The sequence below is a fragment of the Vibrio mediterranei genome (assembly GCF_013364395.1).
Lineage (GTDB): Bacteria > Pseudomonadota > Gammaproteobacteria > Enterobacterales > Vibrionaceae > Vibrio > Vibrio mediterranei.
This window is the reverse complement of sequence record NZ_JABXGK010000008.1, coordinates 1,730,145-1,787,815: the sequence shown is the minus strand read 5'-3', so window position 1 is coordinate 1,787,815 and position 57,671 is coordinate 1,730,145. Positions and strand designations below refer to the sequence as shown.

At 45.3% G+C, this 57,671-nt stretch carries 41 protein-coding genes (1 of these 41 only partly in view); 33 read left to right on the top strand and 8 right to left on the bottom strand.

All coding sequences use genetic code 11. The features are described 5' to 3' along the window. From HOP38_RS25045 to HOP38_RS25010, 8 genes are all read left to right on the top strand, one after another. On the top strand, positions 1 to 553 hold the 3' portion of the coding sequence (locus HOP38_RS25045) for a cache domain-containing protein (protein WP_062456322.1). It extends 350 nt beyond the left edge of the window; only the last 553 of its 903 coding nucleotides appear in the window; the start codon falls outside the window, past its left edge; its stop codon occupies positions 551 to 553. Between the two features lie 249 nt (positions 554 to 802). Further along, on the top strand, positions 803 to 1,267 hold the full coding sequence (locus tag HOP38_RS25040) for a toxin-activating lysine-acyltransferase (protein WP_164491483.1): 465 nt from the start codon (positions 803 to 805) through the stop codon (positions 1,265 to 1,267). A 69-nt stretch (positions 1,268 to 1,336) separates the two neighbouring features. After that, positions 1,337 to 7,336 carry a hypothetical protein gene (locus HOP38_RS25035; protein ID WP_198559264.1) on the top strand — a complete coding sequence of 2,000 codons (6,000 nt, stop codon included), beginning with the start codon at positions 1,337 to 1,339 and terminating at the stop codon, positions 7,334 to 7,336. A 61-nt stretch (positions 7,337 to 7,397) separates the two neighbouring features. Then, positions 7,398 to 7,685 carry a hypothetical protein gene (locus tag HOP38_RS25030; protein WP_031493268.1) on the top strand — a complete coding sequence of 96 codons (288 nt, stop codon included), beginning with the start codon at positions 7,398 to 7,400 and terminating at the stop codon, positions 7,683 to 7,685. Positions 7,686 to 7,707: 22 nt separating this feature from the next. Further along, complete coding sequence (locus HOP38_RS25025) at positions 7,708 to 9,891, top strand: peptidase domain-containing ABC transporter (RefSeq protein ID WP_198559263.1); 2,184 nt, start codon at positions 7,708 to 7,710, stop codon at positions 9,889 to 9,891. Further along, positions 9,888 to 11,234, top strand: coding sequence for an HlyD family type I secretion periplasmic adaptor subunit (locus tag HOP38_RS25020; RefSeq protein ID WP_198559262.1), 1,347 nt, complete (start codon positions 9,888 to 9,890; stop codon positions 11,232 to 11,234). Before HOP38_RS25025 ends, HOP38_RS25020 begins: the two co-directional genes overlap by 4 nt. After that, on the top strand, positions 11,235 to 12,704 hold the full coding sequence (locus HOP38_RS25015; protein WP_198559261.1) for a TolC family protein: 1,470 nt from the start codon (positions 11,235 to 11,237) through the stop codon (positions 12,702 to 12,704). A 221-nt stretch (positions 12,705 to 12,925) separates the two neighbouring features. Next, positions 12,926 to 14,620, top strand: coding sequence for a hypothetical protein (locus HOP38_RS25010; RefSeq protein WP_198559260.1), 1,695 nt, complete (start codon positions 12,926 to 12,928; stop codon positions 14,618 to 14,620). A 72-nt stretch (positions 14,621 to 14,692) separates the two neighbouring features. On the opposite strand, the gene HOP38_RS25005 is transcribed toward HOP38_RS25010, so the two are convergent. Both HOP38_RS25005 and malT read right to left on the bottom strand, forming a co-directional pair. Further along, entirely contained in the window at positions 14,693 to 14,899 is a 207-nt protein-coding gene (locus tag HOP38_RS25005; RefSeq protein ID WP_038227536.1) for a hypothetical protein, read from the bottom strand. Positions 14,900 to 15,150: 251 nt separating this feature from the next. Next, positions 15,151 to 17,859, bottom strand: a complete 2,709-nt coding sequence (gene malT, locus HOP38_RS25000; RefSeq protein WP_038227535.1) for an HTH-type transcriptional regulator MalT — start codon at positions 17,857 to 17,859, stop codon at positions 15,151 to 15,153. 545 nt (positions 17,860 to 18,404) lie between these two features. Between malT and HOP38_RS24995 the strand changes: the two genes are divergently transcribed. From HOP38_RS24995 to HOP38_RS24935, 13 genes are all read left to right on the top strand, one after another. Next, entirely contained in the window at positions 18,405 to 20,858 is a 2,454-nt protein-coding gene (locus HOP38_RS24995; protein ID WP_006069832.1) for a glycogen/starch/alpha-glucan phosphorylase, read from the top strand. A 250-nt stretch (positions 20,859 to 21,108) separates the two neighbouring features. Further along, complete coding sequence (malQ, locus tag HOP38_RS24990; protein ID WP_006069833.1) at positions 21,109 to 23,286, top strand: 4-alpha-glucanotransferase; 2,178 nt, start codon at positions 21,109 to 21,111, stop codon at positions 23,284 to 23,286. A gap of 310 nt (positions 23,287 to 23,596) precedes the next feature. Further along, on the top strand, positions 23,597 to 25,780 hold the full coding sequence (gene glgB, locus HOP38_RS24985) for a 1,4-alpha-glucan branching protein GlgB (protein WP_198559259.1): 2,184 nt from the start codon (positions 23,597 to 23,599) through the stop codon (positions 25,778 to 25,780). 91 nt (positions 25,781 to 25,871) lie between these two features. Further along, a complete protein-coding gene (locus HOP38_RS24980; RefSeq protein ID WP_198559258.1) occupies positions 25,872 to 26,504 on the top strand; it encodes a TetR/AcrR family transcriptional regulator in 633 nt (210 codons plus the stop codon). 394 nt (positions 26,505 to 26,898) lie between these two features. Beyond that, positions 26,899 to 27,801 (top strand): hypothetical protein, encoded by a 903-nt coding sequence (locus tag HOP38_RS24975; RefSeq protein ID WP_006069840.1) that lies wholly within the window; start codon positions 26,899 to 26,901, stop codon positions 27,799 to 27,801. Positions 27,802 to 27,924: 123 nt separating this feature from the next. Beyond that, positions 27,925 to 29,091 carry a DUF5692 family protein gene (locus tag HOP38_RS24970; protein ID WP_006069841.1) on the top strand — a complete coding sequence of 389 codons (1,167 nt, stop codon included), beginning with the start codon at positions 27,925 to 27,927 and terminating at the stop codon, positions 29,089 to 29,091. A 57-nt stretch (positions 29,092 to 29,148) separates the two neighbouring features. Continuing rightward, positions 29,149 to 30,009: a hypothetical protein gene (locus HOP38_RS24965; protein ID WP_006069842.1), complete on the top strand. Its 861-nt coding sequence runs from the start codon at positions 29,149 to 29,151 to the stop codon at positions 30,007 to 30,009. A 59-nt stretch (positions 30,010 to 30,068) separates the two neighbouring features. Next, the gene (locus HOP38_RS24960; protein WP_198559257.1) at positions 30,069 to 30,632 is read left to right on the top strand and encodes a chalcone isomerase family protein; all 564 of its coding nucleotides are present in this window, start codon (positions 30,069 to 30,071) and stop codon (positions 30,630 to 30,632) included. 63 nt (positions 30,633 to 30,695) lie between these two features. After that, entirely contained in the window at positions 30,696 to 31,526 is an 831-nt protein-coding gene (locus tag HOP38_RS24955) for an alpha/beta fold hydrolase (RefSeq protein ID WP_198559256.1), read from the top strand. Between the two features lie 183 nt (positions 31,527 to 31,709). Further along, positions 31,710 to 32,096 carry an MAPEG family protein gene (locus HOP38_RS24950; RefSeq protein ID WP_031493941.1) on the top strand — a complete coding sequence of 129 codons (387 nt, stop codon included), beginning with the start codon at positions 31,710 to 31,712 and terminating at the stop codon, positions 32,094 to 32,096. Positions 32,097 to 32,462: 366 nt separating this feature from the next. Then, a complete protein-coding gene (locus HOP38_RS24945) occupies positions 32,463 to 32,990 on the top strand; it encodes a hypothetical protein (protein ID WP_006069846.1) in 528 nt (175 codons plus the stop codon). 40 nt (positions 32,991 to 33,030) lie between these two features. Further along, positions 33,031 to 33,912, top strand: coding sequence for a LysR family transcriptional regulator (locus HOP38_RS24940; protein ID WP_198559255.1), 882 nt, complete (start codon positions 33,031 to 33,033; stop codon positions 33,910 to 33,912). Between the two features lie 132 nt (positions 33,913 to 34,044). Next, positions 34,045 to 35,133, top strand: coding sequence for an alkene reductase (locus HOP38_RS24935; RefSeq protein WP_198559254.1), 1,089 nt, complete (start codon positions 34,045 to 34,047; stop codon positions 35,131 to 35,133). A gap of 82 nt (positions 35,134 to 35,215) precedes the next feature. Here the strand turns inward: HOP38_RS24935 and HOP38_RS24930 are convergent, their stop codons facing one another. Beyond that, entirely contained in the window at positions 35,216 to 36,280 is a 1,065-nt protein-coding gene (locus tag HOP38_RS24930; protein ID WP_198559253.1) for a LacI family DNA-binding transcriptional regulator, read from the bottom strand. A gap of 282 nt (positions 36,281 to 36,562) precedes the next feature. Between HOP38_RS24930 and HOP38_RS24925 the strand changes: the two genes are divergently transcribed. The 3 genes from HOP38_RS24925 (at position 36,563) to HOP38_RS24915 (ending at position 40,777) form a co-directional block, all read left to right on the top strand. Continuing rightward, a complete protein-coding gene (locus HOP38_RS24925; RefSeq protein WP_198559252.1) occupies positions 36,563 to 37,732 on the top strand; it encodes a glycoside hydrolase family 88 protein in 1,170 nt (389 codons plus the stop codon). Between the two features lie 36 nt (positions 37,733 to 37,768). After that, positions 37,769 to 38,758 carry a TRAP transporter substrate-binding protein DctP gene (dctP, locus tag HOP38_RS24920; RefSeq protein ID WP_198559251.1) on the top strand — a complete coding sequence of 330 codons (990 nt, stop codon included), beginning with the start codon at positions 37,769 to 37,771 and terminating at the stop codon, positions 38,756 to 38,758. A gap of 72 nt (positions 38,759 to 38,830) precedes the next feature. Then, a complete protein-coding gene (locus HOP38_RS24915; RefSeq protein WP_198559250.1) occupies positions 38,831 to 40,777 on the top strand; it encodes a TRAP transporter large permease in 1,947 nt (648 codons plus the stop codon). A gap of 205 nt (positions 40,778 to 40,982) precedes the next feature. On the opposite strand, the gene kdgR is transcribed toward HOP38_RS24915, so the two are convergent. Next, positions 40,983 to 41,765, bottom strand: coding sequence for a DNA-binding transcriptional regulator KdgR (gene kdgR / locus HOP38_RS24910; RefSeq protein WP_006069853.1), 783 nt, complete (start codon positions 41,763 to 41,765; stop codon positions 40,983 to 40,985). A gap of 259 nt (positions 41,766 to 42,024) precedes the next feature. On the opposite strand from kdgR, the gene kduD reads away from it, so the two are divergent. From kduD to HOP38_RS24880, 6 genes are all read left to right on the top strand, one after another. Then, a complete protein-coding gene (gene kduD / locus HOP38_RS24905) occupies positions 42,025 to 42,786 on the top strand; it encodes a 2-dehydro-3-deoxy-D-gluconate 5-dehydrogenase KduD (RefSeq protein WP_006069854.1) in 762 nt (253 codons plus the stop codon). Between the two features lie 17 nt (positions 42,787 to 42,803). Continuing rightward, positions 42,804 to 43,316, top strand: a complete 513-nt coding sequence (locus HOP38_RS24900; RefSeq protein ID WP_198559249.1) for a YgjV family protein — start codon at positions 42,804 to 42,806, stop codon at positions 43,314 to 43,316. An 87-nt stretch (positions 43,317 to 43,403) separates the two neighbouring features. Then, positions 43,404 to 44,039 (top strand): RpiB/LacA/LacB family sugar-phosphate isomerase, encoded by a 636-nt coding sequence (locus HOP38_RS24895; protein ID WP_198559248.1) that lies wholly within the window; start codon positions 43,404 to 43,406, stop codon positions 44,037 to 44,039. Between the two features lie 149 nt (positions 44,040 to 44,188). Beyond that, entirely contained in the window at positions 44,189 to 45,043 is an 855-nt protein-coding gene (locus tag HOP38_RS24890) for an alpha/beta hydrolase (protein WP_198559247.1), read from the top strand. 213 nt (positions 45,044 to 45,256) lie between these two features. Further along, complete coding sequence (locus HOP38_RS24885; RefSeq protein ID WP_006069858.1) at positions 45,257 to 45,628, top strand: hypothetical protein; 372 nt, start codon at positions 45,257 to 45,259, stop codon at positions 45,626 to 45,628. Between the two features lie 196 nt (positions 45,629 to 45,824). Beyond that, positions 45,825 to 46,772: a DMT family transporter gene (locus tag HOP38_RS24880; protein WP_198559246.1), complete on the top strand. Its 948-nt coding sequence runs from the start codon at positions 45,825 to 45,827 to the stop codon at positions 46,770 to 46,772. 71 nt (positions 46,773 to 46,843) lie between these two features. Here the strand turns inward: HOP38_RS24880 and HOP38_RS24875 are convergent, their stop codons facing one another. The 4 genes from HOP38_RS24875 to HOP38_RS24860 all read right to left on the bottom strand — a co-directional run bounded on the left by HOP38_RS24875 (position 46,844) and on the right by HOP38_RS24860 (position 50,859). Then, positions 46,844 to 48,598: a sodium:solute symporter family transporter gene (locus HOP38_RS24875; protein WP_006069860.1), complete on the bottom strand. Its 1,755-nt coding sequence runs from the start codon at positions 48,596 to 48,598 to the stop codon at positions 46,844 to 46,846. Positions 48,599 to 48,931: 333 nt separating this feature from the next. Continuing rightward, on the bottom strand, positions 48,932 to 49,555 hold the full coding sequence (locus HOP38_RS24870) for a bifunctional 4-hydroxy-2-oxoglutarate aldolase/2-dehydro-3-deoxy-phosphogluconate aldolase (protein ID WP_006069861.1): 624 nt from the start codon (positions 49,553 to 49,555) through the stop codon (positions 48,932 to 48,934). A 13-nt stretch (positions 49,556 to 49,568) separates the two neighbouring features. Next, positions 49,569 to 50,498, bottom strand: a complete 930-nt coding sequence (gene kdgK, locus HOP38_RS24865; protein ID WP_006069862.1) for a 2-dehydro-3-deoxygluconokinase — start codon at positions 50,496 to 50,498, stop codon at positions 49,569 to 49,571. A 25-nt stretch (positions 50,499 to 50,523) separates the two neighbouring features. Beyond that, positions 50,524 to 50,859, bottom strand: coding sequence for a cupin domain-containing protein (locus HOP38_RS24860; RefSeq protein ID WP_031496039.1), 336 nt, complete (start codon positions 50,857 to 50,859; stop codon positions 50,524 to 50,526). A 306-nt stretch (positions 50,860 to 51,165) separates the two neighbouring features. Here HOP38_RS24860 and HOP38_RS24855 point away from each other — a divergent pair, with 306 nt between their 5' ends. From HOP38_RS24855 to HOP38_RS24845, 3 genes are all read left to right on the top strand, one after another. Continuing rightward, on the top strand, positions 51,166 to 53,304 hold the full coding sequence (locus tag HOP38_RS24855) for a heparinase II/III domain-containing protein (RefSeq protein WP_198559245.1): 2,139 nt from the start codon (positions 51,166 to 51,168) through the stop codon (positions 53,302 to 53,304). Continuing rightward, entirely contained in the window at positions 53,305 to 55,455 is a 2,151-nt protein-coding gene (locus HOP38_RS24850) for a heparinase II/III domain-containing protein (RefSeq protein ID WP_198559244.1), read from the top strand. Positions 55,456 to 55,528: 73 nt separating this feature from the next. Then, positions 55,529 to 57,286, top strand: coding sequence for a sodium:solute symporter family transporter (locus tag HOP38_RS24845; RefSeq protein ID WP_198559243.1), 1,758 nt, complete (start codon positions 55,529 to 55,531; stop codon positions 57,284 to 57,286). Positions 57,287 to 57,671 lie beyond the last annotated feature (385 nt).

Here is a 57,671-nt window from a genome sequence, read left to right as displayed (position 1 = left end):
GTTTTTCCGAGAGATGATCACGAAAGCGGTACATGATGGTTACGGTGAAGTGAAGTACAACTGGGCTAATCCTACCGACCGTATGGGGGAACCTAAAACTACGTTCTTTGAACGTGTAGGTGATGTAATAGTTGCTGTGGGCTATTACCCCGAGCGTTCCAGTGCAGCTGAGGCGAAACGATTACTGGCTAGGGCAATGAAAGCCATGGTGGAATCTGAGCAGAAAAGTATCGATGAGTTTAACGACACCGACGGTAGTTTCGTGGAGGGGGATTTATACGTATTTGTGATGGATATGAATTCGGGTAAGTTTCTTGCTCATGGTGCGTCTCCTGAATTAGTGGGCCGCTCACATGATGAGATCCTAAGCCCAGATAACAAACCTATTCTCACCGAATTACTGACTCTAGCTAAGGAAAATGGACGCGGCGTTTATACCTATAAATGGTTGAACCCTCAGTCGAACAAAGTTGAAACCAAACATACATACTACCGTGTGATCGACAATAAACTTGTCGCTGTGGGCTATTACGTTAAAACTGCTTCATCTTAATCACATCACCCCCTCTTCATCGCTATCAGCCGTGTTGTATTGGTTGGTAGCGAACCCTTTAAATTCCTCTTTTATATTCACATAAAGCACAATAGTGGAACAATTTGTTTCATATACATTGATTATATAGATCTGTGTCATGGTATTTAAAACAAATTATAACAATTACTGCATTTTATATTGATTGAATTCCATGAAGTTACTAACAATATAGATATGCTCAAAATATAACCAGTTAGAGGTCGCTTCATGTCACAGGAACGAACTGTTTCGAATGAAAAGGAAATGCAACTCATAGGAGAAGTGACGTGGTTGTTACTACAATCTCCCTTACACAGAGAATACCCCCTTCACGTCCTGGAGAGTCGCTTCCTTAACGCGATTCGACTGGGGCAATGCCGCATTTACTACGATAGCAAGGGTCCAATTGGGCTAGTGACTTGGGCTCAAGTGACTGAAGCCTGGCATCAAAAACTGATGGAACAGGATGAATGGCTACCTGAAGAAGAATGGAACCGAGGTAACTATTTATGGTTCATGGACTTCATTGCTCCATTTGGTAACTGCACATCTATTCGCCGTTCGCTCAGTGCTCAATTTCGACATAAAACAAAAGCATGGTGTCGCCGAATAGGTGATGAAAAGCGAGCGGATCGCGTGTTCTTGCACCGCAAAGGTCATTTAACGGATGAACAAGAAGGATATTTGAATTGATTGTACTCGATGAGATTTTTCATCGAGTGGTGACATCAATGTAAAGCAACCTAAAAGTAAGGGAGAAATATGGGTACTCGAAATTACCGAGGTGGCAATGGCGCGGATAGGCTCCATGCGGGTCACGCCACACACAAAAGCATCATCTCTGGCGGAGGTGGTAACGACGATTTGAATGCTGGACACACAACGTGGGAGTCGTGGATTTACGGGGGAGATGGCAACGATGTCATTGGTAACTACAACAAGGCCCTTAATCAAATCTACATCTGGGATGGCGCGGGAGATGACTACGTTAATGTCGGTGCTGTCAACGTAAACATCTATGCTAGTTCGGGCAATGATACCTATAAAGTGACGTCTGGTAGCAATGTGTATATTGAGCTAGGTACAGGTGAGAAGGATGTTACGGTTAACTACGTTGGTTCGAAGGCTACCTTAGTTGAAAAGGGTTATTGGTATGACCGCGATATTAATGTGAAGTCTGCCAACACCAGTGTCACGACTGGCTATGGTAACGATACGGTGTACGCCTTTGGTCTGTTCTCATGCAAAGTGGAAAGTTGGGGTGGCAACAATAACATCATCGCTGAAGGTGCCGGGGTTAACGTTAAGACAGGCAGTGGTCACGATACCATCACAAGCAGCGCTGTCTCTTCCTATATCCACAGTGGTGATGGCGATGATTGGATTGTATCAAAAGGCGCATCGGTCAAGGCTCATACTGGCTGGAATGGCAACAACTATGTTTATGCTGGAGGGGCTCACGCTGACATTTGGACTGGTAATGGGCACGATGAAATTGATGCGAGAGGCATTTACGCCAAGATCCGCACTGAAGGCGGTGATGACATAATCAACATCAATGCTGTGGGTGCCACGGTCAATGCCGGAAGTGGCAATAACGATTTATATATTCGCGCAGCAGGAGCCAATATCACCGCCGGAAATGGTAATGATTATGCCTATGTCGGGGCAGGTGTTGGGTTAGTGGACCTAGGACACGGTAACAATACGGTTGATTATCGAGCTGTGGGAGGCACGGTACGTGTTGGTAATGGCAATGACCGTATTAATGTTCGAGCCGTCGGTGTCAGTATGAATGTTGGAGAGGGTAATAACCACCTTGACGTTAGAGCCGCAGGCGCAAATATTACCGCAGGTAACGGCAACGATTATGCCTATGTTGGCGCGGCAGTAGGCCTGCTCAACTTAGGACATGGCAATAATACCGTTGATTTTCATGCGGTAGGTGGTGAAGTGCGTGTCGGTGATGGTAACGATCGTATTAACGTTCGAGCCGTTGGCGTCAATATTGATGTGAAAGGGGGCAATAACCATATTGATGTGAGAGCGGCAGGTGCTCGTATTACCGCAGGAAACGGCAACGATTACGCGTACGTTGGTGCGGGTGTAGGTTTGCTCAATCTTGGTCACGGTAACAACCATGTTGTCTTACATGCAGCTGGTGGCAACGTGTTTGTCGGTGATGGTGACGACCGCATTGAAGTGAAAGCGGTCGGCGTAAAAATAGACGCAAAGAATGGTGACAACTCGATTTTTGTCAGCGCAGCTGGAGCGGAGATCAGTAGTGGTAGTGGCAATGATGTCATTGAATCGCTGTCTATAGGTGGTCAGTCGATAGATTCAGGTAACGGTAATGACGCTATCAAAGCTTATGGTGGGGTTAACGTGGTCTCTGCGGGTTGGGGCAACAATACTATTGATGTTCGTGGTGGCCTTAATGTGGTTCAAGTGGCGCACGGAGACAACTCAATTTATACCGCTGGAGGTATGAATGTTGTGTTGTCAGGTCATGGCCAAAATAACATTGATGCCTTTGGTGGCGGAAATTTTGTCTTTACGGGTAATGGCAGAAACACCATTCACGCAGCGGGTGGTCTAAATATCGTCTTTGCTGGTGACGGTAAGAATATTATCCGTGCAGAGGGCGGCTTTAATATTATTGGTACCGGTAATGGCGGTGGTTCGGGGGCTTCTTCAGTCGGGCAAGTTGCGCATGGTGAAGTCGCAGGTAATGAAATCCGAGCTTATAGCTTCGGTAACTTTATTTTGTCCGGTGATGGCGACGACAAAATTCGAGCAGGTGGATTACTATCGATCGTGACCGAAGATGGTGATGACTTTGGCAAAGACACTGGTGTCGACCATCTAAAAAATCTCGCCAACGTTACCAGTGCTGGCAACATTGTGTTGGCTGGAGAAGGGAATAATGTTGTCAAAGCATATGGTGGCGGCAACTTAGTGCAAACGGGCTCAGGTAACGACCTTATTGTCGCCTTTGGTTACGCTAACCTGATTATTGCTGGTGATGGCACCAACGATATTACGACCTTGGGAATGTATAACATCATCTGGGGTGGTTCTGGCGACGATACCCTTTGCTCTATGGGTGATGCCAACATATTTATTGCAGGTGATGGCAATAACACTATGACGGCCATAGGCACCAATAATGTGTTCCTTGGTGCTGGTGGTAACGATGATGTAATGGTTGGCGGCGCCAATAACATCATGGTGATGGGGGGCGGCGACAATATTGCTATCGCAGTGGGCGCGAATAACTTCTTCCAAGGCGCGAGTGGTAACGATACCTTCGCCGGGTTAGGTAATCTCAATGCTATGCTCGCTGGCAATGGTGACAACTTCTTGCTGGGCGTGGGAGCTAAAAACTTATTCTGGTCTGGCGATGGTGACGATACGCTCATTGCGTTAGGTCAACTAAACGTGATGCTAGCCGGTGACGGTGAAAACAGCGTGATAGTGGCCGGAATGGACAATATCGTTTTGACTGGTAGTGATGATGATTCTGTTGCGGCGCTCGGTTCCAAGAACATTATTTCTACAGCATCAGGTAACGACACCATCTACGCGTTTGGTTACACCAACTTTGTTCACTCAGGTGGTGGTGACGATGTAGCTATTATGGGGGGCCGCTACAATGTGGCACTCACAGGGTGGGGTAATGACATTGTTGCTGCTGCAGGGCAACATAACATCATGCTTACCGAAGGTGGAGACGATGTCGTATTGACTATTGGTCAAAATAACGTCGTTATGTCTGGCAGTGGTAACGATGTTATTGCCGCATTCGGCAAAGAGAATTGGATCGCCGCAGGTGGTGGGGCCGATATTATTCTCGCTGTCGGTAAGCGCAATATGATAGCCGCGGACAATGAGATTACTTTTTCTACGGAAGAGATTACCGAGCTCAAAAAGGGCACTGGTAATATGTTCCAAGATAAGGATGAGAAAGGTGAGCGCAGTGGTGATCCCGTTGAAGGCAGCTTAGGTTCTGCAAGTTTTGAAGCAGAACTGCAAGCGACCGCTAACTTCAATGTCCTGTTCCCTGAACTAGACTTCTCTGATCCGAGTGTGCCTGATTGGAAAACCCCATCCTTCACTATTCCTCAATATGACTTTGAGATTCCACCTATTCCCGAGGTGAAGTCTGCGCCATCATACAAATACGGTTCTCTTGGCAACTATGGATTACCGGAAATTCATCTGCCTACTTTAAGTACTCCTGAAATTGAGATTCCAAGCATCACGCTTCCATCGCTATGCATGCCTTCATTGAGTGGCTTTGGTGTTGAAGTGGATAGGTTTGATCTCGAGCTCACTTATGAGTTGGATGTGAATTCAGGGATATTCAGCGGTATGGATTCGTTGATTGGTGATATTGCTGGCTATGAGTCGGGAGGCGGTCAGAGTCGCAACATTCTCAACTCTCAAGCGGAGTTTAAACCGAGAATCAACGACAACGGTGTTTTCCTCAATACCTACACACACCAGTCGGCAGATTTGGGCAATATCGACACCGCAACTAAAGCGGCTTCAGATAATTACTTTTTGTACGGAGATGAAGACACCCCAGCAGAAGCGGGAACCAATAATCATCTGATTAATGACACCTCTGTGGGAACTTGGAACACGCCGGACGACTTTGAGCTTCGTCATAAGGATGATATTACCCTCGGTGAATCCTCGGACTCTACAGCGGACAGTTCTGGCGATTCCGCACCTACTCCAGAATTTACTACGGTTCAACTGCCTACCTTATTGCTGCCTGAAATTAAAGTGCCAGAGTTCAATTTGAATGGTTTTGATTTATCGGGCTTTAGCTTGTTTGGAACGGCATTGAGTGGTCGTGAATTTTACGGTTTCCAAATCCCAGATTTTGAGATACCAGAGTTTGGCGTGCCAGATTTTAGCCTGGGCGATTATGTGGAAATGGACTCGTTGACGATACCATCTCAGACGGTGAATATCCCTGCGTTCTCCATTCCCAATGTGATTGGTATTGATTGGTCACAGAGGTTGCCATCGTTTAACCATGACTACTATCTCTTGCAACAAAATCAAGAAGGTGACTGGGGTGACTTGATGTTGGCGTTAGGAGATACCAACCGCATGATGGGCGGTCGTGGTGACGATGTAGCCATTGGTGTCGGACGCGAGAACGTAGTCTACACCGGACGTGGTAACGATATTGCGCTGATGGTTGGCGCGAAGAATATCTGGCGTGACGACTACGGCTCCAATGTGGCGCTCGCGATTGGTGCTGAAAATACCTTAGCTGGTGGCTTCGATAATGACGTGATGCTGGCGATTGGTAATGAGAACAACCTAGCTGGTGGCACTGGTGAGAACTTGATGGCAGCGATAGGTAACAAAAACACCATTAAAGGCGATACTGCACCCGGCCTTCCGGGGGTGACCTCGAAGAACGTCATTTTTGCTCTAGGCAATGAAAATACCGTGAAAGGTGGTTTCGCCGTAACAACCGCCGTTGTTGTGGGTCGTAAAAATAATGTCAGTACGACGTTTGAAAATGACTATGTGGTGTCCATAGGCGTGGAAAATACGGTCTCCTTACATAAAGGTAGTGACGTTGCTTTCGTGATGGGTATTGATAACAAAGTATATGGTGACTATGTCGATGAGTTTGGATCTGCAAGTGATGTGTTGTTTGCCGCAGGCGTGCGTAATCTAGTCGATGGTGGTGGAGGTAATGACGGTATATTTGTTGGTGGCCTGTTCAACCATGTTGTAGGTGGTAATGGTGATGACCTCATAGTTGCCATGGGCAGTAAGTCGGTTGTCAGCGGCGGTAGTGGTAATGATGTGATTGCTACTATTGGTGGTGCTAACACGGTGACCGCAGGTTTAGGTGATGACTTTGCGATTAACATGGGACTGGCCAATGTGGTGTCCATGGGAGATGGCAATGACACCGTATTTAATATCGGTTTAGCTGGTGTTAGCTCTGGTGGTGAAGGTAATGATGTCTTCCTCAACCTAGGTTGGGAGACCTTCGACTTACTAACCTCAAGCGGCGCAACAATCATCAATAATGTGTTAGGTGGTATTACCGACTTTATGGGTAACGTTGTTAGTACTTTTGGTGGTGATAAGCACGATAGTATCGCTTCTCTGTTCAGCTTTGATGATCAGTCTGTATCTTTAGGGAACTCAGGAAATGACGTGTTCGTGTCTGGATTCGGTAGTGCTCAAGTAACTGGTGGCGAAGGCAATGACAGCTATCGGTTTACATTGGGAAGCGGCCGTTTTGATATTTATGAGTCGGATATTGTGTCTGAAGTTGACTCGTTATTTATCAATAGCAACAACACTCAGAATGACCTGAATTTTACCTTGGATAACCTAGTTCTTTCTGAAGATCACTCTCAGCTCGATATTGTTTTTGGCAATGAGTCGCTTGGCGAAATTGGCTTAAACAACTGGGGCGATAACGACGTATTTGAAGTCGAAGGATTGTCCAGCCTAACCTTCGCACAGCTAAAACAGCACTGGGATAGTATGGATGCGTCGGCATCTGAACAGCTGCGTGGCTTTGCTGCTTTTGATTCAGTTGCAGCGTTAGAGGCAGGAGCTGAAGCAACGGTAGCTTGGTTACAAGACGGAGAGGCAAATAAGGTTGACTTTGGAGATGTAAACAACGAGCTGTCGAGCGTTGTGGAAACAATACTTGGCGACATGCACGATTCTAAATCGAAAATTGATAGCGCAGTAAGTCTTGCGTAATCGGGAGCCTGACTCAGTGATTGAGTCAGGCCTTTTTTTTCTAAATAAGGAAAGCAAAATCATGGCAGATCAACATTACATTGATGGTATTGAAAACGTCGCAATCATCGCGGGCAATATTCGCATGGATTTTTACACCTTTGCGGTGGATCCAGAGACTAGCGGTAAAGAGCCTCCAAAGGAGCATAACTTGCGATTGGTGATGTCTCCCGATGCGTTTTTACGAAGCTGGCAAACCCACACTCAGCTACTCGAAGAATTGAAAAGTAGAGGTTTGATTACTGAGAAGCCGGCCGAAGGTACAAGCAGCGACCAAGAGAAAACCACATTAGCGCCAAGTTTTAGCTAATTGAAAAATAGTAGGAATAGATATGAACACAGCATTGGAGGCGTACGTTCTTATCGCTAGGTATTATCAGGTTTATCACTCTGTCGATACTTTAAAGCGGGATCATGAAATCAAGGAAGATGACATGAGTTCGCTCGATTTAACGCTGCTGATTAATCAAACGGGGCTTAATGCCAAATGCGAAAAACTGCGTTGGCGACAACTATCGAAGTTGGGTGCTGCGTTCCCTGTGATTCTTAAATTGAAGCACGGTGACTTTGTTATCGCTGCTGGCGTGCAGTCTACGTCTGAAGGCAAACTAGAAGTTCTGATTCAAGATCCTAAGGCGGAATCAACAGAATTGTTGTCGGTTGATGAAGCTACCTTTCGTCGCTGTTGGAAAGGAGATGTGATTTTTGTTAGACCTCTCGGTGTGGATGTTGGCATCGAACAACCCTTCGGTTTTGGCTGGCTGTTCCACGAAGCACTTAAGCAGCCAAGCTTACTTTACACTATAGGAGCAGTGTCTCTTTTTCTGCATATCATCGCCTTTGTCGTGCCGTTATTTTCCATGATTGTTTTCGACAAGGTTATTGGCTATTCCGGCTACGCCACTTTACACGTGCTTTTCATCGCTGCTATTGCCGCTCTTGCAATCAGTGGTGTATTGGCGTTCATCCGCAATCTGATCGTTTTACACTCAGTGGCACGATTGGATATCGAAATAGCACACTTGACTTGCCGTAGGTTGTTTCGGCTACCGCTGGCTTTTTTCCACAAGGTGGCATCCGGCAAGCTCGCCAAGCAAGTTCAAGAAGCCAGTGGCATTCGTGAGTTTATCACTGGCAACCTATTGTTTACCCTGATTGAACTCACGTCAGTGGTGGTGTTGCTTCCTGTGATGTGGTTTTTCAGCCCTACGCTCACTTGGATTGTGGCTGGGTTTTGCTGCGTCATTATGATGGCATTATTCGCAATTCTTCGGCCTTATCGACGCCAGCTAGAGGCGCTTTATCTCTCGGAAGCAGAGCGACAATCCATAGTGGTTGAAAATGTGAAAGGCATGGAAACCATAAAAAGTATGGCGATAGAAAAACGTCAGCAACAAGAGTGGCTGGATGTAACGGCTGATGTAGTGTCTCGTCAGCACACCGTTGGCCGGTGGAGTGGTTACATCAATGAGATCAGTGGCTTTTTGCAAAAAGTTATGTCATTGGTGATCATTTGGCTTGGTGCTCAGTTGGTATTAGCTGGGGAGCTGACGATAGGTACTTTAATTGCCTTTAACATCATGGCGAGCCGTATTGCAGGGCCTTTGGTGCAACTCATTGGACTAACTAGCAAGTTTCAACAGATATCCATTAGTGTTGATATGCTAGGTCGAGTGCTTAATAGTCCTCCAGAGCGGGTGAGAGAAGGAGGAGTGACGTCGCCAATCAAGGGGGAAATCGCCATCAGTCAGTTGGGATTTCAGTATGCACCTGATTTACCTGCCGCGATTAATCAGCTCAGCGTACATATTCATCAAGGCCAGAAAATAGGCATTGTAGGCCCTAGTGGTTCAGGAAAGAGCACATTAACTCGCTTGCTACTCGGATTTTATCGACCGAATCAAGGCTCGATTCGTATTGATAATAATGAACTACGCGAATATGAACCGGGGTATCTTCGCTCCCAAATCGGCATTGTATTGCAAGACAGCTTCCTGTTTCGAGGGACGATAAAAGACAATATCGCTAAAGCCAACCCGAGCAAATCGTTGGAAGAGATCATCGATGTTGCCAGACTCACTGGCGCCGATAGTTTTATCGATAAACTCCCTATGGGTTACGACACGGTGTTGGAAGAAAATGGCAGCAATTTGTCGGGAGGTCAGCGGCAGCGACTCAACTTTGCGCGTGCGTTACTAAATAGCCCTCCAATATTGTTAATGGATGAAGCTACGAGTGCACTTGATGCCGACAGTGAGCAGCACATACTTAACAACCTTCATGCGCTTGCTCGTGGGCGAACGCTAATTAACATTTCTCATCGTTTATCTTCCATGGTTTACATGGACAAAATCCTTGTTCTCAAAGATGGTGAGCTAGTAGATTTTGCACCTCATCAGGAGCTGTTAGCACGATGCGATTTGTATCAGCAGTTGTGGCATAAACAGCATGCGTCCATTGAGCATAAGTCTGCACAACCTAGCTTCGAACAACCTGAGGAGATCGTGGCCTCATGAATATTAAGCACAAGGATGAGCTGTTAAACCATGCTCCCTTATGGCAACAAATTCGTCATTCTTACCCTAATCGGCTGGTTTCGCTTTCTGTTTGGGTGATTCTAGGTGCTTTATTTCTACTGATTATTTGGGCCAGTGTATCTAAGGTAAACACCTTTGTTGTTGCTAGTGGCCACGTTAAACCTATGGCACAAAATATAGTCATTCAAAGTCAAGCCGAGGGCGTTTTAGAGCAGTTTGTCATTCAAGTTGGCGACCAAGTAGCAAAAGGTGATCTTATTGCTGTTATCGATGGTCGAGCGATCGATTCGGATATTCACGTTACTCGATATCAAATGACGCGCCTTAAAGAACGCATTCGTCGCTTGGAGGCAGAGCTTGCCGAGACGCCTTACTTAATAGAAAACCCGCCTCGCTCAGCGCAGAAATTAGAAATGACTCTGTTTGACGCGAGAAAAGGGGCATACGGTGCCACTATTGCGGCCAAAAAAGAGACCTTGCTGTCGCTGGATGAACGAATCCAAAGCTTGCACCAAGAGCAATCGGTGGTCATCGAACAAATCAGTTTGCAAACGTCGCTGGTTAAAGAGAGGCGACGTTTATATGAGCAGGAAAAGGACAAGTACAGACGCACGGGACCAAAGCGAGAGGCATTTCTAGATTCTCAAAAACAACTCCTTGAACTGCAAAGAAAAAAGACGTCACTTCTCAGTGGCATTACCTCTCTGACTACTGAAGCAAAAACGACGCTTAGTGATCTCAAGCGCTACATCAGTCAGCACAAAGTGGACGTTTCCGATCAACTGGTTAGTGCTACGCGAGAGTACATTGCGTTGAAGCAGCAATTAGTGTCGGCGCAAAGTCAGCAGAGACTTTCAAAAATCCATGCCCCCATTGACGGTATTATCCTTAAAGTCGCAGATAAGACTTCGGGAACCTATGTGGCAACAAACGAATTCCTATATGAGATTGTGCCTATTAACACGCGAATGGAAATCGTGGTTGATTTGAATCCAGCCGATATTAACCAAGTTACATTGGGGGATGAGGTGACCATTAAGTTGGATTCGTTACCTTTTACCAAATACGGCACCATGCAAGGCAAGCTGCGCCAAGTAAGTGAGGATGTGTTAACTGACGATGTCTATGGGAAAGAAGGGTTAGCGTATCGAGGTTGGATTGATATCACTAGTGTTGATGGTATTCGAAATAAACCGGAGGAATTTCGATTACAGCCTGGTTTGTCGCTTGAGGCTAATATCCAAACCGACAAAAGAGCATTGATCTCGTACATTTTGTTCCCGATTGCGAGAGCGCTCGATGAGAGCTTTAGGGAGCCATAAATGAATAGATTATTGGTGGTAATGGTGGTGTTGCTTGCCGGGTGCTCAGTAACACCAGACAAAGTATCTGATGAACAAATAGAGTTGCGAGTACTGCAGCAACTTAACTGGATTCAAAACACGCAGATAGAAATTAACAAGCCTCTCACACTGTCGGATGCGGTGATTTTAGCGCTGAAAAATAATCTGGAGATTGAGCAAGCGAGATACAAGAATTTAATCGGTCAATCAGCGTTAAATAACGCCATGTTTGGCTTTTTACCCAAGCTAGATTCGAACTCCAATCGCTATGTGCGCAACAACGATGGTGGCGCAGTAGACGTACTTCCTCCTGCCCGAGACAAAAATTCGTCATCCACTACTATTTCTTGGTCCTCGTTAGATCTTGGTCAAGCATATTTACGCGCGCAGCAAGCTGGCAATGACCTGTTAATGGAACAGCAGCAACAAAGAAGGGTGATGAGCCGCATTGTTAGAGAAGTACTAAGTGCCTACCTAGTAGTTTCTGCCATGGAACAAGAAGTGTCGATCTCTCGCCAAACGCTGCAGACATTAGGTGAGATGTTAGACCAAGCAAAAGCGCTGGAGCAGACAGAGCTGGTTGACCCCTTAGTCCTATTGCAATATCAAGAGCAAATATTAAGCCTCGGGGTACAACTGCAAGATGTAGAGCAGGAATTTCTGAGCGCCAAGCAAGACCTCATGGTACTGATAAGTGCGCCAAGCCTAGATATTCCTCTTGAGCACAAAGGTGTCAACACGTTGGGGCTGAACATTGAGGATATTGCCCTTCCGGAGCTTGAACGATTCGCGCTCTATCATCGTTCTGACTTAATGGAGTCGATGTATCAAGTTCGCAACGCCGGTCTTGAGATCAAAAGAGCTTGGCTTGAGGCACTGCCAAATTTCTCAGTGGGTTATTCCAGTTACTACGACTCTGATCCTAACTTGCGTAATAATGAGTGGTTTCAGGTAGATTTAAATTTAGCGATTAAGGTGATCGAGTTGCTGACATTGCCTGCAAAACTGGACGAGTTGGAGCAGAAACAAGCATTAGAGAAGTTAACCTCGCTAGCCAATGCGGTAGCGATCATCGGGCAAGTTCGTGCGGCGAATATTGATTACCAATCAGATAGGCTGCGATTGCAGATTCAATCTCAACGCGAAAAAACGTTAGAGGAAATAGTGCAGCTTCGTTCAGATCGTTTGAGTTACGAGTTAATGGATGAACTAGAAGTGTACAAAGCCAAGGTACAGCTGATCATCGCAAGAGTGAAAAAGGCACAAGCACATAGTCAATATCAAAGCTCGACTCTCAAAATGTTGGAGCAAGTTGGTGTCGACCTATTTCCCACCACATCCAATGTAGCAAGCAATGAACAGTTCAAACAAACCGTCGAGGCATGGCTCGATGACCTGCCAGTTCGAGTTTCTGTAATGCTCACACAACACACTCCACCTCTTACTTAAACACCAAACAATAGGATGTAACTTCAAAGGCGAAATGTTCTTTTGAATTTGTGGCTAATTGAGTCACGGCCCTTTTTATTATTGAATAGAGCCAAGATAATTTTAAATCATTCGAATCTGAGATAAATATTTATCAGTAAGTTAAATAATCACATTCCATATATTATCTTTATTTTCAATGTATGCCGAATGACAATCGCGTTCCTATATGAGGGGTGTGTATGAAAAATAAACTATTAATAACAATGTTAGGCAGTGCGGTTAGTTTGGTTGGTTGTAATTATAGCGATGATGGGTACTTTGATGCCCATAACAATCAAGGTAGTCAACACTCTAATTCTCATACGGGGCGAGCGATAAATGAAAAGAGTTTCAGCACTCAATATGAAGTTAGCCCTACTCAACTTCCGCGAGTGGATATAACTCCACGAGATATCACACCAATTGCTACACCTGATACGTTCGCATTCTCCGAGATGAAAATAGAGCAAAAAGGCGTAGATGCTCTATTGACGAATAGCACTCCGCAGCCGGTAAATCGTTTTATAGCGCGGATAGGCGACGACCAGCGTCTTGTCACAATTGTTTTGGACCAAAAAATTCCAGCGTATAGCCAAGCGAGACTGACCTCCGGAACGACGACATTAGAACATATCAAGGTTGTGAACCAAATGCGACTGTTTACACCTGAAGTAACCATGAGCGGTGAAGATTGTTCTTTAAAGAGTCCTGGCCAGGCATGTTATGCCACGCCAACGAAAGAGCAAAGACAAGTTTATGAAACCATGCTAACGAATATGCATAATTCATTTAATCGTAAGAGCTTTTTAGACAACTTGAACAAATATTTCGCCACTCCAGAGGAATGTCAGAAATATGATTGTAAGTCATGGACAGACAAAAAACTTAGCTATTCAGAAATGGCATTTTTAAAGTATGGCTCTAAAGGCCATCGCCTATCAATGCGTGTGATGACCGCTCACTATGCTGCCCACGGTATGGGCGGAGGGACATCACCTGATATAACCAAAGCCTTGTCAAATAGGGGGGGATGGGCATCAGCTTGGTGGGAGGTAGTGGACCCAACGGTTGATTCTAATCGGCCTTATACGAATGAAGCTTACAATGTCATATGGCATGAAGTAGCTCATGCTTATGGTTTCAGTCATGAGTCTGGAATGACCTATGGTGCCCAAGCTTCATGGGCATGGAGTGCCATTACGGGAGATAAGTATGGGAAAGGCGAGTCTTATATGGAAACTCATGTTACAGAGCATGATAGAAAGAACGTAACCGAAATGAAGTTACCTTCCGTTCTTATAGAGAAAAAGACACTAGCAAAGAACGAAGTGATGCTAACCTTTTCTCGACCAGTAGGTGAAGATGAGGATGACACAATTGATGTGGACTTTTTATCTGCGTCTGAAGTAAGTTTTCAATCTTCGTATTCCAAAGGGACTAACTCAGTAGTGCTCAAGTTCTCCAAACTACCGGAGGCTCCTTTGTATGTTAGAGCGAAAGGTAAGGAAGATGATTATATGGGGACTATTCTTATACAGAAAGATGATCTTATACCTTCTAAGACATACCGAATTGGAGATACAAACTATAAGGTTCTGGCCGATGAACTTTTGAATTATAAAGCCAATGCCTGGGACATTCGAAATACATGTAAGAGTTATGGTGGAATTCTCGCAGAGAAGGCTGAGTATCAAAAGCTATGGGACTTCCTAGGGGCTCATCAGCTAATTGCAGAACTTCCCAAAAAAGTATTCTTATCTCGAGACGAGCCTCATGGGTATCGAGTTTGGCAATTGACTTTCGGTGATAACGCCATGGACGCAGTAGAGGTTCCTATGGGAGATCAATTAGGAGAGAGTCGAGGTATTGTTTGTTTGTCCAAACGATTCAATTAGGCTCAGGCACACACTCCAGCTTTTCTTAAACATCAACCACTACTTGGTAATCACTTCCACAATTTACCAGACTCAGGGTACGTAAGGTTCGTACCCTGAAAACCCATTCTGTCCCCAATACTTGTTATTCGATTTTGCGTTAAGGACTAAAGCCTGAATGGTTTCCACGCGACAGCCTAGCTGTTGTGCTAATTCAAAGACACTGCCCCGAATCACCTCAGAAGTAGAAGTGTTAATTAAGCAATGTTCTTGCTGGTAATGGTTTGATTGTAAATCCATACATGCTCTCCTCTACGTTTGTGGTTCTGGGCGTGAGATCTGACGTTACAAGCATTGGATCTCGCATGAGAAACTGTACAATTAACATACTATTAAATCATAAAAAATGAAACAAAATATTCCATTAAATTAAATATTGGCTTAGTTTGAGTGTGTTGATACGGTGTAGATTAAACTGTATCAGTAAGGACTTCATGAAAAAGCCCGAGTGTATGAACTATACGCTCGGGCTTTGTTTGTTGGCTGGCTTACTAATATCCCATCAACTGCAAGAGATTCTCAGCGGTGCTGATTGCTTCCTTGCGATTTGCGATATTGAGCTTCTGATACAAATTACGGATATGTGTTTTAATTGTTGTACCTGCGACGTCCAGCTCTTGAGCAATCTGCTCGTTACTGAACCCGGAATATATCAAACCAAGAACCTGCCATTCTCTTTGTGTTAGAGGGCTAGTGCGTACTAACTCAGGGATATTCGGGTGGTTGATTAACTTTTCCACAAACTCTTCGTTAAAGTGGACGGAACGGCTACGCTGCGTGGTATTGATGTCTTTCATCAATAGTTGTGCGCGATGACGCTCCAAATCCCCTAATTCAGACTTAGAGACCAGTTTCTCAAGCAGATGGCCGATGGTTGCACCGTCGACTAAGAAATTACCAATCATGCCAGTTTGGTTCGTTAAGACTAACGCTTCTTTTAGCAGAGCTTTGGCGGTCTCTTCATCCTGGTTTTGCACATTGAGTACCGCTTCCACAATCAGGTTGCGGTTGCGATCGGTCACTAACTGGTGGGCTTCTGCCTTGTCATTGAGATAGTTTAGAGTTTGCTGAGCTTGCTCGAACTGGCCTAGGTTGATTTGGGCACGAGCGATGTTTCGCCACTGAAGTTGCTCGAAGTGGTTACAAGCGTTGTCTGGTCGAATCGCAGTTTCTAGCCATTGTTCGATGGAGTCCACGTCACCGCGTGCTTGCCAGTAGAGGAGCAGCGATAATGAGGCGTTTGCGGTCCAATCAACATGGTAAGTTGACTGTTTCATCAGATGTTGGATCTGCTCAATGAACTTAGCGGCTTTATCGAGCTCCCCGCGACCAATTGCGATGCGTGCAATCATTGAGTAGCTATGAAGGTGCTTGCTCGGTGAATGGTTGCCAAGTACATCAAGCCCTTTATAAGCACACTCCTCAGCTTCATCCAATCGGTTCCAGCACCATAATACTTGCGCACGAACACGCAGTAAGAACTCATGCAATGGGACTTGATGTAGCTGCTGTTCTTCGATGAGTTTCAGTGCGCTATCCTGAATTTCGAACGCGGCTTGTACGTAGCCTTGTGCAATCAGAATTTCACTCTGCTGAAGCTGGGCCCACAGTGCTTGGTGATAGACATGGTACTGACGCGCGAGCTTTTCAGTCTGCTGCATCATCGACAAAGCACGGCTAAGCTGACCGATGACGTGATTCACTTCACCCACCACCGAAGTTGCCACGATACGGCTGCGATAAACAGAATGGTCGAGTTCACTCAATGCTTGCTCGGCAAGTTCAAGCGCTTTTTCTGGTGAGTTTTGGTTAATGGCAACTTGAGCTAGCAGCGCGTGGAATTCACCTTCTTGCTTCTTCGAGCGCTCAACGTTGCGCGTTTCCATTTCTTTGTCGGCTTTAGCAATCAGCTCGCCAACATCGTTGTAGCGGTGCTGACTTTGCGCCAACCACGCCTGCAACATACACAGCTTTGGCTGGCTATATAATTGGTCTTGGGTCAGGACCGCAATGGCTCCTTCCAGAGTCGCAAGCTCACCTTGGTTGAACATTTTCCAGCCAAACTCGCTTAAGATTTTTGCAACCAACTCACTGTTATTGGCCAGTTGAGCATGACGCAGTGCTTGGTGCGGCACTTTTTGCTCTAGCCAAGCTTCGGCTGCTGCCAAATGAAGCTCGTGTTCCTGCTGAGGAATACGCGCTTTGCGCTCATGGGATAAGAACTCGGCAAACAAATTGTGGAATCTAAACCAGTTATTTTCGCCCTCGAGCGGGTAGATAAATAGGCCGAATCGGTTAAGAGATTCAATCATGCTTAGTGCATCGTCGCGTTTGGTTAAGGCGATAACCAGACTGTCATTGAAGTGATCGAGTACTGAACACTGCATCAAGAACTTGCGGGTATCTTTGTCTAACAGGTCAAACACTTCCTCAACCAAATAGTCCCAAAGGTGTGCATGGTTGAATTGAGAAATAGTCTCGACCGATTGGGCAAGAGTACGTTTTTGGTGCTGTGCTTGTAGTGCAAATAACTGCAATGCAGATGGCCAGCCTTCAACGTAAGTACGCAATGAATCGGCGGTCTCATTATCGATATCGCTAGCGAGTCGTTGGCTAAAGAAACGCGTGGTCTCTTCGGTATCAAAAGCGAGTAGCTCGTTGCCAATCTCAATCATTAAGTCGCGCACACGGAGGTTTGCTGTGCCTAAAGGAGGGTTGCCTCGACTGGTAACCACGAGAGTAACATTATCTGGCATGTGCTTAAGGAAAAAGCGCATCGCTTCGTGAATCTCTTCGTCAGTGATTAAATGGTAGTCATCAAGGACGATATAGCACTCGTTATGATAGCTTGTCAGTTCTGCAAACACTTCACTAAACAGGGAGTGGAGTGAAGAGAATTGACGACGCTCTGCCAAGGTTTGTGCATTTGGACACGTGTTATTCGTGGCTTTGTTGATGGCCTGCAATAGGTAGTTGACGAAGCGGAACGGGTCGTTGTCACTTTCATCGATGCTGTACCAGCCAACGTTTGGTTTATCTGATAGCCATTGAGCTGCCATCGTTGTTTTGCCGTAACCGGCGGGCGAGCGAAAAAGTACAAGCTTATAAAATGGAGCCTGTGCTAGCAGGTCCAATACTCGTGGACGCACAATCGCGTTATGTAAGCGTCCAGGTCGAGTTAGTTTTGAAGGAATCCACATAGATATTTCCTACCAATTTATTATGTTCTACTCCGTCGGGGAGTAGGGAGCGAGTCACCAAAGCTTTTTATTGCACGTTCGATGGTATGAGAGAGTGAGCTCTACATTTATTGATCGAGGGCTATATTTTGATTTTTAAGCTTTTTTCACAGCTACTACGCCTTATAAATGTGATTGATGTCACTTTTACTGCTTGGTGTGGAGTGTGAATGGCCTGTCATGTATACAAAAAAAACCTGTGATTTGCGGCTTTTTTCGAGGCTAATTGTGATCTGAACAGCAGAATTTGTATTTAGTCCGATAAGGGATAGCAAATGTTTCTTAATTAACGCTTAGAGTGAAATGTGAGCTTGGCGTGATCGTTATCACCAGAAAAAACAGAATGGTTAACCGGAATGGGAGATCGATCACTAAGTGGAGGGGAGTACGCCCTCTACGCCCTCCTCACTCATCCTCCATGGAGTCGGAACTAGGAGGATGTTTATGGAAACGTCACCATGCACGATATGGGACAGATGGATAAAAACTTAAAGTGAGATTTCTTAATGAAACCTACTCAGCAAAAACAATTTGATAAAGCTTCTTTCCAAGAAAGTGTTAAAAAGCACCTGTCTGCTACCTATGCAACGACTGTCGAGGCTGCTTCTGAGCGCCAATGGTATCTAGCGATGGGTCGAGCGTTAGCGGAATTAACTACGTTTGACCTTCTTGCCACTGAAGCGGACGAGCGCATCAAAAAAGCAAAAAGTGTTAACTACCTATCTCTTGAGTTCTTGATTGGTCGTTTGACAGGTAACAACCTGATCAGCATGGGCTTGTATGAGCAAATCACTGAAGCAATGGCTGAGCTAGGTCATAATCTTACCGACCTTCTTGAAGAAGAGCGCGACCCATCACTTGGTAACGGTGGTCTTGGTCGTCTAGCGGCGTGTTTCATGGATTCATGTGCTGCTCAAGAATACCCAACGGTAGGCTACGGTCTGCACTATGAATACGGCCTATTTAAGCAGTCATTCAAAGATGGCCGTCAACAAGAAGCACCAGACGCATGGCGTGGTGTAGAAGGTTATCCATGGGAAGTGGCGCGTCCAGAACTTGCGCAAGAAATTGGCTTTTACGGTCACGTTGAAGTTGTCAACGAGAACGGTAAAGAAGTTCGTAAATGGGTTCCTGGCATGACAGTAAAAGCGATGCCTTGGGATCTACCTATCGTAGGTTACGAGTCAGACACAGTGTACCCATTACGCCTTTGGGAATGCCAAGCCATTGCACCATTCTCATTGGCAAGCTTCAACAATGGTGATTACTTCGAAGCACAGCACGCGCTAATTGACGCGGGTAACATCACTAAGGTTCTATACCCGAACGACAACCATGAAAAAGGTAAGACTCTGCGTCTAATGCAGCAGTACTTCCACTCAGCAGCGTCAGTGCGCGATATCCTGCGTCGTCATGAAGCAGCGGGTTACACGCTAGCGTCTCTACCTAAGCAAGAAACTATTCAGCTTAACGATACGCACCCAACGATCGCAATTCCTGAACTAATGCGCATCCTCCTTGATGAAAAAGGCATGAGTTGGGATGACGCGTGGGCGATTTCTTCTAAGACATTCGCATACACAAACCACACACTACTTCCAGAAGCTCTAGAGACATGGCCTGAGTCGCTAATCCAGCGTCTACTTCCGCGTCACATGGAAATCATCTTTGAAATCAACCACCGCTTCTTGCAAGAAGTACGTGCAATGTGGCCTGGTGATGGTGAGAAGCAAGCGAAACTGTCTATCATCCAAGAAGGCTTCCATCGTATGGTTCGTATGGCGAACCTATGTGTTATTGGTTCATACGCGGTTAACGGTGTAGCTGCACTTCACTCTCAATTGGTTAAGAAAGACCTATTCCCAGAGTTCGATGCAATGTACCCAACGCGTCTGCATAACGTGACTAACGGTATTACGCCTCGTCGTTGGTTGAAGTTCTGTAACCCTGGTCTATCTGCTCTGATTACTGACAAGATCGGCGACGAGTGGCCTGCGAAACTGGAACAGCTTGAAGGCATCGCTAAGTTTGCTGATGACGCTAAATTCCAGAAGGAATATATGGCTGTTAAGAAGCAAAACAAACAGCGCCTTGCGGATTGGGTTTCTGAGAACATGGGTATCGAGCTAGATACTAACGCTATCTTTGATGTTCAAATTAAACGTTTACACGAGTACAAGCGTCAGCACCTTGACCTTCTACACGTACTAGCGCTTTACCACCGCCTACTGAAAGATCCTTCTTTCGACATGGTTCCACGCGTTGTGTTCTTCGCAGCGAAAGCAGCGCCAGGTTACCACCTAGCGAAAGAAATCATCTTTGCAATCAACAAGATTGCTGAGAAAGTGAATAATGACCCACGTATTGGCGGTAAGCTGAAAGTGGTATTCATCCCTGATTACCGAGTAAGCATGGCTGAGATCATCATCCCAGCAGCAGATGTGTCTCAACAAATCTCTATGGCAGGTAAAGAGGCATCGGGTACAGGTAACATGAAGATGGCTCTAAATGGTGCTCTAACTATCGGTACGATGGATGGTGCGAACGTTGAGATTCGTGAAGAAGTAGGCGACGAAAATATCTACATCTTCGGCCTAGATGTTGACGGTGTTAAAGAAGTGAAGGCGGCGGGCTATAACCCTTACGACTACTACAACGCGGATCCTCTACTAAAAGCATCTCTAGACCTACTTCTAGGTGATGAGTTTACTCCAGGTCAACCAGGTCTACTGCGTGCTACCTACGATAGCCTACTAGATGGCGGTGACCCTTACCTATGTCTTGCTGATTTTGCTTCTTATGTTGAAGCACACGAAGCGATGGACGCGCAATACCGTGACCAAGCGGGCTGGGCTAAGAAAGCGATTCTGAACACTGCTCTAGTTGGTAAGTTCAGCTCTGACCGAAGCATCAGAGACTACGTGAATAACATTTGGAAACTAGAAGCAGTTTCTCGTTAATCACGATGACCAAGGTGCTCAGAGAGTGCCTTGGTCGCTTTAATTGCTTCATCTCTGTTTTAGCGTCATCCCTGCGCGGGCAGGGATCTTCTAACAGCGATAATGAATACTTTGAGTAGATTTCTGCCTGCGTAAATGCGCGATGAGCAGGAATGACGTAAATAGACTGTCGAGCGGCATAATAAGCTCGAATCAAAAATTACACTAACCCTACCGTTTTGAAGGTTAAAGAAGTCCTTCGGAGAGAGCGATGACAGAACAAACAGCATTAAAACAAGTTGCTGAAATGGCAAAAATAGCCGACAGCTACGTAAGTGCGTGGGGCAGTCCAGCGAAAGTAGAAGACGAAACAATTCTTCGTCTGCTAGCGTCTTTAGGCTATGACACCACAAATGATGAAACTTTGCTTAAATCTGCTGAGAAAAAGCATAAAAAAGAAGTGATTGAACCAGTTCTTGTTGTTAAAGACGAGGATGCGGTTGAAGTCGAACTTCATTTAGGTGTTAGCGCTCGCGAAAGCGATTTCAGCTGGCGTTTAGAGACCGAGCAGGGAGAAGTACTTGAAGGCTATCTTCAATCTCAAATCGTTCGTGATGAGCGTGCTGAGGGTGGCCCTTTAGTATTTTCGTTACCTAGTGACCTACCATGGGGTTACCATAAGCTTTACCTAGAGCGTAAGCGTCGCAAAGCTCCTTATGAAATGACACTGATTCGTACGCCACGTGCCTGTTTCAAACAGAGTGCCATTGACCATGGTAAGAAACTATGGGGTCCGAGTGTCCAGCTTTATACGTTACGCACTCAGCACAACTGGGGTATTGGTGACTTCGGTGATCTAAAACAGTTGGTGGCAGACATTGCTGCGCGTGGTGGTGACTTTGTTGGTTTAAACCCAATTCATTCACTATTCCCAGCCAACCCAGAAGGAGCAAGCCCTTACAGTCCTTCTTCTCGTCGTTGGTTGAACATACTCTATATCGATGTGAGCTCTGTCGCTGAATTCGCTTTGAGCGCTGATGCTCAGCAAATGGTCGGCAGCTCTGACTTCCAAGCTCGCCTTCAGAAGGCGCGTGATTCCCACTGGGTTAATTACACTGAAGTCGCGGATCTGAAAATGAGCGTGTTACCTCTTCTTTTTGAAGAGTTTAAATCTCGTCATTTGGATAAGCAGTCTGAGCGCGCAAGATTGTTCTTAGATTTTGTGGAAGAGGGTGGCGAAAGCCTTCTGCATCAGGCGGCATTTGACGCAATTCATGCCGAATTGCACGCAGAAGATTCAAGTGTTTGGGGGTGGCCTGTTTTCCCTGAGAAATATCGCCGTTTTGAAAATAGCGCTACTCAGAAATTTATCGCTGATAACCGCGATAAAGTTCAGCTTTACATGTACTTACAGTGGATCGCTGATGTTCAAATCAACGAAGCACAAGCACTTGCCGAAGAAAAAGGCATGGCTGTAGGTCTATATCGTGACTTGGCGGTTGGCGTTGCAGATTCTGGCTCTGAAACTTGGGCAGACAATGGCAACCTTGTGATGGATGCAAGCATTGGTGCTCCACCTGATATTCTAGGTCCGTTAGGTCAAAACTGGGGTCTACCTCCACTGAACCCACAAGTACTGCAAGCGACGTCCTATGATGCCTACATCAAGTTACTGCGCGCTAATATGAAACATTGCGGTTCACTGCGTATTGACCACGTACTAGGCCTGTTGCGTCTATGGTGGATTCCAAAAGGTGAAAACGCCACTAAAGGTGCTTATATCTACTATCCAGTGGAAGACATGCTAGCCATCTTAGCGCTTGAATCACATCGTCATCAATGTAGTGTGATTGGTGAAGACTTGGGTACGGTGCCAGATGAAATCGTTGAAATCCTTCGTGAAGCAGGCGTCCACTCGTACAAGGTGTTCTTCTTCGAAACAGCAGAAGATGGTGGTTTCATCTCACCAGCGCACTACGCCGATCAGTCAATGTCAGCACTATGTACGCACGACATGCCGACATTACGTGGCTTCTGGCATTGTGACGACCTAAAAATGGGTAGCGAGATTGGTCTTTACCCCGATAAAGAGCAACTTGAAGGATTGTTTGATGACCGTCTGGAATGTAAACAAGGCATTCTTGATAGCGTAGCATGGCACGGTTATCTACCAGAAGGTGTTGGTCGTGATGCTAGCCTAGTGCCGATGGACGCTTATTTAAGTGAAGCACTTCAGCTGCATGTTGCTGCGGGCGCATCAACGCTATTGAGTGTCCAGCTTGAAGATTGGTTAGAAATGGACAAGCCAGTTAACATTCCTGGTACGGTGAATGAGTACCCGAACTGGCGTCGCAAACTGTCGATGAACCTTGAGGAAATCTTTACTCAAGAAGGGGTGAATCGTATCGCGAAACGTCTAACAGAAGTGCGCGCTAACGCAAGCAAATAATCCGCCTCAAAATCGCTAATCAAGCACGGCTTCTTCAGAGATTTGTTCTGTCATCTCTGGGAGTCGTGCTTTTCTTTTTATCGCTTGTCACTATTGGGATTTATATTGTAAAGAAGTGCGTAAAAATACCGTATTGCACCCGAAAATTAGGGTTAAATCACTTCCCGTATAGGTGCAATCAAGTACAATGAAACCTTGCTGGTAGCCCGCGCTTTGCGGGCTTTTTTATAGTGCCTCAAACGTCAGTGAAACCAACTATTGGTTTCGAAAAAATAATCATGGGGCTATTTAAGGTCGAGGGAGATGAACGTTGAATAATAAAGGGCTTAAAAAACTAAAACAGGCGTACGATCGACTCTCGAGTGCATCGTTTGCTGATCCATTTTCATTCTTAGGACCTTATCTACAGGAAGAAGGTATTGCCTTAAGAGTATGGATGCCAGGTGCCGATGGGGTAGCCGTTGAACTAGCATCAGGTGAAAGACTACCGATGGTGAGAGAAGAGGCGTCAGGTTTTGTTCTCAAATCTGATTTGGACCTGCGATTTACTCACTATCAGTTAGCGGTAGATTGGAATGGTACTGAGCAAATGCTGGATGACCCATACCAATATCACGCTTTGTATGCAGAATACGATGAGTTACATACACCAAAAGAGATGTATCACCATATGGGCTCACAATTTATCTCGCTTGAGCGAGACGGTGAGAACATTGAGGGGACACGCTTTTTGGTTTATGCCCCTCATGCTACAGCGGTTAGTTTAGTCGGTAGCTTCAATGCTTGGGATGGGCGTCGTAATCCAATGCAGCGATTGGATTATGGAATTTGGGGTATTTTTATTCCAAATCTGCCAGAAGGAGCACAATACAAATTTGAATTGAAAGGACCAAATGGTGAAGGCTTACCGCATAAAGCGGATCCTTGGGGCTTCTACTCCGAGCAATACCCTTCTTTTTCATCAGTGACTTACAATCATAATCGCTACGATTGGCAAGATGAAAAGTGGCAATCTCGACCTGTCACCGAAAAGCGTAAAGAGGCGCTGTCGTTTTATGAGTTGCACGCAGGTTCGTGGAAGCGCAATGATAATGGCGATTTCCTGACTTATCGTGAATTGGCCACCGAACTTATCCCTTATTTGACCGATATGGGTTATACCCATGTTGAGCTAATGCCAGTGTCTGAACACCCATTCTACGGTTCTTGGGGCTATCAACCAGTTGGGTTGTTCGCACCGACGAGCCGATTTGGTTCCCCAGATGACTTTAAGTATTTCGTAGATCAGTGCCACCAAGCAGGCTTAGGTGTTGTTCTGGATTGGGTACCTGCACACTTCCCATCAGATGATCATGGCTTGGCGAATTTCGATGGTACGCCTCTATTCCACGATCCTGATCCGCGTCGTGGCTGGCACCAAGATTGGAATTCTTATATTTACGATTTAGGCCGTGAACATGTTCGTCGCTTTTTAGTGTCCAATGCGCTTTATTGGTTTGAGCAGTTCCATATTGATGGTATTCGCGTTGATGCCGTTGCGTCGATGTTGTATCTAGACTATTCGCGTAGTCACGATCAGTGGATTCCAAACGTCGATGGCGGTCGCGAAAATTACGATGCTATCGCAACCCTTAAGTGGATGAACGAAGAAGTCTACAAGCACTTCCCGAATGCGATGACCATTGCTGAAGAATCGACCGCATTCCCAGGCGTATCGGCTCCGACCTTTATGGGTGGTTTAGGCTTTGGGTTTAAATGGAATATGGGGTGGATGCACGACAGCCTTTCTTATATTCAAGAAGATCCTATTAACCGCAAATACCATCACGATACCATCACGTTCCCGCTTGTTTATGCCCATAGTGAGAACTATGTTCTTTCACTATCACACGATGAAGTGGTATACGGTAAGCACTCTATTCACAATAAAATGCCGGGTGATGAGTGGCAGCAAACTGCCAACTTACGAGCGTATTTAGGTTATATGTATGCGCAACCTGGCAAGAAGCTTAACTTCATGGGTGCTGAGTTTGGGCAAACCGGTGAGTGGAACCACGATGACCAGTTACAGTGGTTCTTGTTAGATTTTGACCGTCATCAGGGCGTGCAAGCTCTAACGCGTGACTTAAACAAACTGTATCGTAATGAGAAATCACTGTTCGAACTCGACTCAGAACCTAAAGGCTTTGAGTGGCGTCTTCAAGATGCGGCAGAAGCGAGTATTCTAGCTCATGAACGTATCAGTGAAGAAGGCGAACGTATGTTAGTGATCAGTAACTTTACCCCTGTACCCCATGAAGCTTTCCGCTTAGGTGTGCCGTTAGCAGGCAAGTATGAGCTGATGTTAAATACCGATGATTCTATCTATGCTGGTAGTGGGTTTGGTGCGGTGCAAACTGCATTGACTGAGCAAATGGAAAGTGAAGCACAACCACAATCGTTGTCGTTACGCTTACCACCGCTTTCAACGGTATTCTATAAGTATCAAGGTTAAGAGTACAAAAGCCCCAGCAAATTGTTGGGGCTTTTGTTTTCCAGTACAAGGCAAGTAAAGCCTCGCGAGCGAGGCCGATTCGTAATTGAGTATGAAAACCCGAGACAAAATTATCCAAGCCAGCTTGAAGCTATTTAATGAAAAAGGCGAGCGCGTCATTACTACCAACCATATTGCTGCCCACTTAGGTATGAGTCCTGGTAATCTCTACTACTACTTTCGCAATAAAGAAGACATCATCAAATCGATTTTTGGTGAATACATTACTTATGTGCGTGAATCCTTTGTGCCAGTATCGAGTGAGACACCCGCCGAAGTATACTTACAGCGATATTGTGAAGAAGTGTTTGGTAGTATTTGGCGATTTCGATTCTTTCATGCCAGCATGCCTGAAATAGTAATGCGAGACAAATCTCTGCATAGGGATTACTTGCAAGCACACGATATTTTGGTTGCAAGAGCCCGTGAGTCAGTGCTCAATTTACGTCGTGATGGGTTTATTATTATCGACGATAGCCAGATTGATGAGTTGATTGAATTGATGCGTGTAGTTGGTGGCTTTTGGGTAAGTTACTTAATGGCAAATTCAGTAAGCAAATCGATCACTAAAGCAGATGTTAATCGAGGTGTTGGTAAGTTTATCGTCTTACTATGGCCTTATAGTACCGACAAAGGCAAAGTAGTACTCACTAAGCTGAAACTCAAATATCAGTCTCCAACTTAACGTTAGAACTAGAAGTAGCTCCTTTCCTTGCTATCGCAACTTCAGTGTATACATATATAGTTGTCCCTTTTCAGTCATTCCCAAGAATTTTTAGGTGGCTCAATGCCACTTTTTTACTCCTCCAATCATTCGTCTGAAAACTTTCTGTGAATCCGATCACAGCTTTATATAAACCTCATAGAGTTTGTGTGATTAGCTTAAAAAATCACCATCAACCTTAGCTTCCATTTTTGAAAACGTGAAAAAGATCTCAACATGTAACATGAAATGAAATTAGAGTAATTACTCAAACATAGAGTAAATGCTCTATTATAAGATATTGATAAATAAGAATAATAGTAATGGATTTTTTAGTTGAATATTGGTTTTATATAAAAAATAACGTGGAGGTATTATGGACATACCAACCTGGCATTACGTGGTATCTATGTCTTCGTATATAGTCTTTTTGCTACTACTCATCGAAGGCATGCGCCGGACACCCCGGCTAACCGCCTTTATTTGGATTGCAACTTTATTTACCGCGCCATTGTGGGTTGAACAGTTGGATGGCTGGTTCCGCTGGGCAAAAACAGTGAGTGTGCTTATTCCTACGGCTTTGGTGGTCGGCCTTGCTCGGCTCGCTTGGTACTACCGAGAGAACCCTAACGCGATATTACGTTTCTTTCGTGGTGACTGGGTATTGAAAGTACTGTACGGAGTGCTATTTCTCAATATTGCTGAAGCGACACTGAAAGATCTGGTAACCGGCAACTACTTCAACTTTATCTGTGGCGTGATTTTATGCATCACCATCCCTTTCCCACGCTACAAGAACGGAGTGCGACAATACTGGCTTATCTCGAAAGATAAGCCAAATGATCTGCTGTTCTATTCCACTGCCGCTTGGAACTTCCTATACACCACGTGGAATCTTGCGTTTGTGTATGGTGAGAATACCGGCTACTTCGCTAGCTCATTCTGTATTTTGATTGCTGCTGAGCTGTATCCCGTCATCAAAAAACGTCCAGAGTTATACATCATTGCTCGTGTTTATACGCTGGCGTTTCACATCTTCGTGCGGGCTATTCACGATGTGTTTACCCCAGTCATGGACTCCAGCGCGTGGCGTAACGAAAGCGTGCTTTATTGGTGGGGTGCTATCAACCTCGCAATGCACATTCCATTTGTCATTTGGTACTTCAAAAAGCAGCGCGAGCAGAAGGAGCCACCGTATGGCGACAATCAGCCTCCATTGAAAACGGACTGCGTCAATGAGTACGACGAAGCTCCCGACAAAGTGGCGCTCGCCAAATAGTTAAAAGCAGATTGCTTAGAGGCACATAGCTTATAGGCAAGTAGCTAAAGAGCTTTCCCCCGGTGGCCTAGTTGATGACGACGTTATTAGGCCACCACTTCAAAACCTGACACAGGTGATGGTATGAAAAGATTAACAACACAGATTTTGGCGTTGTTGGTACTACTGTGCGCGGCGTTTATGTCTCCGCTTGCAGCCGCCGACCAAGGCTATAACGAACAACAACTTATTGGCGAAACTTGGCAAGGGACTTTTGATGGCGACCCTGGAGAGGGCAGTCTGTTTTATCGCCTTGAGTTTTTGGCGGACGGCAAAGTCAAAGTGCTTAGACAGTCTGGTGGTTTTAACAAAACTGAAGTTCAGAATTGGCATATTGAAGAGGGTCAAGTCATGATCCGCAGCAATGCTGGTGATGAGATCACGGACTTTGATAACGCTACTTTTGCGTATACCGATCGCGATCAGATGCGCTTTACCAAGGATGGCAATCATTGCAACTTCCATAAACTGTATCAAACCCGTGCTTATCTGCATGTGCTGTTTGTCCTGGTTGGCTTGATTGCACTCAATGAGCTTTGCCGTCATGTGAAGTGGGCGAACTACCTACTTTGGTTCGTACTGCCGATTGCACTAATCCCACTATTTAGTAGTTATGGCGTTACCTACTGGTTCAAGTGGGTCAAGCTTTACTCGGTAGTCGGTGCCGCCGCGCTGTTTACCCTTATCCGATTTACCCCTATTGGCGATAAAAAGTGGGCACGTTTTGGCGCCGCTGCATTCTTGGCGCTGAATATTTCAGAAGCGGTGCTGCAAGATTTCACCATGGGCAACATGGCCAACATTCTCAATGCGACTGGTGGTTTACTCTCCATCATCACTCTGGCGGGTTGGGCACAGATCCACGCTGACAAATCGAAACAAAGAGACATGGTGTGGCCTGCTATGACCACGTTTTGGATCATCGCTTACGACATCTGGAACATCGTGTTTGTTTACCTCAACTTCCCTGGCAGTGCCACAGCACAGGCCATGGTTCTGGTGGCGGCGACCTTGCCATCACTGTTTATCAAGAAAGGTACTTGGTTGCAGGCGCGCGCCTTCACGCTTGCGGGTTCCTTTATGTATTACTTCAGTTGTCCATTTATGTACGAAAGCAACGTGGTGGTGCTGCCGCGCAACGATGAGCTCATGTTATTAGCGGGATTGGCGAGCTTTGTGGCAAACGGTATCTATGCCTGGTTGTTCTTTAGAAAAACGCGCGAACAGCGCATAGCGTCAGTTCTTTCCTAACTATAAAAATATTAAATAAATCAATTGTATGACTAAATATTGTAGTGGAGCCTAATTATGAAATCTTACCTAATTCCAATGACCTCAATCGCTCTTGTTTGTTCTGGTGCTGTGCTTGCTGATGAAAAGAGTGAACAGCAAATTGACATGTCGAGTCCAACCGAAGCATATACCGCACTCGGCGTGGGGTATGGCAACGAAGGAATGAACCTTAAAGCCATGTACATGTTGTCTGACCCGAATGCCGATCGTAAGTCGGGGTTCATTCTAGAGTTTAACGATGTATTCGACCAAGAAGGAGGGGCGCCTAAGTTTTCTGGTACAACGGTCATGGGGGGAATGGTGGTTCCTCAAATGAACGACAAAACGACTAATCGAAATTACCGTTTTCGTTATGGTTCGGTAAACACAACTAATGGTTTAGGACATATGGTCGATGCGGTCGTCAAAGATCACCCATTCTATGGTCAAACAGCAGTAGTACAAGCGGGTGCGGTGGCAACATTACCGATTGGTGATAACGCCTTTATCTGGCCAGTGTTGATGGCTGGAGGAGTAATTATGGAAGATAACACCAGTAAACTTGCTAGCTATGACCCGGGATTGGTTGCTGCCAATAACTTGAGCAGTAGCGGTATTGATTGGGCTTCTACCATCTACTCCGTCAAAGTATATGGGCGCTATAAGTTTAACGACACTTGGTGGATTTTAGGTGCATGGACTTATACCGATGCGTTTGGTGGTAAGAGCTGGGATGCTCCTGTTTCTGAGGGCGGTTTAGAACTCAGCCCGCAGCAAATTGAACTGACCTTAGGTTATCAGATCACCAATCGCCAAAATTTGCGTCTCAACTTCCATAGTTATTCGGAAAGTGGTTCATCTGACAAATTCTGGCTGGAGTATAACTACGCGTTTTAACTTTCGCAGACTTAATTCCACCACATGACCCCTAGGACTAGGGGTCACAAGGAGCAACCATGAAATTTCCGAGATTAATAACCTTACTTGCTGCTGTGGTATCGGTTACCGCCGAGGCAAAAATCGTTAGTGGCGTAGAAGTACCAGACACTCTGGCGATTCAACAGACAGAACTACAGCTCAATGGGGCGGGGGTACGCAGTAAGTTCTTTATGGATTTGTACGTTGGATCGCTTTTCACCTCTTTGCCTTCTACCGAGGCCGCTTCACTTATCAGAGGCGATCAACCTTCAGCAATACGGTTAAATATTACTTCTAGCATGATCACCAAGGAAAAGTTAGCTGATGCACTTAATGAAGGTTTTAACAATGCGACTGATGGGAATACCACACCAATAGATTCCAGTATTAATCGGTTTGTCGAAATGACCTTTGCAAATGATATATCAGAGGGTGACCAATTCACCTTAGTAAGTGCACCTGAAATAGGTATTTATAGCTACAAAAATGGTGAAATGCTTGTTTTAGTGGAAGGTGACGCGTTTCGGCGCGCACTATTATCGGTCTGGTTGGGTGACAAACCGACTGATAAATCATTGAAAAAAGCCATGCTATCTCAATAGGTTGTTGCATGCTAAATCAATAAATAACAATAACTGACCCTATCTGCTGGGCAGGAGGTAAAAATGGAACAACGACAAGTTATTGAGGGTATAGATGTTCATATTGAAGGTGAGGGAGCGCATACCATTGTAATGATACATGGTTGGCCTGATACCTATCGTTTATGGGATCACCAAGTAGAGCGATTCAAGTCGCGCTACCGTTGTGTGAGATTTTCACTACCAGGATATGAGCATGGACAACCACGTCAGTATTATGACTTGAATACTATGTTGATGCTCTTCGACAGCATCATTGACAGAATCTCCGAAGGTAAACCGGTGACGCTACTTCTTCATGACTGGGGCTGCGTATTTGGCTATCAGTACGCGATGAGAAACCCTGAGAAGGTCGAACGTATTATTGGCGTAGATATTGGTGATGCAAGCTCTAAGGATTTGCAATTATCGGCAAAAGCTAAAGTTATCCTGCTGGGGTATCAACTTTGGTTGATGCTTGCATGGAACTTGGGAGGAAAGCTTGGAGATTGGATGACACGTAAAATGGCGCATGTATTTGGGGCACCGGGTGAAGCATCACGGATTCATTCAGGAATGAATTATCCTTACCATTGGCGTTGGAGTTCTGCGTTTATGAGGCGCGAACTTGGTACGATTCCTTTGGATATTCAGGTGCCATTTTTGTTTATCTACGGGAGAGAAAAAGTAGGAATGTTTCATTCTAAGTCCTGGCAGAGAAAAATGGCGAATATCGAAGGAAATAAAGTGGTGGGATTGTCCACGCATCATTGGGTTATGGCCGAGCAACCTGAGACGTTTAATCGCATTGTCGAGCAATGGCTTGCGGAATCGGATGCTTTATTGGCGCCATTAGATTTACAGACTTCGGCCTAGCGAACGATGTAAGCATCCAATTTTAATGAGTAAATCCCCCCTGTCTTTAACGCCGCTGCTCTTGAGCTTCGCGGCGTTTTTTTCTTTTGAGTCTTATTTAAAGCTGTTGGCATTACCAGTGGAGATACAGAGATTATTGTCTACACTCAATAGACTTAACTTAATAAAAAATAAGGTTTATTGATGATAACTGCGTTGTACGGCTCTCTTCTTGCTTCTTTAATGATCTGGCTGTCATTTCAGGTAATCAAACAGCGAAGATCGAATCAGATCGCTTATGCCGATGGTGGTGTGGAAGCCTTGCAAATTGCGAGAAGCGCACAAGGGAATGCTGTCGACTATATTCCTATTACTCTAATGCTCATGGCTTTTGTGGAGTATAACGGAGCGCCCGCGATTTGGATTCATGTTATTGGGGTGAGCTTTGTTGTGGGACGCTGCCTTCACGCCTACGGGATACTTAACAAACGCTTCAAAGGTAGAGTTAGGGGAATGCAAATCACTATTTTTGCTATGGCAGGTCTTATTGTCTCAAACCTTGTGTATCTTCCTTTTGATAAGCTTTGGTAGTGCAGCGATTTTACTTTCTATGTCCCGGTGATAAGAGGCTAAAACCAGTAGAGTACTTAGCCTCAATCTCGACAATTTTCTTTTTCATATCTTGAAGTTGCTGTTTGAGAGTAGTTGTCCCTCGAAAGCCTGCAGTATGTTGTTGTCGACTTTAAATACCGAATCCACTATAGCGTTTTCTTCATCTAAGTCTTGAGCAAGATCTAAGGTGATTAGCAATTTCAATCATTCATCACAGCGAATACTGTAAGTAGTAAAGTTATCTTCGACCGTATCGCCAAATCCCATACCCTGTTGGTTTCGATACCTGTTGTGTGACGAATCACGATTGTTGCCTACACTGAATAAAAACAGAGGGAGATAAAGATGACAAGAGCATTACTGCCGCCAGCTTGGATGATGGTCTCCATTGGTCTTATCCTTAATGTAATGGCTATTGTGCTTTCAAGCCAAGTGCTAGACAAAATGTCGAGCGATATTGCTCTGATTCAAGAGCGTAAAGAGACAAATCTGTATTCGATACAGCTCGCGTGGAACCAAGTGGAAACGCTTGAACGAAAGCGCGAAGCGCTACTGCTGCATCTTGATGGCGATGATATCTATACTGATATAGCGGATATGTTGAGAGGGCAGCTATCTCAATGGGTCGCAGTTCATGTCCCTCCTATTCATCGTAAACACCTCCCTGAATTAATGACTATCATCAATAGCGCGCAGGACACGCAGCGTGATTTGATTGATGAGCTTTATCTCGACAATTTAGGGCTGTCCGAAACGTTAGCAAGCGTCGAAGAAGACATGGTGTACTACAAAAACATCGCGGTATTTCTGCAAATTCTCGGGCTGGCATTGATTTTAGCTCGTGATCTTTCTCGCCGATCATTGCCGAATTGATATACTCTAAGGCATAACTTTTGCAATTTATGAAATAAATATGCTCACTCGTTCCGATGATCTGGAAATATTACTCTCTGTCGTAGATAGTGGCGGTTTTTCCGCTGCCGCAGAGGTGCTCGACATTCAAGTGGCGAAGGTGTCCCGCAGTGTTAGTAAGCTTGAGAGTCAACTTGGTGTCACGCTTTTAAACCGTACGACTCGCCGCATTGAGCTCACCGACGAAGGTCGTCAGTTTGTCGAGGGAGTCCGTGAAGGGCTGCGTGTTCTGCAGCAGACCGAAGAGGAGATTATGGCTAGAGGTGAGCTGCCAAAAGGGCGATTGAGAGTCGATGCTGCAAGCCCATTTGTACTGCATCAACTGGTGCCACTTATCGCTGAGTTTAATAGAGAGTACCCAGATATTGAGCTTGAGCTGACCTCCAACGAGGGTTTTGTTGATTTACTTGAGAAGCGCACTGATGTTGCGATTCGTATAGGTAAATTAACCGACTCAACATTGCATGCCAAGCCGTTGGGAAAGAGTCTATTGTATCTCGTCGCGTCACCCGATTACCTTGCACGGCGTGGTTATCCCAAATCAGCTACTGACTTGAGCACTCATAGTTTGATTGGTTTTGTCGGAGCGAAAGTACTCAACCAATGGCCACTACCCGGCAACCCTACGATTCGGCCAAGTATGGTGTCGAGTAACGGTGAGACGGTGCGCCAGTTAACTCTGGCGGGTAATGGGATTGCGTGTATGTCGGGCTTTATGGTCAAACAAGATATTGAAGAAGGGCTTTTGGTACCACTTCTAGAGTCAGAAAAACTCACTACGACAGGTCGCGAGCAAGTCAACGCCGTCTACTACCGTTCGTCGTCGGTAGCGCGCCGCATTACGGCGTTTATTGAATTTATTCAGCCTAGACTATCGCTGTAGTCTTATCTCCCTTTTTGTTTTTTGTCGCCGTGGCTTTTGCATTTTTGACAAAAGCCATTTGTGATTATTGCTCTCAATCTAGAGGTGACTCGTCGCTAGAATGTCTCCATTACGATATTGAGGGCATACGACATGATCTTTTCTCACTTCAACTACGGCAAACTTGAACTAAGCAATCGCATTGCGATGGCACCAATGACTCGTTCTCGCACCACTCAGCCAGGCGATGTGCCAAATGACATGATGGCGACTTACTATGCACAGCGTGCAAATGCGGGTCTTATCATCACAGAAGGTGCGCCCATCTCGGCTATTGGTCGTGGTTACTCTCTGACTCCGGGTATCTATACCCAAGCGCACATCGATGGCTGGAAAAAAGTCACTAAAGCGATTCATGACCAAGGCAGTAAAGTATTCATTCAGCTTTGGCACGTGGGTCGTCGCAGCCATGAATCCATCACAGGTGAGCAGGTTTTGTCGGCATCGGCCATTAAAGAGGCTGACCAAGTATTTGGTCCGCTACCAGAAGGTGGCTTCGGTATGATTGAAACCGGCGAACCGCGCGCGATGACTGAGCAAGATATTCAGCAAACTATTGCTGATTATGTGCAAGCCGCGAAAAACGCTATCGAAGCAGGTTTTGATGGCATTGAAATTCATGCGGCGCACGGCTACCTGCTTGACCAGTTCATGCGACTTTCTAGCAACCAACGTACTGACCAATATGGTGGCTCTCAAGAAAACCGTATCCGTTTTCTTGTTGAGGTGATGCAAGCGGTAGTGAATGAAATCGGTGGTGACAAAGTCGCGGTTCGTGTTTCGCCGCACGTCATGGAAGGTTTTGCTGAAGAAGATCCAGAGATTGTGGAAGTGGTGAAAAAGGCACTTGTCGCGCTGGCTCCAATGAATCTTGCTTATGTGCATTTCTCGGAAAACATTTCGCGTTATGTTGAGGCACCAGAGTTATTCCGTAAAGAGGTACGTGACATTTACCCGAACCCAGTCATGATTGCAGGCAAGTTGACTAAAGAGAGTGCCATGGCACTGCTTGAAAACAATTACGTCGACCTTGTGGCGTTTGGCACACCGTATGTGACCAACCCAGATCTTGTGGCGCGTTTTAAAAACAACTGGCCACTTGCTGAGTTTGATGCCGATGCAAGGCTGAGTCTATATGGTGGTGATGAGAAGGGGTATATCGATTATCCCGAGTATCAATAAGCTAAGCTGCCTATAACTGAAAAGGCGAGCATTCATGATTGAATACTCGCCTTTGTTGTATTTATAACTAGCAGTAGGAGTATCAGCCGTTCTTATATTCCCGACAAGTTTGTCTTTTAACCAATGACACTGAGACGCAGGTTCGAGTGACGGTATCACCACCTTCGTTTATTGATTGGATAAGGTTGTGAATAGCAACTTTGGCAATCCGTTTATGATCGGTACGTATGGTGGTTAGTGGTGGGGTAGACAGCTCGGCGATATCGACATCATCAAAACCCAGTACAGAGATATCGTCAGGTACACGTATGCCTTGGGTTCTCAGTGCTTCGATTAACGTCATCGCGACCATATCACAGATACAGAATATTGCCGTACAATCCGAAAACTCACCGTTTCTTATCATCTCTGGGATCCACTTATGTGCGCCAAAATCAGTACCTAAGTGTTTTACGTCTTCAGATAAATTGCCCGTTTCTAAAATGTACGGAGCTAGGTCAACAATGGCAGAGCCTGGGGAGGTAATCCCTCTGCTCCAAAGACTGCGTTTGAAACCTTCAGTTCGTTGATAGACGGTGGGTTTGATGTTGGCTGTGATGCATTTTATTTTCTTGTGCCCGAGCTCAAAAAGATAATCAGCTGCAAGTTGACCACCCAAGTAATAATCAGGAGTCACGCTGGGGAACTGCATTTTGGGGTCGTACCCATTGATGAGTAGAACAGGCAAGTGCGTTGCGCGTAACATAGTCAGCAGCTCTTCATCATCCATCCCCAGTACGATGATTGCTTGAGCTCGTGTGAGGACTTGCTCGGTATCAGTGATACTGAGCTGCGAACGAAATACCAGTTCGATGGTGATGTCTAAATCCATGCAGTGATGTTTTAGATCTCGCAGTATCGATCCGAAGAAACTATGAGGTGAGTTGAGGTCTTGCTCACCAAGAACCATTATCTTGCTGACAGGCATTGGGATATTGATCTTTGGTTGTCTGCGTCGATAACCATTGGCATGAAGAGCCTCACGAACCCGTTTTACCACATTATCACTGACCAGCTCACTTTGATTGATGACTCGAGAGACCGTAGCTTTCGATACGCCACACATATTAGCGATATCAGTCAGAGTAGTTTTGTTTCTTTTTGCCATGCTCTGCTTCTCTTATCGGCTACCTGTTCTCACTATTCGAATGAAAAATTCCAATGAGAATGAGTTAGTTACTTGCCAAAGTTCGATCTTTTCCGAAGTACAAGTAGTGTAACGCCTCCAAAACTTTGAAACAGAGCGAGAACACGAGGTTTTTACTGAAACAATTCATGAAACGTTTCAGTGGATCTCCTTGTTTCAAACTCACCGATAGTCACGGTTTATCGATAACGAAGTCACTAACCTAATAGTCAAACCAATGAATCGATTAGGAAGTAGTGAATCATGAGTTCTTTATATGAAACGATGAGCCAAGATATTTTGGCGAGCATTGAGCGTAATGCGCCGCGCATTGGACTGCGCAATCCAATGGTGGGGATGAGCCCAACCGATTATCAATGGCGTTATCACAAAGACATTTTTTGGACCGATTCTTTTTGGACTGGGCAGTTATGGTTGGCTTACATGGTTTCCGGCGAAAGTAAGTATCGTAATTTAGCAAGAATGCGTTACGGCCATTTGGAGCGCATTCTGGCAACACCTATTCAAATGAACCATGACCTTGGATTTCAGTTTAGCTTGAGTGCTGTCGCGGATTACAAGTTAACAGGTAATAAAGAGTCACGAGCGTTGGCGCTGCGTGCGGCGGAAGCGCTGCGAAACCGTTTTAACTGGAATGGTAACTATTTAGTCGCGTGGACAGCGGGCTCTGAGGGCAAGGAGCACGCAGAGCAAATCCAGGGCAAGATTATTATTGATTGCATGGAAAACCTGCCGCTTCTTATGTGGGCGTATTCTGAGACTAACATTGAGTCATTTAAAACTGTCGCTATCGCTCAAGCAGAAACCACGATCAAACACATCATTCGTGACGACTGGAGCTCGTATCACACCTTCGATTTTGACACGACGACCAATGAGCCTATCCGCGGCTGCAATTATCAAGGCTACGCTGACGAATCTTGCTGGGCGAGAGGGCAGGCTTGGGCTATCCATGGCTTTGCTCAGCTGGCATTAATGTCGGGTGAAAAGCGCTATGCCGACATCAGTGCCAAGCTGCTTGATTTTGTTATGGAACATATTAGCGATGACTGTATCCCTATTTGGGACTACCGCTTGCCAGAGCATGAAGTACCTTACAAAGACAGTTCTGCCGGATCGGTGACGTCAGCAGGGGCGTTATTGCTTAGCCAAGTGTTGGAGAAATTCGGTGATGGTGAGCGAGCGCAGCAATACCATCAGTTTGGACTCAAGATGCTTGGTGCGCTCAGAGACGAGTGCGATCTCACTAATATTCCAGAAGCTCAAGGGCTACTCAATCAAGCGGCGTCGTTTGTTCATGTCGCGCATGATCTTGACCTCGATTATCTGGCCAACTCAATGTTGCCATACGGCGATTACTACTACTACGAAGCCGTATTGCGTGCTATGGGGCACACGAACTTTTTTTGGTGATAGTACAATCACTTACATCCAATAAGGAACATTATTATGAAATTTAAGAACCTAGCGACAGTGATTATGTCGACCCTACTGCTGATATCAGCACCAAGCGTGATAGCCAAAACCTTTAAGCTGGCATCTAACGTACCAGCGGACAGTGCGACAGGTAAACTGCTGCAGGAGTTTGCTCAAAACGTCACCAAAGAGACAGATAAGCGCGTCAAAATTAAAGTCTTTGCCAATGGCACTTTAGGCGGACAAGCGCAATATCTGCAACAGATCCAAAGCGGTGTAGTGGATATGGGACTGGTTAATAGTGCGATGATGGAAAACATCGAGCCTAAGTTTGGCGTACTCAATCTGCCGTTCATCTTCCGTAGCTTTGATGAGTTCAAGCAGGTGATGAACAGTGATTTAGTGCAAAAGGATCTGTTCCAGACCACGAACTCGAAAGGTTTTGAAGTGGTTGGGTTTATGGATACTGGTCCACGCAGCATTTACTCAACCAAGCCTGTTGAAAGCGTCGAAGATATCAAAGGTCTTAAGCTAAGAAGCATGGCAAGCCCGACTTATATGGAGATGCTTAAGCTGATGGGGGCATCTCCAACGCCACTCGACTTTACGGAAATTTATTCAGCAATGCAGCAAGGCATGATTGATGGTGGTGAAGGTGGCCTTGGCACGCTTTGGGATATCAAGTTTGGTGAGTACGCGAAGTACGGTGTGCTAACGGAGCAAACTCGCATGGTTGATCTCATTGTCATCAATGAGAAGGCGCTGGGCAAGATGTCTGAGGAAGATGCTGCGACCGTCAAACGAATCATGCAAGCGACCAGTGATAAATCGCTAGAAGTCATCATGGCTGACGCACAAGAGTCTATGGATCTTGCCGAGAAGAATTTAGGGGTTAAGTTTGTCGAAATTGATAAACAGCCGCTGATCGATTCAATGAAGCCCATCTATGAAAGAGCTTTTGCAGACCCCGACAAAGGCCCATTCTTGAAAGAGATGTTTGAGCTTCAAGAGCGTTCTCTTTAACCCCCTGGGGTGGGGTCATTGTCAGCAATGGCCTCACTCCTTTTTCCTCTTTGCGCAATCTAGGAGTGTGTTATGCGTGAAAAGCTCATGAGATTAGACGATAACCCCAACGAATCTGCGCTGGCTCGATTTGAACGTGCTCTTTATCAAATGTGTCACGTCTGTGAAGTGGCGTTGTCAAAAACTGTCACTGTCATATTGGGCATCATGAGCGTTCTGATCATCTATCAAGTGTTTACCCGTTATGTGCTCAATGACCCAAGTGGGTTGTCACAGGAGATGCTGATCTACTTGATGATTTGGTTAAGCTTTATCGGTTCATCGATATGCTTTTCCAAAGGATTTCATTTAAGTCTGCCTATCATTTATGACGCGCTTTCTGAGCGTCATCAGAAATGGCTCATTATCTTTAGCGCGCTGTTAACCGTGCTGTTGGCGGCAATCATCATCTACGGTGGGTATAACGCGATGCAGAAGAACGCGGCGTTTACCTCTCCGATGTTGCAGATATCTATGTCGGTTCTGCAAAGCATTTTGGTGCTGTCTGGTGTGTTTTTTGTACTGATGCAGCTGAAAAGAGTGATTGAGCTGGTGGGGCTTGGACGCTCAACCGTGATCACCGCAGCGGTGATGATCTCCATTGGTATCCTTAGCTATTGGGTGTGGGGAGCTCTGCAGCAAACGCAGTGGTATGAGTATTTAGTCGATGAGCATTTAGAAGTGACCTCTACTGTCTTGTTATTTAGTGCGTTTTTCTTTTTGTTGGCAATGAATATTCCCATTTCTGTAGGACTCGCCTTCTCTGGCTTGTGGGTATTGTCGCTGCAAATTGATGCCGATGTCTTGATGGTGACCGCGAGTGAAAAGTTGTTCGGTGGCCTAGAAAGCTTTGGGTTCTTGGCTCTGCCATTTTTCATCTTGGCAGGCAATATCATGAACCAAGGCGGGATTGCGAGACGTTTGATCGATTTAGCGATGTTGCTAGGCCGACGTATTCCGGGAAGCCTGTGGCAAGCGAATGTACTGTCTAACATGTTGTTTGGTTGTCTATCCAGTTCGGGCATCGCGGCTTCTACCGCTATTGGTGGCATTATTTCACCAATGGCGAAAGAGAAAGGCTATGACATGCCTATCTCAACTGCGATTAACGCCGCATCCGCGCCAACAGGGATGATGATACCTCCGACGGGGATATTCATTATCTACTCCATGATCACCGGTGGAAGTGCATCGATCGCGGCTATGTTCCTAGCAGGTTACTTACCTGGAATCATGATGGGGTTGTCTGTGATGATTGTGGCTTACTTTTATGCCAAAAAGCTCAAATACCCCGTCGACAATACGCAGTACCATTGGAAGCAGATAGCATTGACGGTATGGAAGACGTTACCAAGCCTTACGATGATTTTCGTTATTATCGGTGGTATTTTGTCTGGTGTATTCACCGCAATTGAAGCTGGTGGTATTGCCGTGCTGTATAGCCTGGTTCTGTCGTTTGCTTATCGCACCATGAGCTTGAAATCGCTGCCAAAGGTACTGTTTGATTCGGCGCTGACTTCTTCTGTGATTCTGTTCTTAATCGCTTGTTCCGGATTGATGAGCTGGAGCATGACGTTCGCGAGCATTCCTGATGCGATTGGTGAGATGCTCATCGGTGTGACTGAAAACAAACTGTTGCTGTTATTGCTGATGAACCTAACTTTGTTGGCTGTGGGTATCTTTATGGATATGGCACCCGCATTGTTGATATTTACCCCTATCTTCTACCCTGTCGCGATGATGTTAGATATTGATCCGGTTCAGTTTGGCGTAGTAATTGTTTATAACCTCTGTATGGGATTAATTACACCGCCAGTGGGAACAGTACTGTTTGTTTCTTGCAGCGTCACGGGAGAAAAAATAACAAATATAATTAAACCTTTATTACCTATTTTTGCGCTGCAATTTATTGGATTGATGTTAATAACTTATTTTCCATTCTTTACCATGTATTTACCGCAGTTGTTCGGTGTCAATTGAACACAAGCTTATGAAGTAGTTAACTAAGGTACATTCAATATAGACTCAGGGTTAGCTTCGAGATGCTGTAATCAAATGTATAATTCCAAATAGCTAAGCAATGGTTCAAAGCACGATTCATTAATATTGGTAGAATGAAAGTATATGAACGTATTTGGATACCAAAAGCCCTCAAAGATTAAATGAGGGCTTTTTTAGTCTTTTTCTAAACAGGATAATTGTGATAACCCAACTGCTCAGAAATGGTCCTTCCGGCATTGTGTAGGAGAGTGATGTATTCTGCTTTCTTCTCTTCGTCGAAACGGATTATGGGGAAGGAGACAGAGACTGCAGCGATAGCATGGCCGAAACGGTCGTAAACAGGGACAGCGATGCAACGTAGTCCAGGCTCTTGCTCTTCGTTGTCTTCACCATAATGACATTCACGAACGGTGTTCAGCTCTTCAATCAGTTGCTCTGTGTTATCGTGGGTTTTGTCTGTGTGTTTGATGAATTCGACCGTGTCTAATATTACACGAACTTCTGCGTCAGGAAGGTGGGAAAGTAGCACTTTACCTATCGCTGTGCTGTAGAGTGGATTGCGGCGGCCTACCCGAGAATGCATACGTAAGTGATAGCTTGAATCTATTTTGTGTAAATAGATGATCGAACCATCGTCAATAGAACCCAAGTGAACCGTTTCATTAGTCACTTTATTAATCTCACGCATTTCTTTATCTGCAATATCAATAAGGTCGACAAACTCCAATGATTTCGAACCAAGTTCGAACATTTTAAGAGTAAGTGCGTACTTATCTGCTTCTCCTTCTTGAGAAACGTAACCGAGTGTTTTCATGGTTTGTAGGAAACGATAGGTCGTCGCTTTTGACATCATGAGTCTTTGTGATAGTTCTGAAACGCCAATTTCCTTTTGCTCGCCCAAGGCTTGCAGAATATTGAACACTTTGAGTACCGAGGACACGGCTTCTGGCTGCGTGGACTTATCCATCTATCTTCCTTTGATTTTCTGTTGTGGGCGCGATTATAGCTTTGCAACCTTACCATGTCAGTAATTTCAAAAAGGCTTTTCATAAAAATCAGAACCGAATAGTGAGATTGCCTTCACAAACTTGCATAAGTTAAAGATAAAAATGAAACGGCATTTCAAAAATAACTTTAATGCGATTCATTTTTTGTGTATGGTTAATTTAACAACAGTGAGAACTTTCTAAGGTTCATCCTCGAATACATCTATGAAGGAATAAAAAATGATTCTTGATTCATTCAAATTAGACGGGAAAGTCGCAATCGTAACTGGCTGTGATACTGGTTTGGGCCAAGGTATGGCATTGGGTCTTGCTAAAGCGGGTTGTGATATTGTCGGTGTGAATATTGTTGAGCCGACAGAAACGATCGAGCTTATCGAAGGGACCGGCCGAAAGTTCATCGATATTCGTGCTAACTTGATGAAGCTTGATGATATTCCGAACATTGTTGACCGTGCAGTTACCGAACTAGGTCGAATTGATATCCTAGTGAACAACGCAGGTATTATCCGACGTAACGACGCTATCGATTTCTCAGAGCAAGACTGGGATGACGTGATGAACATCAATATCAAGTCGGTGTTTTTCATGTCTCAAGCGGTAGCTAAGCAGTTCATTGCTCAAGGCGAGGGCGGTAAGATTATCAATGTTGCCTCCATGCTCTCATTCCAAGGTGGCATACGTGTTCCATCATATACCGCTTCGAAAAGTGGCGTTATGGGTGTAACGCGTCTAATGGCAAATGAGTGGGCCAAAGAAGGCATCAATGTCAACGCAATTGCACCTGGCTATATGGCGACGAACAATACTGCGGCGCTACGTGCAGACGAAAAACGTAATGCAGAAATTCTAGAGCGCATTCCTGCCGACCGTTGGGGCACGCCAGAAGATCTTGCTGGTCCTTGTATATTCTTAGCTTCACAAGCATCAGACTATATTAATGGTTATACCATTGCAGTTGATGGTGGATGGTTGGCACGCTAACCGGAGACGATTAGGTGATGGACGCGTACATTGCTGGGCAGATTTTAGGGTTTGTAAGTTATGGCTTAGGTATTGCTACCTTTTACCAAAAAAACGATAAACGACTTAAAATTTTGATGCTGGCACTGAACGTTAATCACCTTGTCCACTTTTTATTGTTAGGTTCGTTAACTTCTGCGTTAGCTGCTGCGCTTTCCGCGGTCAGAACAACAGCTGCCATTTACACAAACTCCAAAATTGTCGCTCTGATTTTCATTGCGTTAAGTCTCCTCTTAGGTGGCATGATTGCCGAAGACTTATCGCAGCTTTGGCCAATATTTGGAGCGGCAATTGGTACGTATTCGCTGTTTATGCTTCAGGGCATTGCGATGCGAATCGGTTTTTTATTAGGCGCAATGTGCTGGTTAACAAACAACATTATGGTGGGTTCAATTGGCGGCGTCCTGCTCGAAGCTACGCTTCTATTAACCAATTTAATGACTATTTTTAGGTTAACTCGCGATGGTCAGCGTACGGCTCATGATGTTTGAGCTGCAGCATGGTCAATGTATTGGTCGACGACACAGTTATTTAGTTTTAGGAAAATTCGCGGCTAATAAGGCCGTTGGGGAAAGAACATGAAAATTGCACTAATGATGGAAAACAGCCAAGCGCCGAAAAATGCTATGGTAGCGGCTGAATTAGATACAGTAGCGGGCGGTTTAGGTCACGACGTATTCAACGTAGGTATGACGGATGAAAATGACCATCATCTTACCTATATTCACCTTGGCATTATGGCGAGCATTCTACTGAATTCAAAAGCGGTGGACTTTGTCGTGACTGGCTGTGGCACAGGCCAGGGCGCGATGATGGCAAGCAACCTTCACCCAGGAGTGATATGTGGTTACTGCCTAGAGCCATCTGATGCATTTCTTTTCAATCAAATTAACAACGGTAATGCGATTTCACTGGCGTTTGCGAAAGGCTTTGGCTGGGCCGGTGAACTGAATGTACGTTATATCTTTGAAAAGGCCTTCACTGGTAATCGCGGCGAAGGTTACCCTATTGAACGTGCCGAACCTCAACAAAAAAACGCTGCGATTTTGTCAGAAGTAAAAGCTGCAGTTTGCAAAGATGTTGTGGAGTCACTGAAGGCAATTGACCAAGAGTTGGTGAAAACGGCGGTCGGTAGTGTTCAGTTTCAGGAATGCTTTTTCTCCAACTGCCAAGAACCGGAACTGGCAGAATATGTGCGCACACTTATCGACTAATATATTGTGCATTGAAGTTTTAAAAGCCGACGTTTGGTCGGCTTTTTTGTACTGAGAAGCGGCTCATTGTTTATACAATAAACGCTTGTCGACATGTAAGAAGCGTTTTACTTTGGTACTTAACTTAAAGAACAATAACGAGTAATTTGATGCAATCTATTTATTCCCTTTCGGAGTTATTCCCAGCGGTCACAGTCCATTCCCTAGAGCAAGGTGATGGTTTTTCGGAACGCTCTCCAATGGAAGTAAACGATTCGCAAACTCCTCTCCGCTATCCTCATCGGCTCATTTCCGAGATATCCCACCCTGAACTACTTGAATTTCATCCGGAGCGAAGCAACGGTCACGCCATTCTCATTATTCCTGGTGGAGGCTATCAAATTGTATCGATTGATAATGAAGGCGTAGAGGTGGCAAAGTGCCTTAGCGAAATGGGTTATCATGCGTTCTGTTTAAATTATCGACTGCCTATAAAAAACAATGGCTCTGACATAGAAAAGCTTGCGCCCATCGTCGATGCAAGAGCAGCATTGACTTTGATTCGCCAGCTAGTCCCCATGGCAAAGGTAGGTATCATGGGCTTTTCCGCAGGTGGTCATTTAGCAGGATGGTTAAGTACCGATACGCGGTCTAACCGACCAGACTTCACTTGTTTAATGTATCCTGTGGTGTCAATGACCTCTGGTGTCGTGCATCTGGGCTCTTATGAGAATGTCGTTAATGCCTTAAACGATGAGCAGCAAATAAGTTTGTTGTCTATTGATGAACGTATTTCCCCAGATGTTGCCCCGATGCTCATTATGCACGCTAAAGACGATGATGTTGTTGTAGTCGAACATAGCCTTAAGCTGCACAATGCACTAGTAGCAGCATCTGTGTCTAGTGAACTCACATTATTTGAGCGAGGTGGACATGGGTTTGGCGTCTATGTCCGAGAAGGAAGTGATGCCGACGATTGGCTACGACGTTTTGATGATTGGGTACGCAAGTTGGATTATTGTTAGTAATGGTCCACGAGAGCGATGGTTTAACCTAACGTTATTTCTACAAAGTAGCGTTATTCACACAAAGGTATCGTTGCGCTAATACAGGTCACCAAATTCGCGTAAAAAAATGTAAAGTCGTCTCAAAGGCTATTGTGTGTTGCAACTTGGATAGGTATCTTCAGACTCAGAATTTTTAAGTGTTTTTTCTACTTACTTGAATGAGACGTTGTGATGCTCGCTAAAAGCGTATCTACAATCTGTAGCTTGCTCGCGATCCTGGTAATACTCGTATTATCCAGTGGTGCTGTGCGTGCAGATGTCTCGTCACCGCAATCAACACTGAGCATGGCGCAAGTCATGCATGTGAAGTTCTGCGGTATCACCTCCGATACATTGCAAACTGAGGACTCAGGCTGTTGTGAGCCTGGAGGAACCTGCTTCGAAAAGCAGTGTTGTTCCCATGGTCACGCATCAGGCTCTGCTTTAGTTGAGACGCCACAAGATTCTCGCCTTGCTCCGTATCGTTATGAACTCACACAAAGACTGGCTAGTCTTTATACGAGCGCAGATATGCACTCGCTCTACCGACCTCCCATCGCCTAGTTCCTGTCTTACAGCGCTTCGCTGTTAACAATTTTATTGCGTGATTACTCACGCGGACTTGTTGTGTGTGCAAATAAAGCTATTTGCACCATCCTGTGATGGGAATAAAAAATGAAAACTAAATCCAAAGCTTGTGGCAAGCTCAATGCCACGCCTCTGTGCTATCTCATTCGTTGTAGTAAATTAGGAGGTTGTGATGTCGCATAAACAGCTACCTATTTTACTGTTTGTCTCAGTGTGCCTTATTTGGGGAACGACGTGGTTTGCAATGGAAGTGGCCGTTGAGACTATTCCACCAATTTTCGCAACGGGCATGCGTTTTCTCATCGCTGCGCCTCTATTGGTGATGCTGGCGAAATACCTAAAACAACCGTTATTCTTTCCTAAAGGAAAGCGAGCGTGGATGTATGTGGTCGCAATTTTCTACTTTGCGATTCCGTTTACGTTGATGATATTTGGCGAGCAATATATTTCCTCTGGGTTGGCTTCGATTATCTTCGCCAACATGCCGATTGCGGTGATGGTTATGTCGAGCCTGTTTCTTGGTTTACGCCTGCGAAAAGTTCAAATCGCAGGACTGTTAGTCGCGGTGTTAAGTCTCATTCTGATTCTGGCGACAGAGATGAAATTGGGAGGCAAAAACTACTTGGTTGGCTTTGCTGCCCTAGGGGGGGCGGTAGCGATTCATGCAGTTATGTATGTGTTTGTGGAACGGTTTTGCAAAGGCACGCCAGTGCTGACCTATAATGCGGTACCAAGCTTTCTTGCGTCATTGTTTTTGTTGTTCACTTCTTGGGTGATTGAGCAACCAGACATAAGCCTGTTCACATTGGACTCGATGACAGCGGTGTTGTACCTAGGGGTATTTGCCAGTGTCGGCGGCATTGTGGCGTATTTCAAATTAGGCCAGGTGTCTACGCCGTTTACTGCTTCGATCTGTTTTCTGTTCTTTCCGCTTATCGCATTGAGTATTTCTACATGGATTGCTGGGAACTCGATCTCGTTAGTATCTGTGGGTCTACTTTTACCTTTGCTTGGCGGGATTTTTGTCACCAAAGCCGAACCTGAGTTTTGGTTAAAGTATCAGCGAACAAGGCCGAAACCAAAGTTGTGTGAGATGTGTATGAAGGAAATGATGGACTAAGTTTCACTTACGTTTAGCAAAAAAAAGCCGCCCAGAGAAGACTCTGCGCGGCTTTCTGTTGAGTTCAATGATTAGCTGGCAATTTGCGCTTTTTTCGTTGAACCAGATTTAGATGCGTTAACCAATAAGATTCCCACAGTCAGTACCATTGAACCGCAAAGTAGGAACAATAGGCGTCCTGTTGGTTCATTTGGAATTAGAGCCATAGCAAGGATACCGAAACCAGCCACACTGATAAGTTTACCTAGCATTGAACGCTGTTTAGTATCTAGATTTTGCTGCTCTTCACCTTCTGCAACAATCGGGGTATTCCAGTTGGTAAATAACTGTTCTACTTCTTTCTCACGCTCAGGCGATAGTCCTCGGTAGAATTTAGTCGTTAGGATGAAGAAGCCACCAGTGAACACAACGTGTGCTGCTAAGCTCAATCCAACTTTAAGATCTCCCCACTCACGACCTGTTAGAGCTTGCTCCAAACCGAACAGGTGCTCAATGTCTTCTGCTTGTAGTGAGATACCGAAGATGTAAGAAACGAAACCACCGACGATAAGTGTTGCCCAACCAGCCCAATCTGGCGTTTTGCGAATCCACATACCAAGTAGCACCGGGATAAGCATTGGGAAGCCGATAAGCGCTCCAACGTTCAATACGATGTCGAATAAGCTCAGGTGACGCAACGAGTTAATAAACAAACCGATACCGATGATGATAAAGCCCATCATGATAGTGGTAAGTTTACTTACTATAACTAGCTCTTTTTGAGACGCGTGAGGGCGAACAATAGGGCTGTAGAAGTTCATCACAAAGATACCAGCATTACGGTTTAGACCAGAGTCCATCGAAGACATAGTCGCCGCGAACATAGCTGACATAAGTAGACCCACCATGCCTGCTGGCATTACGTTCTGCACAAATGCTAGGTATGCCGCGTCACCGCCTACTGAACCATATTGCTCAGCAAAGTCAGGCATAAATGCTGCTACGTACCATGGTGGTAGGAACCAAATTAGTGGGCCAACGACCATTAGGATACAGGCTAGACCAGCCGCTTTACGCGCGTTCTCACTGTCTTTAGCACATAGGTAACGGTAAGCGTTGATGCTGTTGTTCATAACACCGAACTGTTTAACGAAGATGAACACTACCCAAAGGATAAAGATGCTCACGTAGTTCAGGTTATTACCCATCATGAAGTCGCCTTGGAAATTATCTACGATATTTCCTAGACCACCACCGTGGAAGTACGCTGCAACTGCACAGGTGATTGTCACAGCCATGATGACCAACATCTGCATGAAGTCAGACGCTACGACCGCCCATGAACCACCTGTTACTGCCATTAGCATCAGTACTAGACCAGTAACAACGATTGTTGCTTCCATTGGGATGTTGAATACAGCTGCCACGAAGATTGCTAGACCGTTCAACCAAATACCGGCTGAGATCAAGCTGTCTGGCATACCAGCCCAAGTGAAGAACTGCTCTGAAGTTTTACCGAAGCGTTGACGAATCGCTTCAATTGCCGTTACTACTCGTAACTGACGGAATTTTGGTGCGAAGTAGAGGTAGTTCATGAAGTAGCCAAATGCATTGGCTAAGAATAGGATTACAACAACGAAACCGTCGTTGAACGCGCGTCCTGCGGCACCTGTAAACGTCCATGCTGAAAACTGTGTCATGAAAGCGGTAGCACCTACCATCCACCATAACATCTTACCGCCACCTCTAAAGTAATCACTGGTCGACGTGGTGAACTTACGGAACATCCAACCGATAGCGATCAGGAAAAAGAAGTAGGCGAGTACTACAAGAGTATCAATAGTCATGTTTCAGCCTTATATCATTCATACTGACGATTATAGTAAATAATCTTCTTGTAGTTTTGTATTACAATAAGCTTAAAGTGTGATGGGAGACGCATCTTTATTTTGTGTGGAAAACGATACATAAATCCTCACAAATTAACTCTAATACAAATCAACGAGTTATGTACGAGTTATATTTGAATTTGCTTTGCCTATTGTGCGGTTGTTACGCCTATGCTTTTTCAAACGGTGAAGACTTCAAGTGAAAGTGGGCAGATATGCACTTATTGTGGGACAAAAAAAGCGAGCCAATGGCTCGCTAATTCCCGAATTAAACTGCAAGGTCAATACGGATTAGTTTACGTGCGCAACTGCATCTTTAACCAGTTGACCGAGTTCTTCCCAGCGACCTTCGTCTATTAGGTTGGTAGGAACCATCCATGTACCGCCACAAGCCAATACTGACTTGATAGACAGATAGTCGTCGACGTTCTTGAGGCTTACACCGCCTGTAGGCATGAATTTTACTGGGTAAACCGCCGTAAGTGCTTTTAGCATGTTTACGCCACCTGAAGGTTCTGCAGGGAAAAACTTAAGTGTACGTAAGCCCATCTCCATTGCTTGTTCAACAAGGCTTGGGTTATTTACGCCCGGTACAATTGGTACGTTTTTATCCAAACAATATTGGACTGTTCGTGGGTTAAAGCCAGGACTTACGATGAAATCAACACCCGCTTCAATTGCTTGGTCAACCTGCGCGTTAGTCAGCACAGTACCTGCGCCGATAAGCATTTCAGGGAACTCTTTACGCATTACAGCGATAGCTTCAGCTGCACACTCAGTGCGGAACGTAATCTCAGCGCATGGCATACCGTTGTCAACCAACGCTTTGCCTAGTGGAATAGCGTCTTCAACTTTGTTAATGGCAATTACTGGAATTACTTTCAAGCTTGCTAGCTGTTCGTTTAATGTCGTCATTTTATTTGTCCTACTAATCAAGAGTTGGTGTTGCGTTCTTGGGAATAATGGCACCGCGATGCTGAATAACCGTACCTGCGACTTTGTGACCCATTGCGGCTGACTTTAGAGCATCGCCGCCAGTTAGGCGTTTCGCTAGGTAACCTGCGCTAAACGAGTCGCCAGCTGCAGTGGTGTCGATAATATTGTCAACTGGTTTAGGTGCGACGTAATTAGCCTGATCGTTCACAATAACCAAACAATCTTTCGCGCCTCGCTTAATAGCAATCTCTGAGACGCCAGCTTCGCTTGTGCGTTCAATACATTGCTCAACAAACATGTCACCAAACAAGGCCTGTTCATCTTCAAATGTTAACAAGGCAGTATCGGTATAGCTAAGCATCGCTTTGTAAGTATTGATTGCTGTGAGCTGATCTGCCCACAATTTCGGGCGGAAGTTGTTGTCAAAGAAGACATGCCCGCCTTTTTCTTTAAATGCTTTTAGGAAGCCGAACAACTTATCGCGTCCTGAATCAGTCAGGATCGCAAGGGTAATACCACTTAAGTAAACCGCATCGTAACCTAATAAGGTGTCGATGAGTTGTTCTGATTCTTGTTGGTCGAAAACGAATTTGGCCGCTGCATCATTTCGCCAATAAAAGAAGGTACGCTCACCAGTTTCATCGGTTTCAATGTGGTATAGGCCCGGCATTTTGTCATTAAGGCGCAGAATTAAGCTTGTATCGATACCTTCTTGATTCCAGCCCTCTATCATCTCAGCCGAGAACGGATCGTTACCTAGTGCTGTAATGTAACTTACTTTAATGTCGTGAGCATGAGTTAGCCGAGATAGATATAGTGCAGTATTGAGCGTATCACCGCCAAAGGCTTGTTTTAAAAGGTCACCTTTGCGCTGTAGTTCTACCATGCATTCGCCGATGATGGCGATTTTGTATTGGTTCATTGTGTGCGATCCCACTTTGGAGTGATTAACTTAAAAAGTCTTCACGTGAAGGAGAAAAAATATCGAGTAGAACACTATCTTGTTCTAGTGCGGTGGTGCCATGGTCAAGAAGCTTTTTCACCATAAATGCATCACCCGCCTTTAACTCACGCTTTTGCCCATCGACGATAGCTTCAAAACGGCCACTGACGACATAAACAATCTGATCGTGTATTTCATGCCTATGTATCGTACCGCTTGCTCCTTTGTCGTAACAAAGATGCATCGCCATCAGATCATCGGTAAAGCCGACAATCTTACGTTTGATGCCTTGACTCACCTGTTCCCAGGGGTGTTCATCAGCAGAGAAAAAACGGTGCACTAACTGCCTCCTAGACCAAGTTAATGTCTACTCTTAAATTCGTTGACGTCATAATAAGCAGATTTATTAATTTGTAATACAATAAGCTTACTACAATGTGATCTTGATCTGTTTTATTATTAAAACGCCGTTTTAATAATGTGTAATTTACCAGTTTGTGCCCGTGAATAGTAGTGTTCATATCGCACATCCTTGGTTAAATGTGACTAATGTCCACTTTTGTCTGATTTCTTGTATGACAATAATGCATATTGTATTACTTTATATGGGTCGGATTTATAGATTCAATAGATTTTGAGGGTGAAAATGTCCACATTGGTTCAACCCATACTGTTAAACGAAGACGAAATAGAGCAATTACGAAGAGAGCTCGGTCGCGATACCTTAATGGGTAAAGCGATTGCAAAAGCCATCAAAGATGTTGAAGCATTCATGAAGCTTCCTCTTGAAGTACCAGGTCACGGTGAAGCAGGTGGCTACGAGCACAACCGCCACAAGCAAAACTATACTTACATGAACATAGCGGGTCGTATGTTCCTCATTACGGGGGATGATCGTTACGCTAAGTTTGTGCGTGATTTACTGGCAATGTATGCAGACCTATATCTCACCTTCGATTTTCATGTTCAAAAGAACACGAACCCAACAGGGCGTCTGTTCCACCAAATTCTAAACGAACACGTATGGCTAATGTTTACTAGCCTTGCATACTCATGTGTTGCCGCAACCATGAGTGAAGAAGAACGCCAGAACGTGGTTGACCGTCTGTTTAACCCAATGCTGGATATGTTCACTGTGAAATACGGCCATGATTTCGACCGTATTCATAACCACGGTGTTTGGGCAGTAGCGGCCGTTGGTATTTGTGGCCTAGCGGTTAACCGTCGTGAGTTCCTAGAGAAATCCGTATTTGGTCTTGAGAACAACGGCACGGGTGGTTTCCTAGCGCAGATCACTCAGCTGTTTGCTCCGTCGGGTTACTACATTGAAGGTCCTTATTACCACCGCTATGCGATTCGTCCACTGTGTGTGTTTGCTGAGGTTCTTCATCGTCATATGCCAGAACTCGACATCTTCAATTACAAAGATGGTGTGATTGGTAACACGGTTGAGGCGATGCTAGCAACGGCCTACCCAAATGGTCAGTTCCCAGCACTTAACGATGCATCTCGCACGATGAGCATCAATGATGCGGGTGTGCAGGTCGCAGTAAGTCAGTACGCCAAGCACTATGGTATCAACGATAACCTACTCGGTATGGCGAAGATCCAAGACTCTGTGTGGGTGCACGGCTGTGGTCTGGAGCTATCACAAGCGTTTGAAAAAGCGACGGATGTGGGTCTTCCATTCTGGCCAAGCGTTGAGCTCAACGAAGGACCAAATGGTGACCGCGGTGCGCAAGGCTTTATGCGCGTGCAGGACAAAAACAAAGACGTATTCCAGCTAGTGATGAACTATGGTCAGCACGGCATGGGACATGGCAACTTTGATACGCTGGGTATTTCTTACTTCAACCGAGGTAAAGAAGTGCTTCGTGAATACGGCTTTGGCCGTTGGGTTAACGTTGAACCTAAGTTTGGTGGACGCTACCTAGACGAGAACAAAACCTATGCTCGTCAGACGATTGCTCACAACGCAGTGACGGTTGACGAAACGTGCCAAAACTACTTTGACGTAGAGCGTGCTGACAGCGTACACGGTCTGCCACACTTCTTTGCTGCAGACAACGAGCAGATCGTTGGTATGAGTGCTTTTGCTAATGAGCACTACGACGGTGTACAGCAGCAGCGCAGCGTGTTCATGTTGAAACATGACGATCTTGAAGCGCCATTACTCATCGATCTATTTCGCCTAACAGGCGAAGGTGAGCACCAGTACGATTATTCGTATCAGTTTGATGGTCAGGTGATCCGCACCAACTTTGAATACCAGGCACATAAAGAGCTCAACGTATTGAGCGAAGAGCTTGGCTATCGCCACCTTTGGAATGTAGCACAAGGCGAAGCAAACGAGACGGCGCTAGTCAGCTGGCTACAAGAAGACAGCTACTATACTTGGCTAGGTACCAGCTCGAATGACAATGGCGAGGTTATCTTCACTCGCACGGGTGCCAATGACCCAAGCTTTAACCTACGTAGTGAGCAAAGCTTTATTCTTCGCACTAAGGGTGAAGACACTCTATTCGCATCGGTAATTGAGACACACGGTTACTTCAACGAAGAGTTTGAGCAATCGGTCAGTGCCCGTGGCAGCGTTAAAAATATTCAAGTTGTTGGTCACAACGCGCAAGCGTCAGTGGTAGAGATTGAGACGGAAACCTCTCGCTTTACGCTAATGGTTAGCAACAACCCACAAGTTACTAAAGATACAACCAACAATGCTGAGATCGCAGGTAAAACCTACTCTTGGGTTGGCTGTTTCGCGATTGAGCAGGAGACACTATAAATGAGCTATCAACCACTACTATTGAACTTTGAGGAAGCAGCGGAGCTGCGCAAAGATCTAGGTAAGGAAACCTTGCTAGGTAAGAAACTAGCGCGTGATATTGCTCAAGTGAATGACTACATGGCTGAAGTGGGCATTGAAGTCCCTGGCCACGGTGAAGGCGGCGGTTACGAGCATAACCGTCATAAGCAAAACTATATTCATATCGACTTAGCTGGTCGTTTGTTCCTTATCACTGAGGAAACTAAATACCGTGATTACATCGTAGAGATGCTAACCGCGTACGCGAATGTTTATCCAACACTGGAAAGCAACGTTAGCCGTGATACTAACCCACCGGGTAAAATCTTCCACCAAACGCTAAACGAAAACATGTGGATGCTTTACGCATCTTGCGCATACAGCTGCGTGTACCACACGCTTTCGGATGAGCAAAAGCAACACATCGAAACAGACCTATTCAAACAGATGATCGACCTTTTCGTTGTGACTTATGGTCACGACTTCGACATCGTCCACAACCACGGTCTGTGGGCAGTAGCCGCTGTGGGTATTTGTGGCTATGCGATCAACGATCAACAGTCTGTTGATAAAGCGCTTTACGGTCTGAAGCTTGACAAAGTAAGCGGCGGTTTCCTAGCTCAGCTAGACCAACTGTTCTCGCCAGACGGCTACTATATGGAAGGTCCTTACTACCACCGCTTCTCGCTGCGTCCAATCTATCTGTTCGCAGAAGCGATTGAGCGTCGTCAACCAGAGATCGGTATCTATGAGTTTAACGACTCAGTGATCAAGACGACTTCTTACGCGGTATTCTCGACAGCTTTCCCTGACGGCACGCTACCAGCACTAAACGATTCGTCGAAAACCATCAGCATTAATGATGAAGGCGTTATTATGGCGACAAGCGTGTGCTACCACCGCTATGAGCAAAGCGAAACGTTGCTTAGCATGGCAAACCACCAACAAGACGTTTGGGTTCAATCTGCAGGTAAAACTCTGTCTGATGCAGTTGATGCTGCGGATGAAATTAAGCCGTTTAACTGGGGTAGCTTGTTTGTCACTGACGGTCCTAAAGGTGAGAAAGGTGGACTTACTATTCTCCGTCATCGCGATGCTCAAGACGATGATACGATGGCTCTTCTATGGTTTGGTCAACACGGCTCTGATCACCAGTATCACTCTGCTCTTGACCACGGTCATTACGATGGGCTTCATTTAAGCGTATTTAATCGTGGACAAGAAGTTCTGCACGATTATGGTTTCGGTCGTTGGGTAAACGTAGAGCCTAAGTTTGGTGGTCGCTATATCCCTGAGAACAAGTCGTACTGTAAGCAGACGGTCGCGCATAACACAGTAACAGTTGATCAAAGAACGCAAAACAACTTCGACACGGCAACCGCGGAGTCTCGTTTTGGCTCGAAGCAGTTCTTTAAAGCTGATGATGCAAAACTGCAAGGTATGAGCGGTAAAATCAGCGAGTACTATGAAGGCGTGGATATGCAGCGTTCAGTGCTACTGGCTGACATAGAAGAATTCGAGAAACCATTGGTTATTGACGTTTACCGTATCAAAGCGGACAAAGAGCACTCTTACGATCTCCCCGTTCACTTTTCTGGTCAAATCATTCGTACCGACTTTGAATACAGCACAGAATCTACATTGCGCCCAATGGGTGAAAACTTTGGTTATCAGCATCTATGGAACTTAGCTAGTGGTAACGTTGAAGGTAGCTCTCTTGTATCTTGGTTACACGGCAACAGCTACTACAGCTTGATAACAAGTGCAGTAGCAGATTCAAAAGTGTACTTTGCGCGCCTAGGTGCTAACGATCCAGACTTCAATCTACGCAGCGAGCCTGCACTTATCTTGCGTCAATCTGGTCAGAATCATGTATTTGCTTCTGTACTTGAAACTCATGGTTATTTTAACGAAGAGTTTGAGGCTTCAGTGGGAGCCCGTGGTCTTGTCGAAGCGGTGACAACGCTGGCTGATAATGACGATGCGACTGTCATTGAAGTGACAACCACAACAGGTAATGCATATCGATTTGCCATCAGTAACCGCGAAGCGGGGCAACAAGAGTTATTACATGAAATGACGATTGGCGACGAAAGCGTGAGTTTTACTGGCTCGTTTGCTCAACTCTAAGTCTATATCTATTTCTAGCCGGGCATTGCCCGGCTTTTTGCGTTGACGATTTTAGCAATTTAAAAGGGGAACTATGGACACTCTTGATGGTGTGATTGTCATTGGCTATTTTGCTTTTGTGCTGTTCGCTGCGTTAGCTTTCAAGCGTTTTACTACTGACTCATCTGGCTTTATTCGTGGTGGTGGAGCGATGATGTGGTGGATGGCTGGCGCGACGGCCTTTATGACTCAGTTCTCCGCGTGGACATTTACTGGTGCTGCGGCAAAAGCTTATGAGGATGGCCTAACTGTGCTATTTATCTTCTGGGGCAACGCACTCGGTTTCTTTGTAGCGGCTTGGTATTTTGCCGAACGCTATCGAAAGCTACGCGTTGAAACGGCGATGGAAGTGATTAAGGTTCGTTTTGGTCGTAGTTCAGAGCAGGTCTACACTTGGATTTCTTTTCCTCTTACCATTTTATCTGGTGCAATATGGCTCAATGGCTTAGGGATCTTTGCTTCTGCGGTATTTAATATCGATTTAATGGTTACCATTATTGGTGTTGGTTGCTTGGTGACGTTTATTGCGGTGAGTGGCGGCTCATGGACGGTATCAGCGACGAATGTGATTCAACTGATTTTGCTGGTGGCTATTACGATGGCGGTTGGCGTTTACGCACTCATTGAAATTGGTGGTCCATCTGAACTAATTAATCAATACCCGACTGAAACGTATATGGGGCATGACATCAGTTATTGGCAGATCTTCTGGTTATGGGTCGTGGTTATGATGATGAAGCAAACCATGAACACCAATAACGCATTATCCTGTTACCGCTTTTTGGTGACAACCAATGAGAAAGAAGCGAAAAAAGCGGCTCTGGTTACGGGTATTCTTTTCATTGTTGGACCTGTTATGTGGTTCGTGCCGCCATGGGCAACAGCAGCAATGGGTGTTGACTTGATGGCGTATTATCCAACGTTAGGCACGAGTGCCAATAACGCTGCATATGTTTACTATATTGACCACTTCTTACCTGCTGGGATGTTAGGTTTGGTATTAGCTGCAATGATTGCTGCGACGATTTCTCCAATGACAACAGCATTGAACCGTAATGCAGGTATTTTCGTGCGTAATGTCTATCAATCCATTATTAAACCTCAAGCTAACGAAGTAGAGCAGCTTCGCGTGGGGCAAGTAGCCACATTAGTGAATGGTGTGCTTTGCGTTCTTGCTGCCTTGATGTTTGCGTCGATTAAAGAATACAGTTTCTTCGATATCATGATGTTATTTGGTGCGCTACTACAGACACCACTTTCTATTCCATCGCTGTTGGCGTTTGTGACGTTAAAAACACCAGACTGGTCTGGCTGGGCGACTATTGCTGTGGGACTCTGTGTGTCAGCATTTATGCAGTTCATATTCCAAGTGGATTGGTTGTTACCACTGTTCGATACAGCAAGCTTTAGCCATCGTGAAACAGTGGATCTGCAAGTCGCAGCGACCATGTTAGCTCACCTCTTTATTACCGGCGGGTTCTTCATGATGACACGTTATTTTTATCAAAAGCCGATTGGTGCGAGATTAGGTGAGTTGAATACGCTGAAAAAGAATTTACTCACGCCGATTAGTAAAGAAGAAGAGGCACCTGTAGATTTTCGTCAAGGCGCTTATCTAGGAAGAATGTGTCAAGTGCTAGGATTGCTGGTGGTGCTTATTTCAATGACGACTGACTCGTTACGTGATGGCAGTATTTTTGTTGTCATTGGTGCTCTTATAGTGTTGGCTGGTACTCATTTATATCGAACCAGACATAATGACGACAAGTTAGAAGATGCGACTTCATATTAAAATTACCGTATTAACAATACATTAGTTGAATTTTCACTCTAGGATAGAATTTGAGTGAATTTTATTTATCGGAGTGGCTAGTGTCGGTAAAGATCTATCATCTTGAGGGGCTGAAATAGTTGCTTCACTATTGAGACCCTTTTCCTCATACAGTTTTGGCATTATGGAAATATTTCAGCAGCAACACGAAGCGATTGCTTTCATTGGATTAGCGTTAGCTTTTGTTTGTGGATTTTCAGCAGTGTTTTGGCAAGCTCATCAATAAGGCAAATACATGTTCGATGTCCCTACTCTAGAAGCGCTAGCATTGGTATTGGTTGTCTTTATCGGCGGTTTTGTTTACCGCTCGAAAATTGAAGACTAATACGCATTGTCACGACGATCC

Excerpts from the sequence above, each read along its gene's own strand:
- HOP38_RS25040 (WP_164491483.1), top strand. The coding sequence starts at position 803 with ATGTCACAGGAACGAACTGTTTCGAATGAAAAGGAAATGCAACTCATA.
- HOP38_RS25035 (WP_198559264.1), top strand. The coding sequence starts at position 1,337 with ATGGGTACTCGAAATTACCGAGGTGGCAATGGCGCGGATAGGCTCCAT.
- HOP38_RS25030 (WP_031493268.1), top strand. The coding sequence starts at position 7,398 with ATGGCAGATCAACATTACATTGATGGTATTGAAAACGTCGCAATCATC.
- HOP38_RS25025 (WP_198559263.1), top strand. The coding sequence starts at position 7,708 with ATGAACACAGCATTGGAGGCGTACGTTCTTATCGCTAGGTATTATCAG.
- HOP38_RS25020 (WP_198559262.1), top strand. The coding sequence starts at position 9,888 with ATGAATATTAAGCACAAGGATGAGCTGTTAAACCATGCTCCCTTATGG.
- HOP38_RS25015 (WP_198559261.1), top strand. The coding sequence starts at position 11,235 with ATGAATAGATTATTGGTGGTAATGGTGGTGTTGCTTGCCGGGTGCTCA.
- HOP38_RS25010 (WP_198559260.1), top strand. The coding sequence starts at position 12,926 with ATGAAAAATAAACTATTAATAACAATGTTAGGCAGTGCGGTTAGTTTG.
- HOP38_RS25005 (WP_038227536.1), bottom strand. The coding sequence starts at position 14,899 with ATGGATTTACAATCAAACCATTACCAGCAAGAACATTGCTTAATTAAC.
- malT (WP_038227535.1), bottom strand. The coding sequence starts at position 17,859 with ATGTGGATTCCTTCAAAACTAACTCGACCTGGACGCTTACATAACGCG.
- HOP38_RS24995 (WP_006069832.1), top strand. The coding sequence starts at position 18,405 with ATGAAACCTACTCAGCAAAAACAATTTGATAAAGCTTCTTTCCAAGAA.
- malQ (WP_006069833.1), top strand. The coding sequence starts at position 21,109 with ATGACAGAACAAACAGCATTAAAACAAGTTGCTGAAATGGCAAAAATA.
- HOP38_RS24980 (WP_198559258.1), top strand. The coding sequence starts at position 25,872 with ATGAAAACCCGAGACAAAATTATCCAAGCCAGCTTGAAGCTATTTAAT.
- HOP38_RS24975 (WP_006069840.1), top strand. The coding sequence starts at position 26,899 with ATGGACATACCAACCTGGCATTACGTGGTATCTATGTCTTCGTATATA.
- HOP38_RS24970 (WP_006069841.1), top strand. The coding sequence starts at position 27,925 with ATGAAAAGATTAACAACACAGATTTTGGCGTTGTTGGTACTACTGTGC.
- HOP38_RS24965 (WP_006069842.1), top strand. The coding sequence starts at position 29,149 with ATGAAATCTTACCTAATTCCAATGACCTCAATCGCTCTTGTTTGTTCT.
- HOP38_RS24960 (WP_198559257.1), top strand. The coding sequence starts at position 30,069 with ATGAAATTTCCGAGATTAATAACCTTACTTGCTGCTGTGGTATCGGTT.
- HOP38_RS24955 (WP_198559256.1), top strand. The coding sequence starts at position 30,696 with ATGGAACAACGACAAGTTATTGAGGGTATAGATGTTCATATTGAAGGT.
- HOP38_RS24950 (WP_031493941.1), top strand. The coding sequence starts at position 31,710 with ATGATAACTGCGTTGTACGGCTCTCTTCTTGCTTCTTTAATGATCTGG.
- HOP38_RS24945 (WP_006069846.1), top strand. The coding sequence starts at position 32,463 with ATGACAAGAGCATTACTGCCGCCAGCTTGGATGATGGTCTCCATTGGT.
- HOP38_RS24940 (WP_198559255.1), top strand. The coding sequence starts at position 33,031 with ATGCTCACTCGTTCCGATGATCTGGAAATATTACTCTCTGTCGTAGAT.
- HOP38_RS24935 (WP_198559254.1), top strand. The coding sequence starts at position 34,045 with ATGATCTTTTCTCACTTCAACTACGGCAAACTTGAACTAAGCAATCGC.
- HOP38_RS24930 (WP_198559253.1), bottom strand. The coding sequence starts at position 36,280 with ATGGCAAAAAGAAACAAAACTACTCTGACTGATATCGCTAATATGTGT.
- HOP38_RS24925 (WP_198559252.1), top strand. The coding sequence starts at position 36,563 with ATGAGTTCTTTATATGAAACGATGAGCCAAGATATTTTGGCGAGCATT.
- dctP (WP_198559251.1), top strand. The coding sequence starts at position 37,769 with ATGAAATTTAAGAACCTAGCGACAGTGATTATGTCGACCCTACTGCTG.
- HOP38_RS24915 (WP_198559250.1), top strand. The coding sequence starts at position 38,831 with ATGCGTGAAAAGCTCATGAGATTAGACGATAACCCCAACGAATCTGCG.
- kdgR (WP_006069853.1), bottom strand. The coding sequence starts at position 41,765 with ATGGATAAGTCCACGCAGCCAGAAGCCGTGTCCTCGGTACTCAAAGTG.
- kduD (WP_006069854.1), top strand. The coding sequence starts at position 42,025 with ATGATTCTTGATTCATTCAAATTAGACGGGAAAGTCGCAATCGTAACT.
- HOP38_RS24900 (WP_198559249.1), top strand. The coding sequence starts at position 42,804 with ATGGACGCGTACATTGCTGGGCAGATTTTAGGGTTTGTAAGTTATGGC.
- HOP38_RS24895 (WP_198559248.1), top strand. The coding sequence starts at position 43,404 with ATGAAAATTGCACTAATGATGGAAAACAGCCAAGCGCCGAAAAATGCT.
- HOP38_RS24890 (WP_198559247.1), top strand. The coding sequence starts at position 44,189 with ATGCAATCTATTTATTCCCTTTCGGAGTTATTCCCAGCGGTCACAGTC.
- HOP38_RS24885 (WP_006069858.1), top strand. The coding sequence starts at position 45,257 with ATGCTCGCTAAAAGCGTATCTACAATCTGTAGCTTGCTCGCGATCCTG.
- HOP38_RS24880 (WP_198559246.1), top strand. The coding sequence starts at position 45,825 with ATGTCGCATAAACAGCTACCTATTTTACTGTTTGTCTCAGTGTGCCTT.
- HOP38_RS24875 (WP_006069860.1), bottom strand. The coding sequence starts at position 48,598 with ATGACTATTGATACTCTTGTAGTACTCGCCTACTTCTTTTTCCTGATC.
- HOP38_RS24870 (WP_006069861.1), bottom strand. The coding sequence starts at position 49,555 with ATGACGACATTAAACGAACAGCTAGCAAGCTTGAAAGTAATTCCAGTA.
- kdgK (WP_006069862.1), bottom strand. The coding sequence starts at position 50,498 with ATGAACCAATACAAAATCGCCATCATCGGCGAATGCATGGTAGAACTA.
- HOP38_RS24855 (WP_198559245.1), top strand. The coding sequence starts at position 51,166 with ATGTCCACATTGGTTCAACCCATACTGTTAAACGAAGACGAAATAGAG.
- HOP38_RS24850 (WP_198559244.1), top strand. The coding sequence starts at position 53,305 with ATGAGCTATCAACCACTACTATTGAACTTTGAGGAAGCAGCGGAGCTG.
- HOP38_RS24845 (WP_198559243.1), top strand. The coding sequence starts at position 55,529 with ATGGACACTCTTGATGGTGTGATTGTCATTGGCTATTTTGCTTTTGTG.